Origin of the sequence: Pseudomonas sp. L13 (assembly GCF_009935965.1) — a bacterium.
GTDB lineage: Bacteria > Pseudomonadota > Gammaproteobacteria > Pseudomonadales > Pseudomonadaceae > Aquipseudomonas > Aquipseudomonas lactis.
Genome location: NZ_QODJ01000001.1, coordinates 229,445 through 286,836 on the forward strand (window position 1 = coordinate 229,445; position 57,392 = coordinate 286,836).

52 protein-coding genes and 1 pseudogene (2 of these 53 running past the window's edge) are annotated in these 57,392 nt (G+C 59.5%); 19 read left to right on the plus strand and 34 right to left on the minus strand.

The features are described 5' to 3' along the window. The 17 genes from atpD to rpmH all read right to left on the minus strand — a co-directional run. Positions 1-1,296 carry the 5' portion of a F0F1 ATP synthase subunit beta gene (gene atpD, locus DK871_RS01050; protein ID WP_003195827.1) on the minus strand. It extends 81 nt beyond the left edge of the window, so the window shows 1,296 of its 1,377 coding nt (coding positions 1-1,296); it begins with the start codon at positions 1,294-1,296; its stop codon lies off the left edge, out of view. Between the two features lie 27 nt (positions 1,297-1,323). Further along, on the minus strand, positions 1,324-2,184 hold the full coding sequence (atpG, locus tag DK871_RS01055) for a F0F1 ATP synthase subunit gamma (RefSeq protein ID WP_003195829.1): 861 nt from the start codon (positions 2,182-2,184) through the stop codon (positions 1,324-1,326). 50 nt (positions 2,185-2,234) lie between these two features. Beyond that, entirely contained in the window at positions 2,235-3,779 is a 1,545-nt protein-coding gene (atpA, locus tag DK871_RS01060; RefSeq protein ID WP_003195831.1) for a F0F1 ATP synthase subunit alpha, read from the minus strand. A 21-nt stretch (positions 3,780-3,800) separates the two neighbouring features. After that, positions 3,801-4,337 (minus strand): F0F1 ATP synthase subunit delta, encoded by a 537-nt coding sequence (locus tag DK871_RS01065; protein WP_003195833.1) that lies wholly within the window; start codon positions 4,335-4,337, stop codon positions 3,801-3,803. Between the two features lie 12 nt (positions 4,338-4,349). Beyond that, positions 4,350-4,820 (minus strand): F0F1 ATP synthase subunit B, encoded by a 471-nt coding sequence (locus tag DK871_RS01070; protein WP_003195835.1) that lies wholly within the window; start codon positions 4,818-4,820, stop codon positions 4,350-4,352. Positions 4,821-4,876: 56 nt separating this feature from the next. Further along, a complete protein-coding gene (gene atpE / locus DK871_RS01075) occupies positions 4,877-5,134 on the minus strand; it encodes a F0F1 ATP synthase subunit C (protein WP_002555987.1) in 258 nt (85 codons plus the stop codon). A 133-nt stretch (positions 5,135-5,267) separates the two neighbouring features. After that, positions 5,268-6,137, minus strand: coding sequence for a F0F1 ATP synthase subunit A (gene atpB, locus DK871_RS01080; RefSeq protein ID WP_003195886.1), 870 nt, complete (start codon positions 6,135-6,137; stop codon positions 5,268-5,270). Between the two features lie 16 nt (positions 6,138-6,153). After that, complete coding sequence (locus DK871_RS01085; protein WP_010565865.1) at positions 6,154-6,561, minus strand: F0F1 ATP synthase subunit I; 408 nt, start codon at positions 6,559-6,561, stop codon at positions 6,154-6,156. A gap of 148 nt (positions 6,562-6,709) precedes the next feature. Further along, positions 6,710-7,582: a ParB/RepB/Spo0J family partition protein gene (locus DK871_RS01090; protein WP_003195890.1), complete on the minus strand. Its 873-nt coding sequence runs from the start codon at positions 7,580-7,582 to the stop codon at positions 6,710-6,712. Between the two features lie 9 nt (positions 7,583-7,591). Further along, on the minus strand, positions 7,592-8,389 hold the full coding sequence (locus DK871_RS01095; RefSeq protein ID WP_003195891.1) for a ParA family protein: 798 nt from the start codon (positions 8,387-8,389) through the stop codon (positions 7,592-7,594). 18 nt (positions 8,390-8,407) lie between these two features. Further along, positions 8,408-9,052, minus strand: coding sequence for a 16S rRNA (guanine(527)-N(7))-methyltransferase RsmG (gene rsmG / locus DK871_RS01100; protein WP_161903700.1), 645 nt, complete (start codon positions 9,050-9,052; stop codon positions 8,408-8,410). Further along, the gene (gene mnmG, locus DK871_RS01105) at positions 9,049-10,941 is read right to left on the minus strand and encodes a tRNA uridine-5-carboxymethylaminomethyl(34) synthesis enzyme MnmG (protein ID WP_161903701.1); all 1,893 of its coding nucleotides are present in this window, start codon (positions 10,939-10,941) and stop codon (positions 9,049-9,051) included. The genes rsmG and mnmG overlap by 4 nt, the downstream gene beginning before the upstream one ends. A 545-nt stretch (positions 10,942-11,486) precedes the next feature. Next, on the minus strand, positions 11,487-12,857 hold the full coding sequence (mnmE, locus tag DK871_RS01110) for a tRNA uridine-5-carboxymethylaminomethyl(34) synthesis GTPase MnmE (protein ID WP_056790746.1): 1,371 nt from the start codon (positions 12,855-12,857) through the stop codon (positions 11,487-11,489). 79 nt (positions 12,858-12,936) lie between these two features. Further along, positions 12,937-14,619, minus strand: a complete 1,683-nt coding sequence (gene yidC / locus DK871_RS01115) for a membrane protein insertase YidC (protein WP_003195904.1) — start codon at positions 14,617-14,619, stop codon at positions 12,937-12,939. Positions 14,620-14,621: 2 nt separating this feature from the next. Next, a complete protein-coding gene (gene yidD / locus DK871_RS01120; protein WP_019816912.1) occupies positions 14,622-14,867 on the minus strand; it encodes a membrane protein insertion efficiency factor YidD in 246 nt (81 codons plus the stop codon). Then, the gene (gene rnpA, locus DK871_RS01125; protein ID WP_020302575.1) at positions 14,860-15,267 is read right to left on the minus strand and encodes a ribonuclease P protein component; all 408 of its coding nucleotides are present in this window, start codon (positions 15,265-15,267) and stop codon (positions 14,860-14,862) included. The genes yidD and rnpA overlap by 8 nt, the downstream gene beginning before the upstream one ends. A gap of 13 nt (positions 15,268-15,280) precedes the next feature. After that, entirely contained in the window at positions 15,281-15,415 is a 135-nt protein-coding gene (gene rpmH, locus DK871_RS01130) for a 50S ribosomal protein L34 (RefSeq protein WP_003213577.1), read from the minus strand. Between the two features lie 585 nt (positions 15,416-16,000). Between rpmH and dnaA the strand changes: the two genes are divergently transcribed. The 4 genes from dnaA to gyrB are packed head-to-tail and all read left to right on the plus strand — an operon-like array spanning position 16,001 to position 22,206. Then, the gene (gene dnaA / locus DK871_RS01135; protein WP_161903702.1) at positions 16,001-17,518 is read left to right on the plus strand and encodes a chromosomal replication initiator protein DnaA; all 1,518 of its coding nucleotides are present in this window, start codon (positions 16,001-16,003) and stop codon (positions 17,516-17,518) included. 38 nt (positions 17,519-17,556) lie between these two features. Next, positions 17,557-18,660, plus strand: a complete 1,104-nt coding sequence (gene dnaN / locus DK871_RS01140; RefSeq protein ID WP_003187250.1) for a DNA polymerase III subunit beta — start codon at positions 17,557-17,559, stop codon at positions 18,658-18,660. A 20-nt stretch (positions 18,661-18,680) separates the two neighbouring features. Next, positions 18,681-19,784 (plus strand): DNA replication/repair protein RecF, encoded by a 1,104-nt coding sequence (recF, locus tag DK871_RS01145; RefSeq protein ID WP_161903703.1) that lies wholly within the window; start codon positions 18,681-18,683, stop codon positions 19,782-19,784. Positions 19,785-19,788: 4 nt separating this feature from the next. After that, positions 19,789-22,206, plus strand: a complete 2,418-nt coding sequence (gyrB, locus tag DK871_RS01150) for a DNA topoisomerase (ATP-hydrolyzing) subunit B (RefSeq protein ID WP_003187253.1) — start codon at positions 19,789-19,791, stop codon at positions 22,204-22,206. Between the two features lie 104 nt (positions 22,207-22,310). Here gyrB and DK871_RS01155 read toward each other — a convergent pair whose 3' ends face one another. Next, a complete protein-coding gene (locus DK871_RS01155) occupies positions 22,311-23,033 on the minus strand; it encodes a response regulator transcription factor (RefSeq protein WP_161903704.1) in 723 nt (240 codons plus the stop codon). Between the two features lie 411 nt (positions 23,034-23,444). Between DK871_RS01155 and DK871_RS01160 the strand changes: the two genes are divergently transcribed. Then, positions 23,445-25,724 (plus strand): CHASE2 domain-containing protein, encoded by a 2,280-nt coding sequence (locus DK871_RS01160; protein WP_161903769.1) that lies wholly within the window; start codon positions 23,445-23,447, stop codon positions 25,722-25,724. Between the two features lie 180 nt (positions 25,725-25,904). Here the strand turns inward: DK871_RS01160 and DK871_RS01165 are convergent, their stop codons facing one another. The 4 genes and pseudogenes from DK871_RS01165 to glyQ form a co-directional block, all read right to left on the minus strand. Next, positions 25,905-26,675 (minus strand): 1-acyl-sn-glycerol-3-phosphate acyltransferase, encoded by a 771-nt coding sequence (locus DK871_RS01165; RefSeq protein WP_161903705.1) that lies wholly within the window; start codon positions 26,673-26,675, stop codon positions 25,905-25,907. Positions 26,676-26,757: 82 nt separating this feature from the next. Next, positions 26,758-27,324 (minus strand): annotated as a pseudogene (gene gmhB / locus DK871_RS01170) (D-glycero-beta-D-manno-heptose 1,7-bisphosphate 7-phosphatase); the annotation flags it as partial. Beyond that, positions 27,297-29,351, minus strand: a complete 2,055-nt coding sequence (glyS, locus tag DK871_RS01175; protein WP_161903707.1) for a glycine--tRNA ligase subunit beta — start codon at positions 29,349-29,351, stop codon at positions 27,297-27,299. The gene glyS and the pseudogene gmhB, both read right to left, overlap by 28 nt. Continuing rightward, positions 29,348-30,301, minus strand: a complete 954-nt coding sequence (glyQ, locus tag DK871_RS01180; protein ID WP_003187265.1) for a glycine--tRNA ligase subunit alpha — start codon at positions 30,299-30,301, stop codon at positions 29,348-29,350. Before glyQ ends, glyS begins: the two co-directional genes overlap by 4 nt. A gap of 81 nt (positions 30,302-30,382) precedes the next feature. On the opposite strand from glyQ, the gene DK871_RS01185 reads away from it, so the two are divergent. Together DK871_RS01185 and DK871_RS01190 are read left to right on the plus strand one after the other, a co-directional pair. Continuing rightward, entirely contained in the window at positions 30,383-30,940 is a 558-nt protein-coding gene (locus tag DK871_RS01185) for a DNA-3-methyladenine glycosylase I (RefSeq protein WP_161903708.1), read from the plus strand. Positions 30,941-30,980: 40 nt separating this feature from the next. Continuing rightward, positions 30,981-31,868 (plus strand): lysophospholipid acyltransferase, encoded by an 888-nt coding sequence (locus DK871_RS01190; RefSeq protein ID WP_124384439.1) that lies wholly within the window; start codon positions 30,981-30,983, stop codon positions 31,866-31,868. A gap of 130 nt (positions 31,869-31,998) precedes the next feature. On the opposite strand, the gene DK871_RS01195 is transcribed toward DK871_RS01190, so the two are convergent. The 5 genes from DK871_RS01195 to def all read right to left on the minus strand — a co-directional run bounded on the left by DK871_RS01195 (position 31,999) and on the right by def (position 36,561). Then, positions 31,999-32,310 carry a lipopolysaccharide assembly protein LapB gene (locus tag DK871_RS01195; RefSeq protein ID WP_161903709.1) on the minus strand — a complete coding sequence of 104 codons (312 nt, stop codon included), beginning with the start codon at positions 32,308-32,310 and terminating at the stop codon, positions 31,999-32,001. Between the two features lie 18 nt (positions 32,311-32,328). Next, positions 32,329-33,702 (minus strand): Trk system potassium transporter TrkA, encoded by a 1,374-nt coding sequence (trkA, locus tag DK871_RS01200; protein WP_003187270.1) that lies wholly within the window; start codon positions 33,700-33,702, stop codon positions 32,329-32,331. Positions 33,703-33,724: 22 nt separating this feature from the next. After that, entirely contained in the window at positions 33,725-35,035 is a 1,311-nt protein-coding gene (rsmB, locus tag DK871_RS01205; protein WP_161903710.1) for a 16S rRNA (cytosine(967)-C(5))-methyltransferase RsmB, read from the minus strand. Beyond that, positions 35,032-35,985, minus strand: coding sequence for a methionyl-tRNA formyltransferase (gene fmt, locus DK871_RS01210; RefSeq protein ID WP_161903711.1), 954 nt, complete (start codon positions 35,983-35,985; stop codon positions 35,032-35,034). The genes rsmB and fmt overlap by 4 nt, the downstream gene beginning before the upstream one ends. Before the next feature lie 69 nt (positions 35,986-36,054). Continuing rightward, complete coding sequence (gene def / locus DK871_RS01215) at positions 36,055-36,561, minus strand: peptide deformylase (protein WP_003187273.1); 507 nt, start codon at positions 36,559-36,561, stop codon at positions 36,055-36,057. Positions 36,562-36,696: 135 nt separating this feature from the next. Between def and DK871_RS01220 the strand changes: the two genes are divergently transcribed. The 3 genes from DK871_RS01220 (at position 36,697) to DK871_RS01230 (ending at position 39,272) form a co-directional block, all read left to right on the plus strand. Continuing rightward, entirely contained in the window at positions 36,697-37,473 is a 777-nt protein-coding gene (locus DK871_RS01220) for a peptidoglycan-binding protein (RefSeq protein ID WP_161903712.1), read from the plus strand. Between the two features lie 63 nt (positions 37,474-37,536). Beyond that, positions 37,537-38,640 carry a DNA-processing protein DprA gene (dprA, locus tag DK871_RS01225; RefSeq protein ID WP_161903713.1) on the plus strand — a complete coding sequence of 368 codons (1,104 nt, stop codon included), beginning with the start codon at positions 37,537-37,539 and terminating at the stop codon, positions 38,638-38,640. A 74-nt stretch (positions 38,641-38,714) separates the two neighbouring features. Continuing rightward, positions 38,715-39,272: an L-threonylcarbamoyladenylate synthase gene (locus DK871_RS01230; protein WP_003187278.1), complete on the plus strand. Its 558-nt coding sequence runs from the start codon at positions 38,715-38,717 to the stop codon at positions 39,270-39,272. A 91-nt stretch (positions 39,273-39,363) separates the two neighbouring features. Here DK871_RS01230 and DK871_RS01235 read toward each other — a convergent pair whose 3' ends face one another. After that, entirely contained in the window at positions 39,364-40,341 is a 978-nt protein-coding gene (locus DK871_RS01235; RefSeq protein ID WP_161903714.1) for a quinone oxidoreductase, read from the minus strand. 178 nt (positions 40,342-40,519) lie between these two features. On the opposite strand from DK871_RS01235, the gene hemF reads away from it, so the two are divergent. Further along, positions 40,520-41,452 carry an oxygen-dependent coproporphyrinogen oxidase gene (hemF, locus tag DK871_RS01240; RefSeq protein WP_161903715.1) on the plus strand — a complete coding sequence of 311 codons (933 nt, stop codon included), beginning with the start codon at positions 40,520-40,522 and terminating at the stop codon, positions 41,450-41,452. Continuing rightward, on the plus strand, positions 41,452-42,270 hold the full coding sequence (aroE, locus tag DK871_RS01245; protein WP_161903716.1) for a shikimate dehydrogenase: 819 nt from the start codon (positions 41,452-41,454) through the stop codon (positions 42,268-42,270). Before hemF ends, aroE begins: the two co-directional genes overlap by 1 nt. 134 nt (positions 42,271-42,404) lie before the next feature. Here the strand turns inward: aroE and DK871_RS01250 are convergent, their stop codons facing one another. The 3 genes from DK871_RS01250 to betC all read right to left on the minus strand — a co-directional run bounded on the left by DK871_RS01250 (position 42,405) and on the right by betC (position 46,576). Further along, on the minus strand, positions 42,405-43,973 hold the full coding sequence (locus tag DK871_RS01250) for a SulP family inorganic anion transporter (RefSeq protein ID WP_161903717.1): 1,569 nt from the start codon (positions 43,971-43,973) through the stop codon (positions 42,405-42,407). Between the two features lie 155 nt (positions 43,974-44,128). Further along, on the minus strand, positions 44,129-45,043 hold the full coding sequence (gene choX, locus DK871_RS01255; RefSeq protein ID WP_161903718.1) for a choline ABC transporter substrate-binding protein: 915 nt from the start codon (positions 45,041-45,043) through the stop codon (positions 44,129-44,131). 18 nt (positions 45,044-45,061) lie between these two features. After that, positions 45,062-46,576 carry a choline-sulfatase gene (betC, locus tag DK871_RS01260; protein ID WP_161903719.1) on the minus strand — a complete coding sequence of 505 codons (1,515 nt, stop codon included), beginning with the start codon at positions 46,574-46,576 and terminating at the stop codon, positions 45,062-45,064. A gap of 103 nt (positions 46,577-46,679) precedes the next feature. On the opposite strand from betC, the gene DK871_RS01265 reads away from it, so the two are divergent. From DK871_RS01265 to DK871_RS01290, 6 genes are all read left to right on the plus strand, one after another. Then, entirely contained in the window at positions 46,680-47,630 is a 951-nt protein-coding gene (locus DK871_RS01265) for a choline sulfate utilization transcriptional regulator (protein ID WP_032894354.1), read from the plus strand. Between the two features lie 30 nt (positions 47,631-47,660). Then, the gene (locus DK871_RS01270; RefSeq protein WP_161903720.1) at positions 47,661-47,987 is read left to right on the plus strand and encodes a DOPA 4,5-dioxygenase family protein; all 327 of its coding nucleotides are present in this window, start codon (positions 47,661-47,663) and stop codon (positions 47,985-47,987) included. 176 nt (positions 47,988-48,163) lie between these two features. Next, entirely contained in the window at positions 48,164-49,123 is a 960-nt protein-coding gene (locus DK871_RS01275) for a 2-dehydro-3-deoxygalactonokinase (RefSeq protein ID WP_161903721.1), read from the plus strand. A 1-nt stretch (position 49,124) separates the two neighbouring features. Beyond that, the gene (locus tag DK871_RS01280) at positions 49,125-49,745 is read left to right on the plus strand and encodes a 2-dehydro-3-deoxy-6-phosphogalactonate aldolase (protein ID WP_003187296.1); all 621 of its coding nucleotides are present in this window, start codon (positions 49,125-49,127) and stop codon (positions 49,743-49,745) included. 48 nt (positions 49,746-49,793) lie between these two features. Further along, on the plus strand, positions 49,794-50,942 hold the full coding sequence (gene dgoD, locus DK871_RS01285; RefSeq protein ID WP_003187297.1) for a galactonate dehydratase: 1,149 nt from the start codon (positions 49,794-49,796) through the stop codon (positions 50,940-50,942). Between the two features lie 134 nt (positions 50,943-51,076). Then, the gene (locus tag DK871_RS01290; RefSeq protein ID WP_032894350.1) at positions 51,077-52,381 is read left to right on the plus strand and encodes an MFS transporter; all 1,305 of its coding nucleotides are present in this window, start codon (positions 51,077-51,079) and stop codon (positions 52,379-52,381) included. Between the two features lie 32 nt (positions 52,382-52,413). On the opposite strand, the gene DK871_RS01295 is transcribed toward DK871_RS01290, so the two are convergent. From DK871_RS01295 to trpB, 3 genes are all read right to left on the minus strand, one after another. Beyond that, a complete protein-coding gene (locus tag DK871_RS01295; protein WP_161903722.1) occupies positions 52,414-54,072 on the minus strand; it encodes a BBE domain-containing protein in 1,659 nt (552 codons plus the stop codon). 323 nt (positions 54,073-54,395) lie between these two features. After that, positions 54,396-55,205, minus strand: a complete 810-nt coding sequence (gene trpA, locus DK871_RS01300) for a tryptophan synthase subunit alpha (protein ID WP_003187300.1) — start codon at positions 55,203-55,205, stop codon at positions 54,396-54,398. After that, positions 55,205-56,431: a tryptophan synthase subunit beta gene (gene trpB, locus DK871_RS01305; protein ID WP_014716306.1), complete on the minus strand. Its 1,227-nt coding sequence runs from the start codon at positions 56,429-56,431 to the stop codon at positions 55,205-55,207. The genes trpA and trpB overlap by 1 nt, the downstream gene beginning before the upstream one ends. A 109-nt stretch (positions 56,432-56,540) precedes the next feature. Between trpB and DK871_RS01310 the strand changes: the two genes are divergently transcribed. After that, positions 56,541-57,392: the 5' portion of a LysR family transcriptional regulator gene (locus DK871_RS01310; protein WP_069556959.1), read on the plus strand. The gene runs 45 nt beyond the window's last position; the window shows 852 of its 897 coding nt (coding positions 1-852); its start codon is at positions 56,541-56,543; its stop codon lies off the right edge, out of view.

The window sequence follows — 57,392 nt, forward strand, 5'->3', positions numbered from 1 at the left end:
ACCGTTGAGGATGCCTTTGAAGCCAGCAATGGTGTCTTTCAGGGAAACGTATTTACCCGAGGCACCGGTGAAGACTTCAGCCACGAAGAACGGCTGCGACAAGAAACGCTGGATCTTACGAGCACGGTTTACCAACTGCTTGTCGGCTTCCGACAGCTCGTCCATACCCAGGATCGCAATGATGTCCTTCAGTTCTTTGTAACGCTGCAGCACGTACTGAACGCCGCGAGCGGTGTCGTAGTGCTCCTGGCCGATCACGTTCGGGTCCAGCTGGCGCGAAGTCGAGTCGAGTGGATCGACCGCTGGGTAGATACCCAGGGAAGCGATGTCACGGGACAGAACGACGGTGGCGTCCAAGTGGGCGAAGGTGGTGGCTGGCGACGGGTCGGTCAAGTCATCCGCAGGTACGTATACCGCTTGGATCGAGGTGATCGAACCTTCCTTGGTCGAAGTGATACGTTCTTGCAGAACGCCCATCTCTTCAGCCAGGGTCGGCTGGTAACCTACTGCCGAAGGCATACGGCCCAGCAGTGCGGATACTTCAGTACCGGCCAGGGTGTAACGGTAGATGTTGTCGACGAACAGCAGAACGTCGTTACCTTCGTCACGGAACTTCTCGGCCATGGTCAGGCCAGTCAGGGCTACGCGCAGACGGTTTCCCGGCGGCTCGTTCATCTGGCCGTAAACCAGTGCCACTTTGTCCAGAACGTTGGAGTCCTTCATCTCGTGGTAGAAGTCGTTACCCTCACGAGTACGCTCACCCACACCTGCGAACACGGAATAACCGCTGTGCTCGATGGCGATGTTACGGATCAGTTCCATCATGTTTACGGTCTTGCCTACACCGGCACCACCGAACAGACCGACTTTACCGCCTTTGGCGAACGGGCAAACCAGGTCGATAACCTTGATGCCGGTTTCCAGCAGGTCGTTGCCGCCCGCTTGTTCTGCGAACGAAGGTGCTGCGCGGTGAATGCCCCAGCGCTCTTCGGTGGCAATCGGGCCAGCTTCGTCGATCGGGTTGCCCAGTACGTCCATGATCCGGCCCAGGGTCGCTTTACCGACCGGTACGGAGATGGCAGCGCCAGTGTCGACAACGTCCAGACCGCGCTTCAAGCCTTCGGTGGAACCCATCGCAATGGTACGAACTACGCCGTCGCCCAGCTGCTGCTGAACTTCCAGGGTAGTTTCCGCGCCTTGTACTTTCAGCGCGTTGTAGATGCTCGGTACGCTGTCGCGTGGAAATTCCACGTCGATAACGGCGCCGATGATTTGAACGATACGTCCGCTACTCATAGCTGGATCCTCTGAATATTTGAACCGTTAAACCGCGGCAGCGCCGCCGACGATTTCCGAGATCTCTTGGGTGATCGCAGCCTGACGCGCCTTGTTGTAGATCAGCTGCAAATCGCTGATCAGATCACCGGCGTTATCGGTAGCGTTTTTCATCGCGATCATCCGCGCCGCTTGTTCAGCTGCGTTGTTCTCGACCACCGCCTGGTACACCTGCGACTCCACGTAGCGCACCATCAAGCCGTCAAGCAGCTCTTTGGCGTCTGGTTCGTAGAGGTAGTCCCAGTGGTGCTTGAGTTCCTGATCCGGGGTCGCCACCAGTGGAATCAATTGCTCCACGGTTGGCTGCTGGGTCATGGTGTTGATGAACTTGTTGGATACCACGGACAGGCGGTCAATCCGGCCTTCCAGGTACGCATCCAGCATCACCTTCACACTGCCGATCAAATCATTGATCGACGGCTCTTCACCCAGGTGGCTGATAGCTGCAACGACGTTACCGCCGAAGTTGCGGAAAAAGGCCGCACCCTTGCTACCAACAACACACAGATCGATCTCGACGCCGTTTTCGCGGTTTACCGCCATGTCCTTGACCAGGGCCTTGAACAGGTTGGTATTCAGACCACCGCACAAACCACGGTCACTGCTCACTACCACATAACCCACACGCTTGACGGCGCGCTCGATCATGAACGGGTGGCGGTATTCCGGGTTGGCGTTGGCCAGATGCCCAATTACCTGGCGGATACGCTCCGCATAAGGACGGCTAGCAGCCATGCGCATTTGTGCCTTGCGCATTTTGCTGACCGCCACTTTTTCCATGGCGCTGGTAATTTTTTGCGTGCTTTTGATGCTCGCAATCTTACTGCGAATCTCTTTTGCGCCTGCCATGTAACACCTATCAGGTTAGCAAGCGGGAGCCTTGCGGCTCCCGCTGCGGCTTACCAGGTTTGGGTGGCCTTGAACTTCTCGATACCGGCTTTCATGCCAGCGTCGATATCGTCATTGAAGTCACCCTTCACGTTGATCTTCGCCATCAATTCGGCGTGATCGCGGTTGAAGTAAGCAATCAGCGCTTGTTCAAAGCTGCCGACCTTGGCGATTTCAACGTCGGTCAGGAACCCACGCTCAGCGGCATACAGCGACAACGCCATGTCAGCGATCGACATTGGGGCGTATTGCTTCTGCTTCATCAGCTCGGTAACGCGCTGACCATGCTCAAGTTGCTTACGGGTCGCTTCGTCCAGGTCAGAAGCGAACTGGGCGAATGCCGCCAGTTCACGGTACTGAGCCAGAGCGGTACGGATACCACCGGAGAGCTTCTTGATGATCTTGGTCTGAGCGGCACCACCCACACGGGATACCGAAACACCGGCGTTCACTGCAGGGCGAATCCCTGAGTTGAACATGGCCGATTCCAGGAAGATCTGACCGTCGGTGATGGAAATCACGTTGGTCGGAACGAACGCGGAAACGTCGCCAGCCTGGGTTTCGATGATCGGCAGTGCGGTCAGGGAACCGGTTTTGCCGGTCACTGCGCCGTTGGTGAACTTCTCTACGTACTCTTCCGAAACGCGGGATGCGCGCTCCAGCAGACGGGAGTGGAGATAGAACACGTCGCCTGGGTAGGCTTCACGGCCTGGTGGACGGCGCAGCAGCAGGGAAATCTGGCGGTAAGCCACTGCTTGCTTGGACAGATCGTCATAAACGATCAGCGCGTCTTCACCGCGGTCGCGGAAGAATTCACCCATGGTGCAACCGGAGTACGGTGCCAGGAATTGCAGCGCAGGAGATTCCGAAGCACTGGCAGCCACGATGATCGTGTTGGCCAGGGCGCCGTTTTCTTCCAGCTTGCGAACCACGTTGGCGATGGTCGATTGCTTCTGACCGATGGCGACGTAGACGCAGAAAATGCCGCTGTCTTTCTGGTTGATGATCGCGTCGATCGCCAGAGCGGTCTTACCGATCTGACGGTCACCGATGATCAGCTCACGCTGGCCACGGCCGACTGGGATCATGGCATCGACAGCCTTGTAGCCAGTCTGTACAGGCTGGTCTACCGACTTACGCCAGATCACGCCCGGAGCAACTTTCTCGACCGCGTCGGTCTCGGTGTTGCCCAGTGGACCTTTACCGTCAACAGGGTTACCCAGTGCATCGACAACGCGACCCAGCAGTTCCTTACCAACCGGAACTTCCAGGATGCGGCCTGTGCACTTGGCGCTCATGCCTTCAGCCAGACTGGTGTATGCGCCCAATACAACGGCACCTACGGAGTCTTGCTCCAGGTTGAGGGCCATACCGTAGACGCCGCCCGGAAACTCGATCATCTCGCCGTACATGACGTCGGCCAGACCGTGAATCCGCACGATGCCGTCAGATACGCTGACGACAGTGCCTTCGTTACGGGCTTGGGAGGTCACATCGAGCTTGTCGATGCGGCCCTTGATAATTTCACTTATTTCGGAAGGATTGAGTTGCTGCATTGCTCTGCTGCCCCTTCAAACTCAAGATTTCAATGCTTCGGCAAGTTTCGCGATTTTGCCGCGAATCGAGCCATCGATAACCAGGTCGCCGGCACGGATAACAACACCACCAATAAGCGATGCGTCCTCCGAAGCTTGCAGGCGCACTTCCCGATTGAGTCGTGCACTGAGAACCTTGGCGAGTTTGTCTTGCTGTTCTTGGTTCAATGCGAAAGCACTGGTCACTTCAACGTCTACCGATTTCTCTGCTTCGGCCTTGTACAGGTCGAACAGAGCGGCGATCTCCGGCAATAGCGGGAGACGGTCGTTTTCGGCAATGACGTGGATGAAGTTCTGCACCTTCACATCAAACTTGTCGCCGCACACTTCAATAAAAGTGGCGGCCTTGTCTGCGCTCGTCAGGCGCGGGGCCTTGAGCACGCGCTGCATGGTGTCGTCTTGCGACACTGCTGCAGCCAGGCCGAGCATGGCTGACCAAGAGGCCAGTTGCTGGTGGGCCTGGGCGTGCTCGAAGGCTGCCTTAGCGTAAGGTCGGGCCAACGTGGTCAGTTCTGCCATGATCGCCCTCGCTTAAATTTCAGCAGCCAGTTTGTTAACCAGCTCCGCGTGCGCGTTTTGATCGATTGTGGCACCGAGGATCTTCTCAGCACCGCCAACGGCCAGAGCACCCAGTTGGGCACGCAGCGCGTCTTTGACACCGTTCAGTTCCTGTTCGATCTCGGCATGAGCCGAAGCCTTCACACGGTCAGCTTCGACGCGGGCTTTTTCAACAGCCTCTTCGACGATCTGGTTACCGCGTTTCTTGGCTTGCTCAATGATCTCGGCTGCCTGTGCTTTAGCTTCGCGCAGTTGCTGACCCACTTTCTCGTGGGCCAACTCCAGGTCGCGAGCTGCACGGCTGGCAGCGTCCAAACCATCCGCGATCTTCTTCTGACGTTCGTGCAAAGCCGCGATGACCGGAGGCCACACGAACTTCATGCAAAACACTACAAAAATGAAGAACGCAACGGATTGGCCAATCAGGGTTGCATTAATGTTCACGCCAACACCTCGCTCATTCGTTGTCCATCACCCCAATCACTCGAAAAGTCGAGTGATTAGCCAGCGAGTTGACCAACGAAGGGGTTCGCGAAGGTGAAGAACAATGCGATACCAACGCCGATCATGGTCACGGCGTCGAGCAGGCCGGCGACGATGAACATTTTAACTTGCAGCATTGGGACCATTTCTGGCTGACGCGCTGCGCCTTCCAGGAATTTGCCGCCCAGCAGGCCGAAACCAATGGCAGTACCCAGGGCGCCCAGGCCGATCAACAGTGCAACAGCGATAGCGGTTAGACCAACTACAGTTTCCATCTTTCCTCCCGACTTTTACGTCGTATGGTTTAGGTTTTTTAGATTTTAAAGCGGTAAAACAAATCGTTTCATAGCCCTGTTGGGCCACCTTCCCGTTTGACCGGGAAGGACATCAGACTAGTCGAGACTGGTCTTAATGGTTCTCTTCGTGCGCCATCGACAGGTAGACGATGGTCAGCATCATGAAGATGAAGGCCTGCAGGGTAATGATCAGGATGTGGAACACAGCCCACGCCCACTGCAGAACTACGCCCAGGCCGCTAAGCCAGAGCAGACCGCTGCCGAACATCACAGCGATCAGAATGAACACCAACTCGCCGGCATACATGTTGCCGAACAGTCGCAGAGCCAGGGAAATCGGCTTGGCGATCAGGGTGACGAATTCCAGCAGGAAGTTCACCGGGATCAGCAGGGCTTGAACGAAGATGTTCTTGCTGCCGAACGGGTGCAGGGTCAGTTCGCCGATGAAGCCGCCGATGCCCTTGACCTTGATGCTGTAGAAAATGATCAGCGCGAATACCGACAGAGCCATGCCCAGTGTGGCGTTCGGGTCAGTGGTGGATACGGCGCGGAATGGAATGTGCGGGTCGCCGGAGATCGCCATGGCCAACTGAGGAATCCAGTCCACCGGGATCAGGTCGACGGCGTTCATCAGGAACACCCAGACGAAGATGGTCAGTGCCAGCGGTGCAATCACCGGGCTACGGCCATGGAAGCTGTCTTTCACGCTTCCATCGACGAATTCGACCAATACTTCAACGAAGTTCTGCAAAGCACCTGGCTGACCGGAAGTCGCCTTCTTCGCCGCCATGCGGAAAATCAGAACGAAGATCAGGCCCAATGCGACCGACCAACCCAGAGTATCCAGGTGGAAAGCCCAGAAACCCATTTCTTTGGCTTCTGCTGCGGTGTGGGCAAAGCCCCAGCCGCCATTAGGAAGCTGACCGAAGGTCAGGTTCTGCAAGTGGTGCTGGATATAGCCCGAAGCGGTTGTTTCTGCCATGGTTGCCTCAAACGCCCTAAGGTTTCGAAAGTCTTGTTTTCATAAGCAGGGGAGCGAACCAGCTGACCAGTTGGGTCAACACGAAGACGCCGAATACAGCCAGCGGCGCCAATGGCTTCACACCTGCAAAGGTCAGTGCAAACAGCACTGCCGTCAAAATCAGTTTCCCCGCCTCGCCGGCATAAAAAGACCGGACGATAGCCTGGGCTGCTCGGGCGCCGGAAAACCGAAAGGCCCTGTGAGCAAAATACATATTGGGCAGCAAGGCTATCAGGCCTCCGCAGAGTCCTGAATACCCGGCTACGACTCCATGCCAATACCAAAGCGCCAATGCGGCGATCAGCAAAATGACAAATTGAGCCAGTAGAACCGGAAAAACAGCCAAGCGATGGAACGGCAACGTGTTTGGCGTGCGGGTTTCCATCACTCTTGCTCCTCAATGGTCGGCTGCCGGAAATCAATAACTTGGCATAATTTGTGCCGACAAAATGCGCGCAGAGTATAGGGGCGGTTCAGCCCCTATTCAACTGTCGGGTAGTGATTTCCGATCACGCGCTACATAAGCAAATGTTTCAGCGGATGTGGGCAAGGACGCCTTGAAGCTCGTCAAGGGAGTTATATCCGATGACCAATTGCCCTTTGCCCTTCTTGCCGTGACGAATTTGCACCGCAGAGCCCAGGCGCTCGGCCAGGCGCTGCTCGAGTCGCGCGATATCCGGATCAGGTTTGGCGGTTTCCACCGGTGCAGGTTTGCCGCTGAGCCACTGGCGCACCAGCGCTTCAGTCTGACGTACGGTCAGGCCTCGTGCGACAACGTGTCGCGCCCCTTCAACCTGTTGATTTTCCGGCAAACCGAGCAACGCCCGGGCATGGCCCATTTCCAGGTCGCCGTGGGACAACATGGTCTTGATCACTTCCGGCAGAGCGATCAAACGCAACAAGTTGGACACGGTGACGCGGGACTTGCCCACCGCCTCGGCCACTTGCTGCTGAGTGAGCTGGAATTCCTGCTGCAAACGCTGCAACGCAATCGCTTCTTCGATCGGGTTGAGGTCTTCACGCTGGATATTCTCGATCAACGCCATGGCGATCGCGGTTTCATCCGGCACATCGCGCACCATGGCCGGGATGGTTTCCTTGCCGGCCTGCTGGCTGGCGCGCCAGCGGCGCTCACCGGCGATGATCTCAAAGCGGCCGCCGCCAATGGGGCGCACCACGATGGGCTGCATCACGCCCTGAGCCTTGATCGAGTTGGACAGTTCTTCCAGGGCCTGGGGGTCCATGTCCCGACGTGGCTGGTATTTGCCGCGCTGGATCAGGTCCAGCGGCAAGTGCTGCAGCTCGCGCTCGTCGGCCTGCACCGCTTGTTCTTCAAGCGATGTGACGGTCGGACCACTCAACAGTGCATCCAGTCCACGTCCGAGACCTCGTTTCTTGACGGCCATGGGGATTCCTTAAGTTGGCTGGGCTGCAGCGGTGCGTGAATTGCGGCGTTGCCGGCGAACCATCTCGCCAGCCAATGCCAAGTAGGCAATGGCGCCACGCGAGGATTTGTCGTACGCCAGCGCGGGCATGCCATAGCTTGGCGCTTCGGCCAGGCGGATGTTGCGTGGAATCACGGTGTCGTACAACTGGTCACCGAAGTGTTCCTTGAGCTGCGCCGAGACATCGTTCATCAGGCTCAGGCGCGGGTCGAACATCGTCCGCAACAAACCTTCGATCTGCAGTTTCGGGTTGAGCAGCTCGGCAATGCGCTTGATGTTATCCACAAGGTCGCTCAGGCCTTCCAACGCGTAGTACTCGCACTGCATGGGGATAATCACCCCATCGGCGGCTACCAGGGCGTTAAGCGTGAGCATCGACAGCGACGGTGGGCAGTCGATCAAAATGTAATCGTAGTTGTCGCGAATGGGCGCCAGGGCGCTGCGCAGACGGCTTTCTTTCATCTGCATTTCCAGCAGCACCACTTCCGCCGCGGTCAGATCGCGGTTGGCCGGCAGCAGTTGGTAACCGCCGTGCTCGGAATAGTGCATGGCCTGGGCCAGGTCGCATTCGCCAATCAGCAAATCGTAGACCGAGTTTTCCAGGCCGTGTTTATCCACACCGCTACCCATGGTGGCGTTGCCCTGTGGATCGAGATCGATCAGCAGCACCCGACGCTTGGTCGCGACCAGGGATGCTGCGAGGTTGATACAGGTGGTGGTTTTACCCACGCCACCTTTCTGGTTCGCTATCGCGAATACCTTAGCCATTCTTGCTTGTGTTCCCAATCATGCCGTGCGGCGCAGTATCAGCAGATGGCGTTGGCCTTGGCAACCAGGTACGGCCAAGGCGTGTTCGCTATCGAGGTGGAAGTCTGCCGGCAATGCTAACAGCTCGTCGCTTGGATGAACGCCCTTCATTGCCAGCCAACGGGTGTCACGGTCGCCCAGGTGGCGCGTCCAGTTGCTGAAGTTATCCATGCTGCTGAACGCCCGGGACACGATCCCGTTGAACGGCAGTTCAGGCGTGAACGCCTCGACACGACTGTGGATAACTTGCAGGTTATCCAGCTTGAGTTCGAGTTTGACCTGGGTCAGGAATCGGGTTTTCTTGCCGTTGCTGTCCAGGCAGGTCACGTGGGAATCGGGAAACAGGATCGCCAACGGAATGCCAGGCATGCCGCCGCCACTGCCGACGTCGAGCCAGCGGCCGTTTTCGATAAACGGCATCACGCTGAGGCTGTCAAGCAAATGTCGCGACACCATCTCGTCTGGGTCACGTACTGCGGTCAGGTTGTAAGCCTTGTTCCATTTGATCAACAGGGCCAGGTAGCCCAGCAGTAACTCATGCTGGGCTTCGGTCAGGGCCACGCCCAACTGACGCGCTCCTGTGGATAACTCTTCGGCGTGTTGCGAGGTGACCAACGAACTCAAGCGCTTTGCTCCAACTGACGGCCCGCGCCGCGTTTTTTCAAATGAATCATCAACAGCGAGATGGCTGCCGGGGTGACGCCAGGGATGCGTGAAGCCTGGCCGAGGGTTTCCGGACGAGTTATCCCCAACTTGCTTTGAATTTCTTTCGACAACCCGGAAATCCCGGTGTAGTCGATATCCACAGGCAGCTTGGTGTCTTCACTGGCGCGCAGCCGGGCGATCTCGTCCTGCTGGCGATCAATGTAGCCTGCGTATTTGGTCTTGATTTCAACCTGTTCGGCAACCTGGGGGTCTTCTGCGCCCTGGCCAGTCACTTCGACCAGACCAGCGTAGTCGATTTCCGGACGGGAAAGCAGGTTGAGCAAGTTGTACTCATGGGTCAACGGCGTGCCGAATTTTTCTGCAATGGCGTCGCCCTGCTCCGTGCCCGGGCGAACCCAGGTACCTTTCAGACGCTGTTCTTCGAGCGCAATGCTTTCGCGTTTTTTGCAGAAGGCCGCCCAGCGGGCGTCATCGACCAGGCCCAGCTCGCGACCTTTTTCGGTCAAGCGCAGGTCGGCGTTGTCTTCGCGCAGGATCAGACGGTATTCCGCCCGAGAAGTGAACATGCGGTACGGTTCCTGGGTACCCAGGGTAATCAGGTCGTCGACCAATACGCCGATGTAGGCTTCATCGCGACGCGGGCACCAGCTGTCTTTGCCCTGTGCACGCAATGCTGCGTTGGTCCCGGCCAGCAAACCTTGGGCGCCGGCTTCTTCATAACCGGTGGTGCCGTTGATTTGGCCGGCGAAGAACAGGCCGCCGATTACTTTGGTTTCGAGGCTGTATTTCAGGTCGCGCGGGTCGAAGTAGTCGTACTCGATGGCGTAGCCCGGACGCACGATGTGCGCGTTTTCCATACCGCGAATCGACTGCACGATCTGGATTTGCACATCGAACGGCAGCGAAGTGGAAATTCCGTTGGGATACAGCTCGTGGGTGGTCAACCCTTCCGGCTCGATAAAGACCTGGTGGCTCTCCTTGTCGGCAAAGCGGTGGATCTTGTCTTCGATCGACGGGCAATACCGCGGGCCAATGCCTTCGATCACCCCGGAATACATCGGCGAACGATCAAGGTTCGCGGCAATGATTTCGTGGGTACGGGCGTTGGTGTGGGTAATCCAGCAGCTGACCTGTTTCGGGTGCTGTTCCTTGGAGCCCATGAACGACATGACCGGAATCGGCGTATCGCCGGCTTGTTCGGTCATCACCGAAAAATCCACGGAACGCCCGTCAATACGTGGCGGGGTCCCGGTTTTCAGGCGACCGACACGCAACGGCAATTCCCGCAGGCGTTTTGCCAGAGCAATCGACGGCGGATCGCCAGCGCGACCACCGGAATAATTCTGCATCCCGATGTGGATAAGCCCACCCAGGAAAGTGCCGGTGGTCAGTACAACGGATTCTGCGAAGAAACGCAGGCCCATTTGAGTGACGACACCGCGTACCTGGTCCTGTTCGACGATCAGGTCATCGGCTGCCTGCTGAAATATCCACAGGTTCGGCTGGTTTTCCAGGGTTTCACGTACCGCTGCCTTGTACAGGATACGGTCGGCCTGGGCGCGGGTTGCACGCACGGCCGGGCCCTTTCGGCTGTTGAGCACACGAAACTGAATGCCACCTTTGTCGGTGGCCATGGCCATCACGCCGCCAAGGGCATCGATTTCCTTGACCAGATGGCTTTTGCCAATCCCGCCAATCGCGGGGTTGCAACTCATGGCTCCGAGGGTTTCCACGTTGTGCGTCAGCAACAGGGTTTTTACGCCCATGCGTGCTGACGCCAGTGCTGCCTCGGTACCGGCATGACCGCCGCCGATGACGATCACTTCAAAACGGGAAGGGAAATCCACCACGCACCTCGTGCCTGCTTATGTAGGTAATCAGGAATTGTTTGTTGAAAGGGTTTTAGAGCTTTGCGGGCAAGTATAGGGACTTAGCCCTTCCTAAAGAACCCTTTGCACAAAATTTAACCAGCTGTGGATGAATCACAGACAATAGAAGTTAAAAGAGAGAAATTTATTAAATCTTTGTTTTTATGTTTATTTATACTGAGCGACCTTTCTGTGGATAGATCTCTACAGCCCTTTATTTACAAAGTGTACAGCGATTCAAAACGTTGTGATCATCTGCCAATGAGGCCCTTGGATAAGTGCTTTAAGCCTGTGGATTAAAGCGGTGGTTATCCACAGGCGGGTTTTTACTCAGGTTTCAGGCCCTGTTATCAACTGGGCACAGAAGTGGTTATTCACAGGGCTTAATCCACAAAAAACGCGCCAACCAGTGTGAATAGCGTCCACGGCAAAGCCACCGTCGCAGGCAAAGGAGATCAAAAATAGGATGTGGACGCCGAACAGACAGGCACGAGAGGCCTGCCTGTGGAGAACGAAGGCGGGGTTTACTTGCCGATACAGAAGCTGGAAAAGATCCTGCCGAGCAAATCATCCGAGCTGAAAGCCCCGGTGATTTCACCCAACAGCTGCTGCGCTTGGCGCAGATCTTCAGCCAGCAGCTCCCCAGCCCCCGCCAAGGTCAGCTGGGCCCGCCCGTGCTCCAAGGCCGCGCTGGCATGACGCAGCGCTTCCAGGTGCCTGCGGCGCGCACTGAAGCTGCTTTCCGACGTCTGTTCGTAGCCCATGCAGGCTTTAAGGTGTTCGCGCAGCAACTCCAGACCGTCACCGGCCGATTTCGCGCTCAGGCTGATGGTGACGTGGCCATCTTCACTGGTTTCCAGGGCGATGGCTTCACCCGTAAGATCGGCCTTGTTACGGATCAAGGTGACTTTGGCTGGGTCTGGCCGTTGTTCAAGGAATTCGGGCCACAAGGCAAAAGGATCCACAGCTTCCGGCGCAGTGGCATCCACCACCAGCAACACACGATCGGCTTCGCTGATCGCCTTGAGCGCACGTTCCACGCCGATCTTTTCCACCTGGTCGTCGGTATCGCGTAAACCAGCAGTGTCCACCACGTGCAGCGGCATACCGTCGATGTGGATATGTTCACGCAAGATATCCCGGGTAGTGCCGGCGATCTCGGTGACGATGGCCGCTTCGCGCCCTGCCAGGGCATTGAGCAGGCTGGATTTGCCTGCATTGGGCCTGCCGGCAATCACCACTGTCATACCATCGCGTAACAAGGCGCCCTGCCCGGCTTCGCGCAGCACTGTGGATAACTCATCGCGGACTTTATCCAGCATCGCCAACACATGGCCATCTGCCAGGAAGTCGATTTCTTCTTCCGGAAAATCAATCGCGGCTTCAACGTAGATGCGCAGGCTGATCAACTGCTCGGTCAAGTTATGCACACGCAGGGAAAACGCCCCCTGCAATGAACGCAATGCGTTACGTGCAGCCTGTGCAGAACTGGCTTCGATCAAATCGGCGATCGCTTCGGCCTGGGCCAGGTCGAGCTTATCGTTCAAGAATGCGCGTTCGCTGAATTCCCCGGGTCTGGCCAGGCGGCAACCCAATTGCAAGCAGCGCTGCAGCAGCATATCCAACACCACAGGACCACCGTGCCCTTGTAATTCAAGGACATCTTCACCGGTGAACGAGTTTGGCCCCGGAAAATAAATAGCCAAACCCTCGTCCAATACGCTTTGGTCGGCATCCAGGAACTGGCCGTAATGGGCATAACGGGGTTTCAGCTCCCGGCCGCTGATAGCCTTGGCTGCCACGCCCGCCAATGGCCCGGAAATTCGAACGATACCGACGCCGCCTCGACCTTGAGCGGTGGCGACAGCAGCGATGGTTTCACGAGGAGCGCTCATCAGCAGGTTCCAGAACAAAAGTGACGGAAAGCAAAACGCCCCACTAGGGGGCGTCTTGAGTGGTTATCCACAGAGTAAATTACGCCTCGGCTTTTTGGGTAGCCGCTTCGATTTTACGTGTGATGTACCACTGTTGAGAGATCGACAACACGTTGTTGACCACCCAGTACAGTACCAAGCCAGCAGGGAACCACAGGAAGAAGAAGGTGAAGATGATTGGCATCATTTTCATTACCTTGGCCTGCATCGGATCCGGCGGGGTTGGGTTCAGACGCTGCTGGATGAACATGGTCGCGCCCATGATGATCGGCAGGATAAAGAACGGGTCTTTGATCGACAGGTCAGTTATCCACAGCATGAACGGTGCCTGGCGCATTTCCACGCTTTCCAGAAGTACCCAGTAAAGCGACAGGAACACCGGCATCTGTACCAGAATCGGCAAGCATCCACCCAGCGGGTTGATCTTCTCTTTCTTGTACAACTCCATCATGGCCTGCGACATTTTCTGCCGGTCATCACCATGTTGTTCTTTCAGCGCGGCCAGTTTCGGGGCCACGGCACGCATACGCGCCATCGACTTGTAGCTGGCTGCCGACAGAGGGAAGAAAAGCCCTTTGATCAGCATGGTCAGGAAGATGATCGACCAGCCCCAGTTACCGACGATGCTGTGGATATGTTGCAACAACCAGAAGATCGGCTGGGCAATGAACCACAGGAAGCCGTAATCCACAGTCAGTTCCAGACCTGGGGACAACTCTTTCAATACGGCCTGGCTTTTAGGGCCGGCGTACAGGGTAGCGCTGGTTTCAGCCTTGGCACCTGGAGCGACGGTCAACGCCGGGCCAGTGAAGCCAATGATGTAGTTGCCCTGGCTGTCCTTGCGGGTTTGAACCAGGTTCGCGTCACCCTTGTTCGGGATCCAGGCGGTCACGAAATAGTGCTGCAGCCACGCTACCCAGCCACCTTGGACGGTTTCTTTCAGCGTGCCCTTGTCGATATCTTTCATCGACACTTTTTTGTACGGCTCGTTACTTGTCCACAGGGCGGCGCCCAGGTAAGTCGCGGTGCCGGTGGCGGTGCTGGAAGACGGATCGGAGCTGGCGTCACGCTTGAGTTGGGCAAACAGGTTGCCGCTCCAGGCTTTGTCGCTGGTGTTGTCGATCAGGTAAGTGACCTTCAAATCGTACAAACCGCGGGTAAAGCTGAAACGCTTGATGTAGTTGACGCCGTCGAGGCTGAATTTCAGGTCGACGTTCAACTGGTTCTGGCCGTCTGCCAGTTGATAAGTCTTCTGTTCGGTCGAATAAACCGGACGACCGGTAGCACGTGCATCCGGACCATTGGTGCCGGTCAGGCCGCTTTGCGCCAGATAAGTACGTTCACCGCCGTTATCGAACAGTTGGAACGGCACATCCGGATGGTCTTGGCGACGTGGATAAAGCGGCAGCTTCAGCTGTGCGATATCACCACCCTGTGGGTCGATAGCCAGGTCAAGCACATCCGTTTTTACGTGGATGAGGTCTTTGTTGGTGACCACTGGCGTTTCTAACGGGGCACTTGTCTCGCCATTCGCGCTGGGAACATCGGCACTCGCGGACGCATTGTTACCCAACGGGGTGTCCGGAATAGCCGGCGCAGCCTGATTGGTAGCAACATTCTGAGTCGGCAGGGCAGCCTGACCGTAGTCCTGGTTCCATTTAAGGACCATGACATAGGACACGATTGCCAGGGCGACGATCAGGATTGTGCGTTTAATATCCATGATTACTCGGCCATCGAAGAAGAACGGGAGGTAGGGATAGGTGGAACCGGGTCATAACCACCGGGATTCCACGGATGACAGCGACCTAAACGACGAAAGGTCAGCCAGCCACCGCGCAGAAGACCATGATTTTCTATGGCCTCTAACGCGTAGCAGGAACAGCTGGGGTAGAAACGACAGTGGCTGGCCATCAGAGGACTAATGGCATAGCGATAAAACTGGATCGGAACGATTGCCAGTTTACGCATCAAGGCTGTCTACCCCTACAGTTTCGGTGCTGACTGCTGGTGCTGGCTTGTGGGTACGCGCCAAACGTTTCCAGAGCTTGCCGAAATGCTGAATCAATTCGGGGTTTTCTACATCACCCAAGCCTTTGCGCGCGACGATAACAATATCCCAACCAACCAGAGTGTCCTGGTGGAGGCGAAACGATTCGCGCATCAGACGCTTGAGGCGATTGCGCTCAACGGAGAGCTTTACGCTCTTCTTGCCGATCACCAACCCGAGACGGGGGTGATCAAGATCGTTGTTACGCGCAAGGAGCAGGAGATTTTTCCCCGGAACCTTGCCGGTGGGGGAGTCAAAGACTGCCTTGAAATGCCGGGGGGTTAGCAGACGCTTTTCCCGACTGAAGTCCTGACTCACCACCAGTACCGGATTATCAAACTGCCAGACGCGCACGACCTTTGGCGCGGCGACGCGACAGGACAGCACGGCCGTTCTTGGTAGCCATGCGAGCACGGAAGCCGTGAGTACGGGCGCGTTTGATGGTGCTTGGTTGGAAAGTACGTTTCATGGCGTTGTTACCTGGTTCGTCCACAACGGGCCGGAATGGCCCCCGTTTTAAGAGACCGGCGATTCTAGAGAAAGCAAGCCTCTAGGTCAATTTCCAACCAGCTTTTCCTTTAATTAGATGTCGACGGGGTCCTGACGTCCTTCTCCCCGTTTGGCTTCCATCCGACATGCCATAGATATAAAAATAAAGAAGGAAGTTATTTAAAGCTTTTCTGTAAAGCTTATAAAAGCTAGAGGCGTGATCATCTGTGGATAACTGCCTTTAGCCCTTGTTCTACGTGTTGTACAGAGAATGACAACACGGGGGAGAAGCGGTGCTCTGCCTGTGCTGCGCTATCGGATAAGCTGTGTGTGGAACAGCTAGTTATCCACAGACCGGTTACCCACAGACTTTCGACCCCACTTGTACAACGAGCTCAGGTGGGTTTATCCACAGAGCTTATGCACAGACCACTGGTCGCATTTTTTGCGGTTAAGGCATTGATTTTGGGTGGCCTGTGAGCAACCTACATGTGGATAAGTGGACGGCTGGCCGCTACAATGGCGGCTGTTTTTGCCTCACCGGCTTTCAACTTAGGGGATATCCGTGTCAGTGGAACTTTGGCAGCAGTGCGTGGAGCTTTTGCGCGATGAGCTGCCTGCCCAGCAATTCAACACCTGGATCCGTCCGCTACAGGTCGAAGCCGAAGGCGACGAGTTGCGTGTCTATGCGCCCAATCGTTTTGTCCTCGACTGGGTCAACGAGAAGTACCTGGGCCGCGTTCTCGAATTGCTCGACGAACATGGCAACGGTCTAGCGCCTGCCCTCTCCTTATTAATAGGCAGCAAGCGCAGCTCAGCTCCTCGCGCCGCGCCGAATGCGCCATTGGCCGCCGCCGCGTCGCAAGCCCAAGCTGCAGTGGCGCCTGTCGCCGCCGCGCCTGCACCGACAGCTGCGTCGTCCAAACCATCGTCGCGCAAAAATGCGCCAGAAAATGAGGAGCCGTCTCGCGACAGCTTCGACCCGATGGCCGGTGCCAGCTCCCAGCAGGCGCCTGTGCGCTCCGAGCAACGCACTGTGCAGGTAGAAGGCGCGCTCAAGCACACCAGTTACCTGAACCGTACGTTTACCTTCGAAAACTTCGTCGAAGGTAAATCCAACCAGCTGGCCCGAGCGGCCGCCTGGCAGGTCGCCGATAACCCCAAGCATGGTTACAACCCGCTCTTCCTTTATGGCGGTGTGGGCTTGGGTAAGACGCACTTGATGCACGCCGTCGGTAACCACCTATTAAAGAAGAACCCGAATGCCAAGGTGGTTTACCTGCATTCGGAGCGCTTCGTGGCCGACATGGTCAAGGCTTTGCAGCTCAACGCCATCAACGAGTTCAAGCGTTTCTACCGCTCCGTTGATGCCTTGCTGATCGATGACATTCAGTTCTTCGCACGCAAGGAGCGTTCCCAGGAAGAGTTCTTCCACACCTTCAACGCCCTGCTCGAAGGTGGCCAGCAGGTCATCTTGACCAGTGACCGTTACCCGAAGGAAATCGAAGGCCTGGAAGAGCGTCTGAAATCGCGTTTCGGCTGGGGCCTGACGGTTGCAGTCGAGCCACCGGAGTTGGAAACCCGTGTAGCGATCCTGATGAAGAAGGCCGACCAGGCTAAAGTCGATCTGCCGCACGACGCTGCATTCTTCATTGCCCAACGCATCCGTTCCAACGTGCGTGAGCTGGAAGGCGCGCTCAAGCGGGTTATCGCTCACTCGCACTTCATGGGCCGCGATATCACCATCGAGCTGATTCGCGAGTCCTTGAAAGACTTGTTGGCCTTGCAGGACAAGCTGGTGAGTGTGGATAACATCCAGCGCACCGTGGCTGAGTACTACAAGATCAAGATTTCCGACCTGCTTTCCAAGCGCCGTTCGCGCTCGGTTGCACGTCCACGCCAGGTTGCCATGGCCCTCTCCAAGGAGTTGACCAACCACAGCCTGCCGGAAATCGGTGATGTGTTTGGCGGACGCGACCACACCACGGTCTTGCACGCATGCCGCAAGATCAATGAACTTAAGGAATCCGACGCGGATATTCGCGAGGACTACAAGAACCTGCTGCGTACACTGACTACGTGATGACACCAGCGCAGCTTATTAAGGCAAGGGACTAGACCATGCATTTCACCATTCAACGCGAAGCCCTGTTGAAACCCCTGCAACTGGTCGCAGGCGTCGTCGAGCGCCGACAGACCTTGCCGGTGCTTTCCAACGTATTACTGGTGGTCGAGGGGCAACAGTTGTCCTTGACCGGTACCGACCTGGAAGTCGAACTGGTGGGTCGCGTCCAGCTCGAAGAGCCCGCCGAACCTGGCGAGATCACCGTGCCGGCGCGCAAGCTGATGGATATCTGCAAAAGCCTGCCCAACGATGCGCTGATCGACATCAAGGTGGATGAGCAAAAGCTGGTGGTCAAGGCTGGCCGTAGCCGTTTCACTCTGTCGACCTTGCCGGCCAATGATTTCCCTACCGTGGAAGAAGGCCCGGGCTCGCTGACGTGCAGCCTGGAGCAAAGCAAGCTGCGTCGCCTGATCGAGCGCACCAGTTTCGCCATGGCCCAGCAGGACGTGCGTTACTACCTCAACGGTATGCTGCTGGAAGTATCGGAAGGCATCATCCGTGCGGTAGCCACCGACGGTCACCGCCTGGCGATGTGCTCGATGCGTGCCGATATTGGTCAGCCGGATCGTCACCAGGTGATCGTTCCACGCAAGGGTATCCTTGAACTGGCGCGCTTGCTCACCGAGCCAGACGGTAACGTCAGCATCGTGTTGGGCCAGCACCACATTCGCGCCACGACCGGCGAGTTCACCTTCACCTCCAAGCTGGTCGACGGCAAGTTCCCGGACTACGAGCGTGTGTTGCCTAAAGGCGGCGACAAGCTGGTGGTCGGTGATCGTCAGGCTCTGCGTGAAGCCTTCAGCCGTACGGCGATTCTGTCCAACGAAAAGTACCGTGGTATTCGCCTGCAGCTGGCCAACGGCCAACTGAAAATCCAGGCCAACAACCCGGAACAGGAAGAGGCGGAAGAAGAAGTGGGTGTCGACTACAACGGCGCATCGCTGGAAATCGGCTTTAACGTGAGCTACCTGCTGGACGTGCTGGGGGTGATGACCACCGAACAGGTTCGTCTGATCCTTTCGGACTCTAACAGCAGCGCCCTGGTGCAAGAATCCGACAACGACGATTCGGCTTACGTTGTCATGCCGATGCGCCTGTAACCATGCTCAGCAGAAGCTAGATGTCCCTTAGTCGCGTCTCGGTCACCGCGGTGCGCAATCTGCACCCGGTGACCTTCTCCCCTTCCCCCCGCATCAACATCCTCCATGGCGCCAACGGCAGTGGCAAAACCAGCGTGCTGGAAGCCATCCACCTGCTGGGGCTTGCGCGTTCTTTCCGCAGTGCGCGCCTGTTACCCGTGATCCAGTACGAACAATTGGCCTGCACCGTATTTGGCCAAGTGGAACTGGCTGAAGGCGGTCATAGCAGCCTGGGGATATCGCGTGATCGCGGTGGGGAATTTCAGATACGAATCGACGGGCAAAATGCGCGCAGCGCAGCGCAGTTGGCAGAGATCCTGCCGTTGCAGTTGATCAACCCCGACAGCTTTCGATTGCTGGAGGGTGCCCCGAAAATCCGTCGGCAATTCCTCGACTGGGGCGTGTTCCACGTGGAACCACGCTTTATGGCCACTTGGCAGCGCCTGCAGAAGGCCCTGCGGCAGCGGAACTCATGGCTGCGGCATGGTACACTTGACGCCGCTTCGCAAGCAGCCTGGGACCGCGAACTGTGCCTGGCCAGCGACGAAATAGATGAGTACCGCCGTGCCTATATCAAAGCCTTGAAACCAGTCTTTGAGCAGACCTTGAGCGAGTTGTTGGACCTCGAGGGGCTGACGCTGAGTTATTACCGGGGTTGGGACAAAGAACGTGAGCTGAGTGCAGTGCTCGCAACGTCCTTGCAACGGGATCAGCAAATCGGCCACACCCAGGCCGGACCCCAACGCGCTGATTTGCGCCTTAGATTAGGTGCACACAATGCCGCGGACATCTTGTCCCGCGGCCAGCAAAAGTTGGTGGTCTGTGCGTTGCGTATCGCGCAGGGCCATTTGGTTAGCCAGGCTCGACGCGGTCAGTGTATTTATTTGGTGGATGACTTGCCGTCGGAGCTCGACGAGCAGCACCGCCGCTCGCTATGCCGCTTGTTGGAAGACTTACGCTGCCAGGTGTTTATCACCTGTGTAGACCACGAATTATTGAGGGAAGGCTGGCATACGGAAACGCCAGTCGCTTTGTTCCACGTGGAACAAGGCCGTATCACCCAGACCCACGACCATCGGGAGTGAAGGCATGAGCGAAGAAAACACGTACGACTCGACCAGCATTAAAGTGCTGAAAGGTTTGGATGCCGTACGCAAACGTCCCGGTATGTACATTGGCGACACCGATGATGGTAGCGGTCTGCACCACATGGTGTTCGAGGTGGTCGATAACTCCATCGACGAAGCTCTGGCCGGTCACTGCGACGACATCAGCATTATCATCCACCCGGATGAATCCATCACCGTGCGTGACAACGGTCGTGGCATCCCGGTAGACGTGCACAAAGAAGAAGGCGTTTCGGCGGCAGAGGTCATCATGACCGTGCTCCACGCCGGCGGTAAGTTCGACGACAACTCCTATAAAGTATCCGGTGGTTTGCACGGTGTAGGTGTGTCGGTAGTGAACGCCCTGTCCGAAGAGCTGATCCTGACTGTCCGCCGTAGCGGCAAGATTTGGGAGCAGACCTACGTCCACGGCGTACCCCAGGAACCGATGAAAATCGTCGGCGACAGTGAGACCACCGGTACCCAGATCCACTTCAAACCCTCGGAAGAAACCTTCAAGAACATCCATTTCAGCTGGGACATCCTGGCCAAGCGGATTCGTGAACTGTCTTTCCTTAACTCCGGTGTCGGCATCGTCCTCAAGGATGAGCGCAGCGGCAAGGAAGAGCTGTTCAAGTACGAAGGTGGCCTGCGTGCGTTCGTTGAATACCTGAACACCAACAAGACTGCGGTCAACCAGGTGTTCCACTTCAACATCCAGCGTGAAGACGGCATCGGCGTGGAAATCGCCCTGCAGTGGAACGACAGCTTCAACGAGAACCTGTTGTGCTTTACCAACAACATTCCACAACGCGATGGCGGTACTCACCTGGTGGGTTTCCGTTCCGCGTTGACGCGTAACCTGAACACCTACATCGAAGCGGAAGGCTTGGCGAAGAAGCATAAAGTCGCCACCACCGGAGACGATGCTCGTGAAGGCCTGACGGCGATCATCTCGGTCAAGGTACCAGATCCGAAGTTCAGCTCCCAGACCAAAGACAAGTTGGTGTCTTCCGAAGTGAAGACTGCGGTTGAACAGGAAATGGGTAAGTACTTCTCCGACTTCCTGTTGGAAAACCCGAACGAAGCCAAGCTGGTCGTCGGCAAGATGATCGATGCTGCCCGCGCCCGTGAAGCCGCGCGTAAGGCCCGTGAGATGACCCGCCGTAAAGGCGCGCTGGATATCGCCGGCCTGCCAGGCAAACTCGCTGACTGCCAAGAGAAGGACCCTGCCCTCTCCGAACTGTACCTGGTGGAAGGTGACTCTGCTGGCGGTTCCGCCAAGCAGGGTCGTAACCGTCGCACCCAGGCCATCCTGCCGTTGAAAGGTAAGATCCTTAACGTTGAGAAGGCCCGCTTCGACAAGATGATTTCCTCCCAGGAAGTCGGCACCTTGATCACGGCATTGGGCTGCGGTATCGGTCGCGATGAGTACAACATCGACAAGCTGCGCTACCACAACATCATCATCATGACCGATGCTGACGTCGACGGTTCGCACATCCGCACCCTGCTGCTGACCTTCTTCTTCCGTCAGTTGCCGGAGCTGATCGAGCGTGGCTATATCTACATCGCTCAGCCGCCGTTGTACAAAGTGAAAAAGGGCAAGCAAGAGCAATACATCAAAGACGACGACGCCATGGAAGAGTACATGACGCAGTCGGCCCTGGAAGATGCCAGCCTACACTTGAATGACGAAGCGCCGGGTATCTCCGGTGAGTCGCTGGAGCGACTGGTCAACGACTTCCGCATGGTCATGAAGACGCTCAAGCGTTTGTCGCGCCTGTACCCTCAGGAGCTGACCGAGCACTTCATCTACCTGCCGGCCGTAAGCCTGGAGCAGTTGGGCGACCACGCCGCCATGCAGGATTGGCTGGCCCAATACGAAGTGCGCCTGCGTACGGTGGAGAAGTCTGGCCTGGTGTACAAAGCCAGCCTGCGTGAAGACCGCGAACGTAACGTATGGCTGCCTGAGGTCGAACTGATCTCCCACGGCCTGTCCAACTACGTCACCTTTAACCGCGACTTCTTCGGCAGCAACGACTACAAAACCGTAGTCACCCTCGGCGCGCAACTGAGCACGCTGCTGGACGACGGTGCCTACATTCAGCGTGGCGAACGCAAGAAGCAGGTCAAAGAGTTCAAGGAAGCCTTGGACTGGTTGATGGCGGAAAGCACCAAGCGTCATACCATCCAGCGCTATAAAGGTCTGGGCGAGATGAACCCGGATCAGCTCTGGGAAACCACCATGGACCCTGCTCAGCGTCGCATGCTGCGCGTGACCATCGAAGACGCCATTGGCGCAGACCAGATCTTCAACACCCTGATGGGTGATGCGGTCGAGCCTCGTCGTGACTTCATCGAGAGCAATGCTTTGGCGGTGTCTAACCTGGACTTCTGATCAGGTACATCAGCTAAAAACAAAAGGCCAACGCTTAGCGTTGGCCTTTTTTGTTGGTTCGTAGTCGCGCATTTTTAAATGCTCCACGTGGAACATCGACGTATTTAACTTTCCACAGCGGGTGTCACACTCTCCAATCGATACCCGTACCCGTAGATCGTCAACAGCTGCCAGCCGCGATCCGCCGTCAGCCCTAGCTTGTTACGTAGGCGGTAGATATGCGTGTCCAACGGCCGCGACGAGACCATTTCTTCGTGGCTCCAGAACCGCTCATACAGGTACTCGCGAGACAACGGCCGGGCCAGGTTGGCAAACAAACAGCTGGCTAGACGGTATTCCCGTTCTGTCAGGTTGATGGGTTTGCCTGCGCGGGTCACAGTTAGTTCGGCATCGTCGAACGTCAGGTCGTTAAAGCTCTGCACTTCCTGGCTAGCCGACCTCTGCAACCCGTGGCGCCGCAGGACGGCACTGACGCGTGCTTTGAGTTCATTGGGCCGAAACGGCTTGCTGACATAATCGTCCGCCCCGCTATTCAACGCTGTCACGATGTCGCTCTCGGCATCGCGGCTGGTGAGCATGATGACGGCGGGAGGCGACTCCATGTGCTCGCGGGTCCAGCGCAATAACGCTATCCCGGAGATGTCCGGCAGTTGCCAGTCGAGGATCAGCAGGTCAAAGGTTTCCCGACGTAGCTGGCGCAGCAGGTCTTCACCGCGCTCAAAGAAATGCAGAGACCAAGGCTGATCAGCCGGGCCGGGAATCTGTCGCAGTGTCTGTTCCACCCGTCGCAACTCCGCGGGTTCGTCATCCAGTATTGCGACACGCATAGGCGGGGTCCTTCCTACAAAAATACGAGAGCTTGAATGGGAGGCACATGCTGCACAAATGCCGACCTCTGAATCTGAATAATTATGGAGGGATTCTACAGTGCTTGGATCTCTCGATACGCTGAAAGCGCCGTAAACTCAATTCACTACGATCTTCGAAGAAGATACCGGCTCCTGTCGGTGTGGAAAAGGCTCTGTGCCGATCGCCTCGCCGGTGCCTCATGCCTGCTCCAATGTGCGGTATCGTTCATCGTGCGGCCGTGGGGAGTCCTCCAATGAGACCGAAATAAGCTTCACTGGTTTCAGAACACCGCATGCACTTCATCGCAACCCCATGGAGAGGGATCCTGGGCTTATGACACTTTTACTTATTGACCATCAATGCCTTGGCACGCTCGTGGCGGTAGCCCTGTGAACCTATGGCGCAAAGCCGAGAAACGCCAACCTACCCAGGCCCAGCTTTTGTTCCATGGGTTGGTTCGTGAATGGCTGCTGATCGGTCTGGTACTCCTGCCCTTTACCGCCTACTTATCCTTGAGTGCTGGCCTGGCGCTTAACAATCCGCTCTATGACAGCCTGCGCCGCCTCACGCCCTTACCGGTGGATCCACGCATCGTTCTGGTGACCATCGATGCGCCGAGCCTGGAAGCACTTGGGCCGTGGCCTTGGCCGCGCAGCGTACATGCCGAGCTGATTGAACGCCTGAACGCCGCCCAGCCGGCGGGTATTTTGTTTGATGTGATCTTCAGTGAGAGCAGCAACAGTAATGACGACCAGCGCTTGGCCGATGCCGTATGCAAAGCCGGCAATGTATTGCTGCCCATCGCCGGAGACAGCAGCGTCAGCTCCAAGGCTCCCATAGCGCCGTTGTCGCCACTGCTCAAGTGCGCCAAGGGTGTCGGTCACATCAACGTCGAAGCGGACAACGACGGTGTGGTTCGCAGCGTGTATCTACGTGAAGGCCCGCCGGGAAGCACGCTTCCTCAGTTGGCGTGGCTGGCGTTCGCCATGAGCGAGCATGCCGAGACCATGCCGGGCCTGCCGCATGAGCCTACTGGCGGGAACTGGCATCAGGAGCATGAGATTCGTGTGCCGTTCACTTCAGAACCAGACCAGTTTCCCAGTGTGTCCTACGTCAGCGTACTACGCGGCGAGGTAGCTCCCGAGTCGCTGCGGGGTCGCCTGGTTCTGATCGGTGCCTCAGCCTATGGCATGGCTGATCGTTTCGTGACGCCGCTCTCTTCCACCGTAGGTACCACAGCGGGGGTTGAGATCCAGGCGGACGTATTGAATGGTTTATTGCAGGGCCGCAGCATCGTCGATCTGCCCGGCTGGCTGGCGGCGTTGCTGGCAACGTCCCTGGTGGCCCTGCTGTTGGGCCTTCTGCTTGTGCGCCCCCGCTACGCCCTGTGGATGACCTTGGCAGGCATGGCCGCGGCGTTGCTGGGCTCATGGGCTTTATTGCGCCTGGGCCACTGGTGGAGCCCCGCAGCGTGCCTGATCGGTTTGCTACTGAGTTACCTGATCTGGAACTGGCGACGCCTGAGCGTAATTCTCGCCTACTTTGGCTGGGAACTGGCACGCCTGGATAACGAACCCAAGGTGCTTCCGGAACGTCGACGTGCGCCCGCCAGCAAGGGCGATGTGTTGCAAGGGCGGATCTTTGCCCTAGAACAAGCCGTCAGTCGTACCCGTGATACGCGGCGCTTTATGGCGGACGGCCTGGAGTGCCTGCCGGTGGCGACCCTGATCACCGATCCCCAGGGCAGCATCCTGTTGGCCAACCGCGTGGCCCGTGAAGTATTCGGCAATGACCTGGTCGGCGAAAACCTCGTCGAACAGCTTGCTGATCTGGGCTATCCCCCGCTGCACAATGGTGTACGCCCTGCCCTGTCGGCGCTGGAACTGGTCGAGTTTCGCGATATCCACCAACGCAGTTTGCGCATGGAATTGGCACCTTTGCTGCCCGCCGAAGGGGATTTTGCCCTCGGCTGGTTGTTGAGCCTCACGGACCTGAGCAAGGAGCGTGAAGCCCAGCAGCACCGCGAGACGATGCTGCGTTTCCTTTCCCACGACCTGCGTGCACCGCATTCAGCGATTCTCGCGCTGCTGGACGTGCACAACGGGGAGTCCGCGGTGTTTGCCCAGATCGAACAGCAGGTGCGGCGGGCCTTGAGCCTGACCGAATCCTTTGTGCAATTGGCCAAGGCTGAAGCGGACGGTTACCAGTTCCAGCCCACCCTGTTTGCCATGCTGGTGATGGACGCCTTTGATCAGGTGGCGGTGATTGCGCAGTTGAAGGGCATCCATTTGGTCCACGACCTGGATGAGGCGGATGAGGCCATGGTCTACGCCGACCAATCGCTGCTCACCAGGGCGTTGTTCAATGTGCTGGAGAACGCGATCAAATATTCCCCATCCGGTACCACCGTCAGGTTGAAGCATGGCAGCGCGCAAGGTGGGTTGGAGTGCCGGATCAGCGATCAGGGGCCGGGGATTGCGCCTGAGGATCTGCCGGAGTTGTTCAACCAATACCGACGTTTCGATTCGGCTCAGGGCAGCGAAGGTCTTGGGTTGGGCCTGACCATGGTCAAGGCGGTAATAGAACGGCACGGTGGGCGCATCGTGTGTGAAAGTGAGCTGGGTAAGGGCTCGACGTTTATCCTGCTGCTGCCGTTATTGGAGGACTGAAAAGCGGCTTTTCTGCTGTGCATAAAAAACCGGTCACAAGGACCGGTTTTTTTATGAAGAAAAAACTTATGCACGTTTTTCTGAATTTTATGAGCTTCAGAAATATGTAAGTAAATCAGCCTGTTATGAAGCAAAAAAGCCAATTCGCCAACAAAGCGTACACAGGTTATCCACAGATGCTCAAAACGCCGTTGTCTCCACCACCACCGGCTCAGGAGGCAGGGAGCCCATGGCCCGTTGTTGTGCTTCATTCCATGCGGCGGCGCGGTCATTCAGGGCAGCGATGGCACGCGGCCCTTCGCCTTCTGCGTACATCGGTTCGCCAATCACCACGGTGATAGTGCCTGGGCGTTTGGCCCAGCCAGTCTTGGGCCAGAACTTGCCGGCGTTATGCGCAATTGGCAGCACAGGCAGGTTGGCGTTGACCGCCAGGGCGGTACCACCCCGTGAGAATTTGCCCACGGTGCCGTAGGGCACCCGCGTGCCCTCGGGAAAGATCAGCACCCAGACGCCGTCCTTGAGCAACTCATCGCCCTTCTTGGCGACATGCTTGAGCGCAGCCTTGGGGTTGTCCCGGTCGATGGCGATCGGCCGCAACATGGCCATGGCCCAGCCGAAGAACGGCACGTACAGCAACTCGCGCTTGAGCACCTGGCTCAATGGCGAGAAGTACGCCGAAAGGAAGAACGTCTCCCAGGTGCTCTGGTGGTTCGAGAGAATCACGCACGGTTGATCAGGGACGTTTTCAGCGCCCTTGACCTCGAAACGAATGTTCAGGAACACCTTGCTCAGCCACAACGCACAGCGGCACCAGTAGACGTTGATGAAGCGATAGCGCGCCTTGAAGGGCAGGAACGGTGCAATAAAAAAGCTCAGGGTGCACCAGAGAAACGAACTGGTGCCCAGCAGCAGGTAAAAGAAAAAGGTTCTGATGGCCTGCAAGATCGACATGGCGGCATTTACCGTTGCGGGACACGGCCCGCCTGTTAAAAGCGCACTCCCGAACAATCCTTGGTCAGGAAGTCGAGGGCGGCTAGTTGTTGATAAGTTCTGCGGCAACGGCCGCCAGATCGTCAAAAATCAAGGTGCCTACCGGCAGGTTTTTAGCCTGGGTCTTTTCGCCTTTCCCGGTTTTAACCAAAACTGGCTGAGAGTCGACGGCTTTGGCCGCCTCCAGGTCACCGAGGCTGTCCCCGACGAACCATATCCCAGCTAACGGCACCTTGTAATGTTCTGCAATGATTTTCAACATGCCAGGCTTGGGCTTGCGGCAATCGCAGCCTTCGTCCGGCCCGTGGGGGCAGTAAACCACCAGCCCCACCTCACCGCCCTGCTCGGCCACTAACGTGCGCAAACGCGCGTGCATGGCCTCCAGGGTCGCGATGTCGTAGTAACCGCGGGCGATGCCGGACTGGTTGGTGGCGATGGCCACCGTCCAGCCGGCTTTGCTCAACTGCGCGATGGCCTCGATCGAACCGGGCAGTGGGATCCACTCCTCCACCGACTTGATGTAAGCGTCGGAGTCGTAGTTGATCACCCCGTCCCGATCGAGAATCAGCAGTTTCAACATGGTCAGCCCAGTACGGAGATGTCGGCGATATTGATGAACAAGCCACGCAGGCGCGCGAGCATGGCGTAGCGGTTTTTGCGCACGCCAGCATCGTCGGCATTGATCATCACCGCTTCGAAGAACGCATCCACCGGCTCGCGCAACGACGCCAGGCGCGCCAACGCTTGCGCGTAGTCACGCTCGGCGATCAGCGGCTTCACGGCGTTCTCGGCCTTGGCGATGGCCGAGTTCAGCGAGAACTCCTTGGCATCGGCAAACAGGCCCGGGTCGACTTCGGCAGTGCCGAGGTTGTCGGCCTTGCTCAGCAGGTTCGATACGCGCTTGTTCACGGCGGCCAGGGCATCGGCTTCCGGCAGCTTGCGGAACGCTTGCACGGCTTGTACACGCTGGTCGAAGTCCAGTGCCGAACCCGGTTGCAGGGCACGTACCGACAGGTAGACGGAAACGTCCACGCCTTCGTCTTCATAACGCGCACGCAGGCGGTCGAACACGAACTCCAGCACTTGCTCGGCCAGGCCGGCTTGCTTGACCTTGGTGCCGAACTGGCCGACGGCGAATACCACGGCCTGGGTCAGGTCGAGGTCCAGCTTTTTGTCGATCAGGATACGCAGCACGCCCAAGGCCGCACGGCGCAGGGCATACGGGTCTTTGCTGCCGGTGGGCAGCATGCCGATACCGAAGATACCCACGAGGGTGTCCAGCTTGTCGGCAATGGCCACAGCCGCACCGGTCAGGGTGCTCGGCAGTTCTGCACCGGCACCGCGCGGCATGTACTGCTCGTTCAGGGCCAGGGCGACATCATCCGGCTCACCGTCGTTGAGGGCGTAGTAGTAACCGGCAACACCTTGCATCTCAGGGAACTCGCCGACCATTTCGGTGGCCAGATCGCACTTGGACAGCAAGCCGGCACGCGCAGCCCATGCGGCATCACCGCCAATACGTGGGGCAATGTAGGCCGCCAGCTTGGAAACACGCACAGCTTTGTCATAGACGCTGCCGAGTTTTTCCTGGAACACCACGTTTTGCAGGCGCAGGTTGAAGTCTTCCAACTTCTGCTTCTTGTCTTGCTTGAAGAAGAACTCGGCGTCGGTCAGGCGCGGGCGCACGACTTTTTCGTTACCGGCGATGATCTGCTGCGGGTCTTTGCTTTCGATGTTGGCCACGGTGATAAAACGCGGCAACAACTTACCGTCCACGTCCAGCAGGCAGAAGTACTTCTGGTTGTCCTGCATGGTGGTGATCAAGGCTTCTTGCGGCACGTCGAGGAAACGCTCCTCGAATGAGCATACCAGCGGCACCGGCCATTCCACCAGGGCGGTCACTTCGTCGAGCAGGCTTGGCGGCACGATGGCGGTGCCTTCCTGCAGACGGGCCAGCTCTTCGGTGCGCTTGCTGATCAGCTCGCGACGCTCATTGGCGTCGGCCAGCACATAAGCGGCGCGCAGGTCGTTGAGGTAGTTGGCCGGCGAAGTGATGCGCACGCTTTCTGGATGATGGAAGCGGTGACCACGGGAATCACGACCGGCCTTCTGGGCGAGGAGGGTGCAATCGATGACCTGGTCACCTAGCAGCATCACCAGCCATTGGGTCGGGCGCACGAACTCTTCCTTGCGCGCACCCCAGCGCATGCGCTTGGGGATAGGCAGGTCGTTCAGGGAATCTTCAACGATGGTCGGCAACAGGCTGGCGGTCGGCTTGCCGGTGATGACCTGGCTGAAACGCAGTTTCGGGCCGCTCTGGTCGATCTCGCTCAGCTCCACGCCACACTTCTTGGCAAAGCCAAGGGCGGCCTGGGTCGGGTTGCCTTCGGCGTCGAAAGCCGCCTGGCGCGGTGGGCCGTCCAGGTTGATGTTGCGATCCGGCTGCTGGGTTTCCAGCGCAGTCAGCAGCACAGCCAGGCGGCGCGGTGCGGCGTAGACTTTTTTGGCTTCAAACTTCAGGCCGGCAGTCTGCAGGCCTTTTTCTATACCGGCCAGGAATGCATCGGCCAGGGTATTGAGGGCCTTGGGTGGCAGCTCTTCGGTGCCCAGTTCAACCAGGAAATCTTGAGCACTCATTGTGCAGCCTCCAGCTTAGCCAACACTTCATCACGCAGGTCCGGGGTTGCCATCGGGAAGCCCAGCTTGGCGCGAGCCAGCAGGTAGGCTTGGGCGACGGAACGCGCCAGGGTGCGCACACGCAAGATGTATTGCTGGCGCGCAGTAACCGAAATGGCACGGCGGGCATCCAGCAGGTTGAAGGTATGGGAGGCCTTCAACACCATTTCATAGCTTGGCAACGGCAGCGGCTGGTCGAGTTCGATCAGGCGCTTGGCTTCGCTTTCATAGAAGTCGAACAATTCGAACAGCTTGTCGACATTGGCGTGTTCGAAGTTGTAGGTGGACTGTTCCACCTCGTTCTGGTGGAACACATCGCCGTAGGTCACCTTGCCGAACGGGCCGTCAGCCCACACCAGGTCGTAGACCGAGTCCACGCCTTGCAGGTACATGGCCAGGCGCTCAAGGCCGTAGGTGATTTCGCCGGTGACCGGGTAGCACTCAATGCCGCCGGCTTGCTGGAAGTAAGTGAACTGCGTCACTTCCATGCCATTGAGCCAGACTTCCCAGCCCAGGCCCCAGGCGCCCAGGGTTGGCGATTCCCAGTTGTCTTCGACGAAACGGATGTCGTGCACCAGTGGGTCCAGGCCCACATGTTTCAGCGAGCCCAGGTACAGCTCCTGGAAGTTGTCCGGGTTGGGCTTCAATACCACCTGGAACTGGTAGTAGTGCTGCAGACGGTTCGGGTTTTCGCCGTAGCGGCCGTCAGTCGGGCGGCGACTGGGCTGCACATAAGCGGCGTTCCAGGTTTCCGGGCCGATGGCCCGCAGGAATGTAGCGGTGTGGAAAGTGCCGGCGCCTACTTCCATATCGTAGGGCTGAAGTACCACACAACCTTGCTCGGCCCAGTATTGCTGGAGGGCGAGGATCAAGTCTTGGAAGGTACGCACGGCTGGCGTAGGCTGGCTCACGAAATTCACCTGTTACTTGGGCTGCGATTTAAAGAGCGGGAGTATACCCGATTCGGCCCCGCCACCACTCCCTGGAGCCTTATGCCACGCTGCTTTTGGTGTTCTGAAGATCCGCTGTACATGGCTTATCACGATCAAGAGTGGGGAACGCCGCTGCGCGATGCGCAGGGTTTGTTCGAGTTGCTTTTGCTCGAAGGGTTCCAGGCAGGCCTGTCCTGGATCACCGTTTTACGCAAACGCGAGCATTATCGAAAGGTGTTGTTCGGCTTTGACGCGCAGCGCCTGGCGCAATTGAGCGATGAAGAAATCGAGGTGCTGATGCAGGACCCGGGCATCGTGCGCAATCGCTTGAAGCTCAACGCTACCCGGCGCAACGCCGCGGCCTGGCTGGCGCTGGAGGATCCGGTGGGGTTGCTGTGGTCGTTTGTCGGCGGCAAACCCAAGGTCAATCACTTCAAGGATCGCAGCGACGTCCCGGCGATTACGCCCGAAGCCGAAGCCATGAGCAAAGCCTTGAAAAAGGCCGGCTTCACCTTCGTCGGGCCGACCATCTGCTACGCCTTCATGCAGGCCGCGGGCATGGTCATGGACCACACCCAGGACTGCGACCGCTACGCGGACTTGGTCAACGCCGGTTAGAATGCCGGCTTTGCGCACCACACACGATCAGGAGTGACCTGTGGAAAAGTTTAAAGGCGCCTTGCTGGTAGGCGCTCTTCGGTTGTTTGCCCTGCTGCCCTGGCGCGCCGTACAAGCCGTCGGCACGGGGATCGGCTGGATCATGTGGAAAACCCCCAACCGTTCCCGCGATACGGTGCGGATCAACCTCTCCAAATGCTTCCCGGACATGGACCCGACTGAGCGCGAGCGCCTGGTGGGCCGCAGCCTGATGGACATTGGCAAGTCCCTCACCGAAAGCGCTTGCGCGTGGATCTGGCCGGCGCAGCGCTCTATCGACCTGGTCCGTGAAGTCGAAGGCCTGGAAGTGCTGCACGAGGCCCTGGCTTCTGGCAAAGGCGTGGTGGGCATCACCAGCCACTTGGGCAACTGGGAAGTGTTGAACCACTTCTACTGCAGCCAGTGCAAACCGATCATTTTCTATCGCCCGCCCAAGCTCAAGGCCGTGGACGAGTTGCTGCGCAAGCAGCGCGTGCAGCTGGGCAACCGCGTGGCGGCTTCCACCAAGGAAGGCATTCTCAGCGTGATCAAGGAAGTGCGCAAAGGCGGCCAGGTGGGCATTCCTGCCGACCCGGAGCCGGCTGAGTCCGCCGGGATCTTCGTACCGTTTTTCGCCACTCAGGCGCTTACCAGCAAGTTCGTGCCGAACATGCTTGCGGGCCACAAGGCGGTGGGTGTGTTCCTGCATGCCCTGCGCCTGCCGGACGGCTCGGGCTACAAGGTGATCCTGGAAGCGGCGCCGGAGGACATGTACAGCACCGACACCGCGACGTCCTGTGCGGCGATGAGCAAGGTAGTTGAGCGCTATGTAGGTGCTTACCCAAGCCAGTACATGTGGAGCATGAAGCGCTTCAAGAAACGCCCGCCGGGTGAGGCGCGGTGGTATTGACTCACGCTGATCTCCTAGCCAATGGAGATCAAATGTGGGAGCTGGCTTGCCTGCGATGGCAGCACCTCGGTCTATCAGTTACACCGAGGTGATGCCATCGCAGGCAAGCCAGCTCCCACAGGGGGTTGTTTCAAGCCTGGCGATCGAGTTTCTTCAAAAACACGGCCATCTCTTTTTCGGCCTGTTTGTCGCCGTGGGCCTGGGCCGCTTCTATGCCTTTTTCCCAAGCGTGTCGTGCTCCAGCGTTATCACCCTGCCCCAACTGCGCCTTGCCCAACAACTTCCACGCCGCCGAATACTTCGGATCGAACTCGACGCATCGCTGCAAATGCTCGGCCGCCTTGGCGTTGTCCTTCAGGTCCAGGTAACCCTTGCCCAGGCCAAAGCGCAGCAGCGAATTATCCACACCCTTGGCGAGCATTTTTTCAAGGGATTCGAGCATGTCGGTCACTCCGGTTGATCAGAAAAAGCTCAACCCCACGTGGAACAGCTTCTCCACATCGCGAATATGTTTTTTGTCCACAAGGAACAAAATCACATGGTCACCGGTGGCGATCACCGTGTCGTCGTGGGCAATGATCACTTCTTCGTCGCGAATGATCGCGCCAATGGTGGTACCCGGCGGCAGGCCGATATCGCGGATCGCCTTGCCAATCACTTTGCTGGACTTGGAGTCACCGTGGGCAATCGCCTCGATGGCTTCCGCTGCGCCACGGCGCAACGAGTGCACGCTGACAATGTCGCCACGGCGCACGTGGGCAAGCAAGGTGCCGATGGTCGCTAACTGTGGGCTGATGGCAATGTCGATATCGCCGCCCTGGATCAGGTCCACATAGGCCGGGTTGTTGATGATGGTCATCACCTTCTTCGCCCCCAGCCGCTTGGCCAGCAAGGACGACATGATGTTGGCTTCGTCATCGTTGGTCAGGGCCAGGAAGATATCGGCATCGGCGATGTTCTCTTCCATCAGCAGGTCACGGTCCGAGGCGCTGCCTTGCAGTACGACAGTGCTGTCGAGGGTGTCGGACAAATGCCGGCACCGCGTCGGGCTCATCTCGATGATCTTCACCTGGTAGCGGCTTTCGATGGCTTCGGCCAAACGCTCGCCGATCTGCCCACCGCCGGCGATGACGATGCGTTTGTAGCTTTCGTCGAGCCTGCGCATTTCGCTCATGACCGCGCGAATGTTCGCCTTCGCGGCGATGAAAAACACTTCATCGTCAGCCTCGATCACCGTATCGCCCTGGGGCAGGATCGGCCGGTCACGGCGGAAAATCGCGGCGACGCGGGTTTCCACATTCGGCATGTGCTCACGCAGCTGGCGCAATTGCTGGCCCACCAGCGGCCCGCCGTAATAGGCCTTCACGGCTACCAGTTGCGCTTTGCCTTCGGCGAAGTCGATGACCTGCAGCGCACCTGGAATTTCGATCAGGCGCTTGATGTAGTGGGTCACCACCTGTTCCGGGCTGATCAGCACGTCCACCGGAATGGCGTCGTTGTCGAACAGCCCGGCGCGGGTCAGGTACGCCGCTTCGCGCACCCGAGCGATCTTGGTCGGGGTGTGGAACAGGGTGTGGGCGACCTGGCAGGCGACCATGTTGGTCTCGTCGCTGTTGGTCACAGCCACCAGCATGTCGGCATCGTCGGCGCCGGCCTGGCGCAGCACCGTCGGAAACGACGCGCGGCCTTGCACCGTACGGATGTCCAGGCGGTCGCCCAGGTCGCGCAAACGCTCGGAATCGGTGTCGACCACGGTGATGTCGTTGGCTTCACCGGCCAAATGTTCGGCCAGCGTGCCACCGACCTGCCCTGCTCCAAGGATGATGATTTTCATCCGGTCACTCCCTTAAAATCATTCAGCCGCGTGCAGCGGCGATCTTGATCAGTTTGGCGTAGTAGAAGCCATCATGCCCGCCTTCCTGCGCGAGCAGTTGGCGACCGTGGGGCTGCTTGATGCCGGCCGTGGTAGCAAGGTCCAGCTCACGCGCGCCGCTGGTGCGGGCGAGGAAGGCTTGGATGACCTCGGTATTTTCGGTGGGCAAAGTAGAGCAGGTGGCATAAAGCAGGATGCCGCCGACTTCCAAGGTGGGCCACAACGCGTCGAGCAGTTCGCCTTGCAGCACCGCCAGGGCGGCGATGTCGTCGGGCTGGCGGGTCAGCTTGATATCCGGATGACGGCGGATCACGCCGGTGGCCGAGCAGGGAGCGTCCAGCAGGATGCGCTGGAATGGCTTGCCGTCCCACCAGGTGGCGGTGTCGCGGCCATCCGCGGCGATTAGCTCGGCGCTCAAGCCCAGGCGCGTGAGGTTTTCCCGCACGCGCACCAGGCGCTTGGCTTCGAGGTCCACCGCGACTACACCGGCCAGGTCTTTTTCCACTTCAAGGATGTGGCAGGTCTTACCGCCGGGCGCGCAGCAGGCATCGAGTACACGCTGGCCGGGGGCAAGGTCGAGCAAGTCGGCGGCCAACTGCGCGGCTTCGTCCTGCACACTGATCCAGCCTTCGGCAAAGCCCGGCAGGCTGCGTACATCGGTGGCGGCTTCCAGCACGATGCCATCCGTGCTGTACACACAGGGCGTGGCATTGATGCCAGCGTCCGCCAGTAACTGCAAATACGCGTCACGGCTGTGGTGACGGCGGTTGACCCGCAGGATCATCGGCGGGTGCGCGTTGTTGGCTGCGCAGATGGCTTCCCATTGCTCAGGCCAAAAGGCCTTCAGGGATTTTTGCAGCCAACGCGGGTGGGCGGTGCGCACCACCGGATCATGTTCCAGCTCGGCCAGCAGGGCTTCGCTTTCGCGCTGGGCGCGGCGCAGCACGGCGTTGAGCAGGGCCTTGGCCCAGGGTTTTTTCAGCTTGTCGGCGCAACCGACGGTTTCACCGATGGCCGCGTGGGCGGGCACGCGTGTATAGAGCAATTGGTAGAGACCCACTAGCAACAGCGCCTCGACATCCGTGTCCGCCGCTTTGAACGGTTTTTGCAGCAGCTTGGCGGCCAGCGCAGACAACCGTGGCTGCCAACGGGCGGTGCCAAAGGCCAGGTCCTGGGTAAACCCCCGGTCGCGGTCTTCAACTTTATCCAACTGCGTCGGCAGCGAACTGTTCAGCGAAGCCTTGCCGTTGAGGACGGCGGCAAGAGCCTTGGCGGCGGCCAGACGTGGGTTCATTGAGTGACCACTCCAAGCGTGGTGCCCAGGGCGAATTTCTCACGACGGCTATTGAACAAATCGCTGAAGTTCAGCGCCTTGCCGCCAGGCAATTGCAGACGCGTCAGGTACAGCGCCTGTTCACCGCAAGCCACCAACAGGCCGTCTTTGCTGGCGCCGATGATCTCGCCGGGAGCGCCTGCGCCATCGGCCAGGGTCGCGGCCAACACTTTCAAGGCCTCGCCGTTGAGGGTGCTATGGCAGATCGGCCATGGGTTGAAGGCACGTACCAGGCGCTCCAGCTCCACGGCCGGGCGGCTCCAGTCAATGCGCGCTTCGTCCTTGTTCAGCTTGTGGGCGTAGGTGGCCAGGCTGTCGTCCTGGATTTCACCTTGCAGGGTGCCGGCAGCGAGGCCGGCGATGGCCTGGATCACGGCGGGCGGGCCCAGCTCAGCGAGGCGGTCGTGCAGGCTGCCGCCGGTGTCTTGGGCGGTGATCGGTGTGGTGACCTTGAGCAGCATCGGCCCAGTATCCAGGCCAGCTTCCATGCGCATCACGGTCACGCCGCTCTCGCTGTCGCCGGCTTCAACGGCGCGTTGAATCGGCGCCGCACCGCGCCAGCGTGGCAGCAGTGAAGCATGGCTGTTGATGCAACCCAGGCGCGGGATATCCAGCACCGCCTGAGGCAGGATCAAGCCGTAGGCCACCACCACCAGCAGGTCCGGCTTCAGCGCGGCCAGTTCGGCCTGGGCCTCGGCGTTACGCAGGGTCGGCGGCTGCAGCACAGGAATGTTGTGCTCCAGCGCCAACTGCTTGACTGGGCTCGGCATCAGTTTTTGCCCGCGACCGGCCGGGCGATCCGGCTGGGTGTACACCGCGACGATGTCATAAGGGCTGGCAAGCAGCGCCTTGAGGTGTTCGGCGGCAAATTCAGGAGTGCCGGCAAAAACAATGCGCAATGGCTCGGTCATGGGAGTTCTCGGTTAAAAACAGTCACAAAAGAAAAAGGCTTGCCGCAGCAAGCCTTTGGAAGAAGGGCATCAGGCTTGCTGGCGATGCTTTTTTTCCAGCTTCTTCTTGATGCGGTCACGCTTGAGCGTGGACAGGTAATCGACGAACAGCTTGCCGTTGAGGTGGTCGCATTCATGCTGGATGCACACCGCCAGCAGGCCTTCGGCAATCAGTTCGAAAGGCTTGCCGTCACGGTCCAGCGCCTTGATCTTCACGCGCAGCGGGCGTTCCACATTCTCGTAGAACTCCGGCACCGACAGGCAGCCTTCCTGGTATTCGCCCATCTCTTCGGTCAGCGGTTCGAACTCAGGGTTGATGTACACCCGAGGTTCGCTGCGGTCTTCCGACAGGTCCATGACCACGACGCGCAGATGCACGTTGACCTGGGTCGCGGCGAGGCCGATGCCCGGGGCTTCATACATTGTTTCAAACATGTCATCGACCAACTGACGAACCTTGTCGTCCACTACGGCCACCGGCTTGGCGATCGTGCGCAGGCGCGAGTCGGGAAATTCGAGGATGTTCAAAATAGCCATAAGCGTAATTGCTGCACATGTGAGAAAGAGACAAATCGGCGGTGGGATGGACCCATACGGCCGGTGTGAAACGCTCGGAAGCCGCGAAGGCCATGGCATTTCACGCGAACGCACATAATAAAGGAGATTCACCCCATGAGGAAATCGCTACTCGTCTTGCTGCTGTGGGCCCCGTTCGCCACGGCATTGATTGCGCAACCCACTGAGCGCCTGGATCAGGCCGCGCAACAGGCCATCCAGCATTTTTTACTGCACAACCGTATTTTTGACTCCCCCCAGGACCTGGACAAAGCGCCTTACATTATTGCGGCGCAAGGCGGGCGCGTGCTGGGTGCCAGTGACGAGCGTGTGCATGCGCGCGGGCATCTGGACCCGGCCCAGCCAAGCTACGGGATCTTTCGGCGGGGCAAGGCCTACACCGATCCCCATACCCAGGAGCTGTTGGGCATCAATGCCGACGACATCGGCACTGCGCGCTTTGTGCTTGCCGACAGCCTCACCACCCTGGCAGTGCAACGGGTGACCCAGGAAATTCGCCCAGGCGACCGTTTGTTGCGCGCCGAGCCTCCCGTTGCTTTGGCCAGCCTGGAAGCCGGCAAACCGGCACCCTTGATTACAGGGCACATCATCGACATCCCCAAGGGCGTCACGCAGATTGGCGTGCTCGACGCTGTAACCCTCAACAAGGGCCGCCGCGATGGCTTGGTGGAAGGCCAACTGCTCACAGTGATCAAGGCTGGCGCCACCGTGCGAGACGCCCTCACCGGTACGTCCACTCCCCTCCCGGATGAGCGAGCCGGCACCCTGCTGGTGTTTCGCACCTATGAAAAGCTCAGCTATGCCCTGGTGCTCAGTGCTTCACGGTCGCTAGCCGTGCAAGACCGTTTCGAGACGGCTGATCAAGCGCAATAAATAGCCTGCTAAATAAGTTACCAACAGAGTTATCCACAGCTTGTTCCGGTCAAGGATGATCATATGAATCCGATAAACAGTAGCGATATTTCCCCGGCAGAGCTGGAAGCCCGGCTACGCTTGCACAAGCTGCCAGAACTGGGGCCCAAGCGTTTTCACGTGTTGATCCAAGCCTTTGGTTGCGCTTCCAAGGCCTTGAGTGCTCCCGCCAGTGCCTGGCGTTCCCTCGGTTTGCCCGCCATCAGTGCCGAGGCCCGCCGTAGCCCCAAAGTCCGTGACGGTGCCAGTGAGGCGTTGGCCTGGCTGGCGCGCCCGGCCCAGCATTTGCTGATGTGGGACAAGCCGGATTACCCGGCGTTGCTCGCGCAAATCGACGATGCGCCGCCGTTGTTATTCGTTGCGGGCGACCCCGGTATTCTGGAAAAACCACAGTTGGCCATGGTCGGTAGCCGGCGTGCCTCGCGCCCGGGCATGGACACGGCAGCGGCCTTTTCCCGCAGCCTGGCGAGCGCCGGTTTTGTCATCACCAGTGGGCTGGCGGTGGGCATTGATGGCGCGGCGCACCAGGCGGCATTGGACGTGGGCGGCCATACCATCGGCGTGCTCGGCACGGGCCTGGAAAATTTTTATCCACAGCGCCATCGCAAGCTCGCTGCGGCGATGATTGCCCAAGGCAGCGCCGTGGTTTCCGAGTTTCCGCTGGATGCCGCGCCCCAGGCCGGTAATTTCCCACGGCGCAACCGGATTATCAGCGGGTTGTCGTTAGGCGTACTGGTGGTGGAAGCCAGTATGGCCAGCGGTTCGCTGATCACCGCACGCCTGGCCGCGGAGCAAGGGCGTGAGGTGTACGCGATTCCGGGTTCCATCCACCACCCCGCCGCCAAGGGCTGTCATCAACTGATCCGTGATGGCGCGGTATTGGTGGAAACCATCGAGCACATTCTTGAAAGCCTGCGCGGTTGGCAGCGGTTGTCCCATGCTGCGCCGGTGCCCGTGACCCATCCGCTGGTGGCGCTGCTGCACGCGGCACCGCATAGCAGCGAAGCCTTGGCGATTGCTAGCGGTCGGCCGTTGTCCCAAGTGCTGGCCACCCTCACGGAGCTGGAGTTGGAGGGCCAGGTGATTTGCGAAAGCGGGCGCTGGCTGGCGCGGTGCCCGCTTTCGTAGCGGCCCGTTTTTGGCGCTAGGTTTTGTAACGAAGATCGGTAAACTGCCCAGAGCTTTAGTCCGGAGAGTTAACAATGGTCAACAGGTGGCGTGTGTTGGAAGCCGCACGGGAAATTCGCGCAGGCGCAGTGATCGCCTATCCGACCGAAGCGGTCTGGGGCCTGGGCTGCGACCCGTGGAACGAAGAAGCAGTGGATCGGCTGCTGGCGATCAAGAACCGCTCGGTCGACAAAGGCCTGATCCTGGTGGCGGACAATATTCGTCAGTTCGATTTTCTGTTTGAAGATTTTCCGGACACGTGGGTCGAACGCATGGCCAGCACCTGGCCAGGGCCGAATACCTGGCTGGTGCCCCATCAAGACTTGCTACCCGAATGGGTCACGGGTGTGCACGACACCGTAGCGCTGCGGGTCAGTGATCATCCGTTGGTGAGAGATTTGTGCGCCGAGGTCGGCCCGTTGATTTCCACCTCGGCCAACCCCCAGGGCCGCCCGGCAGCCCGCACGCGGATTCGCGTGGAGCAATATTTTCGCGGGCAAGTGGACCTGGTGTTGGGCGGCGCCTTGGGTGGGCGCAAGAACCCGAGCCTTATTCGGGACCTGGTGACGGGTGATGTGGTGCGCCCGTCCTGAGACCGCAGTGCACCCATCGCAGGCAAGCCAGCTCCCACATTGATGAGTGTTCGCGGTCAATGTGAGAGCTGGCTTGCCTGCGATGACGCCCTTAAGGCAGCAGAATGGTCGACCCAGTCGTGCGCCGCCCCGACAACTCCGTCTGCGCCTTGGCCGCCTCCGCCAGTGAGTAGCGCTGGTTGATATCAATGCGCACCTTGCCACTCTTGATCATCAAAAACAGATCGTCCGCCATCGCCTGCAAGTTTGCCGCATTGTTGGCGTAGGTCGCCAAAGTAGGCCGGGTCACGTACAGCGATCCTTTCGCCGACAGAATCCCCAGGTTCACCCCCTCCACCGCACCCGACGCGTTGCCGAAGCTCACCAACAAGCCCCGCGGCGACACGCTGTCGAGCGAGGTCAGCCAGGTGTCCTTGCCGACGCCGTCGTACACCACCGGGCATTTCTTGCCGTCAGTCAATTCCAGTACGCGTTGTGCGACATCTTCCTTGCTGTAGTCGATGGTTTCCCAGGCGCCGAGCGATTTGGCCAGGGCCGCCTTTTCCGGGGAACTGACCGTACCGATCAACTTCACGCCCAAAGCCTTGGCCCATTGGCAGGCCAGCGAACCCACGCCACCGGCAGCGGCGTGGAACAAAATGGTCTCACCGCCTTTGAGCTCATAGGTCTGGCGCAGCAGGTACTGCACGGTCAGGCCTTTGAGCATGGCACCGGCGGCCTGTTCAAAGCTGATCTCATCCGGCAGGTGCACCAGATTGGCGGCAGGCAACACGTGCAACTCGCTATAGGCACCCAGCGGGCCGCTGCCGTAGGCCACACGGTCGCCGACTTTGAATTGGCTGACTTCACTGCCCACCGCATCGACCACGCCAGCGCCTTCCGCACCCAGGCCCGATGGCAGGGCGGGCGGCGCGTAGAGGCCACTGCGGAAATAGGTGTCGATGAAGTTCAGGCCGATGGCCTCGTTGCGCACCCGAACCTGCTGTGGGCCAGGCTCCGCTGGCGTGTAGTCCACATATTCAAGTACTTCGGGGCCGCCATGGGCGCTGAACTGGATACGTTTGGCCATCTGCACTTCTCCTTGGGTTCGAATCTGCGTAGCCCCCTATCGGACTCCTAAGCTTGATCCTCGTCAACTGCTGCGCACCTAAGTGCAGTGGCATGTAGGCGCAGTGGTATCCTGTGCGCCCATTTGCCGCCGACGCCCCATGGGCCTCGCGTAGCTTTGCCCGATTCAAGGTGATGCCATGACTACCCGCACCGAGGCCGTTAAAGCCTACCTGCTTGACCTGCAAGACCGCATTTGCAGCGCCCTGGAAACCTTCGAGACGGACACTCGCTTTATCGAAGACGCCTGGACCCGGCCAGCCGGCGGTGGCGGTCGCACCCGTGTGATGGAAAACGGTTCGGTGATCGAAAAAGGCGGTGTCAACTTTTCCCACGTGTTCGGCAGCGGTTTACCACCGTCTGCCAGTGCCCATCGCCCCGAGCTGGCCGGCCGTGGTTTTGAAGCGCTTGGCGTGTCACTGGTGATCCATCCGCATAACCCACATGTCCCGACTTCCCACGCCAATGTGCGGTTTTTCATCGCTGAAAAAGAAGGCGAAGAACCGGTGTGGTGGTTCGGGGGTGGCTTCGATCTCACCCCGTATTACGGCAATGAAGAAGACTGCATTCACTGGCACCGCGTGGCCGAGCAGGCTTGTGCGCCGTTTGGCCCGGATGTGTACGCACGCTACAAGGCCTGGTGTGACACCTACTTCCACATCAAGCACCGCAACGAACCTCGTGGCATCGGTGGGTTGTTCTTCGATGACTTGAACGAATGGGGCTTTGACACCTGCTTTGCCTTCATCCGCGCCATCGGCGATGCCTACATCGACGCCTACCTGCCGATTGTGCAGCGCCGCAAGGCCATGGCGTACACCGAGCAACAACGCCAGTTCCAGGAGTTCCGCCGGGGCCGCTACGTTGAGTTCAACCTGGTCTATGACCGTGGCACCCTGTTCGGCCTGCAATCGGGCGGGCGTACGGAGTCGATCCTGATGTCGCTGCCACCCCAGGTACGCTGGAGCTACGACTGGAAGGCCGAAGCCGGCAGCGACGAAGCGCGCCTCACCGACTATTTCCTGCAAGACCGTGACTGGCTCGGCGTTGCCGCGCCCAAGGCGGCGGTGTGATGGACCGTTATGTCGTGTTCGGCAACCCCATCGGCCACAGCAAATCGCCGCTGATTCACCGTCTGTTCGCCGCCCAGACCGGCGAGCAGTTGGACTACAGCACGATGCTCGCGCCGTTGGAGGACTTCACCGCCTGTGCCCGTGAGTTTTTCCAACACGGCCGTGGTGCCAACGTGACCGTGCCGTTCAAGGAGGAGGCCTACCGTTTGGCCAATACCCTGACCGAGCGAGCCCAGCGCGCCGGTGCCGTCAACACCTTGAGCAAACTGGATGACGGCACCTTGTTGGGCGACAACACCGACGGCGCAGGCCTGGTGCGCGACTTGACGGTCAATGCCGGGCTGAGCCTGCAAGGCAAACGCATCCTGTTGTTGGGCGCCGGTGGTGCGGTGCGCGGTGCGCTGGAGCCGTTGCTGGCGCAGCAACCCTCATCATTGATCATCGCCAACCGCACCGTGGAAAAAGCCGAGTTACTGGCTGAGCTGTTCGATGACCTGGGCCCGGTGTCTGCCAGTGGTTTCGACTGGTTGCGTGAGCCGGTGGACGTGATCATCAATGCCACGTCGGCCAGCCTGTCAGGCGATGTACCGCCGATTGCAGGCAGCCTGATCGAGCCGGGCAAGACCTTCTGCTACGACATGATGTACGCCAAGGAACCCACCGCATTCTGCCGCTGGGCGAGCGAGCAAGGCGCGGCGGTGGCGATGGATGGCCTGGGCATGCTGGTGGAGCAAGCGGCGGAAGCCTTCTTGCTGTGGCGCGGTGTGCGTCCGGATTCGGCGCCCGTACTGGCCGAACTGCGCCGGCAATTGGCCTGATCCCACATTCCACATGTGGGCACAGTTAAAATGTGGGAGCTGGCTTGCCTGCGATGGCGGCGGGTCAGCTAACACATTAATGACGGACCTATTGCTATCGCAGGCAAGCCAGCTCCCACAGTGTTGATCGGGGTTTAGTCTTCGAAATGGAGGGGGCAGTTATCCGACCCCTCCAGCTTCATCAATTCCTCAACCACCTGCGGCCTGGCCCCACGCAACGTCAGGCTACGCCCCAACCCCGCCAACCGCCGCGCCTCCTGATGCAGCATCTCCACCCCGGAATAGTCGATAAAGTTGATCTGCTGCGCCTCGATCACCACCCGCTCACCCTGCAAATGTTGCAAGCGCACTTGCAGGTAATGGCTGGCGCCAAAAAAGATCGAGCCGCCCACCCGCAACACATCCGCCTCACCGTCGCGCCAGTGTTGAACCCGTGGCTGAGAGGTGCGCTTGAGGTAGAAAAACAGCGACGCCAGCACCCCGGCATAGATCGCCGTTTGCAGCTCCAACAACAAGGTGGCGACGCAGGTCAGGCTCATCACCACAAATTCGGCGCGGCTGACCCGGAACAGCGCACGAATGCCGCGATGGTCCACCAGCCCCCAGCAAATCAGCAGGATGCTCGCCGCCATGCTCGGGATCGGAATATGCGCAATCAACGCTGCGCCAAATAACGCGAATAACGCCACCCACAGGGCGGAAAAAAACCCCGCCAATGGCGAACAGGCACCCGCCTCATAACTGAGGCCCGAGCGGGTGAACGATCCGGCTGACAGGTAGCCGGAAAAAAATCCGCCCACGATGTTGGATAAACCCTGGGCGCGTACTTCCTGGTTGGCGTCGAGCAGTTGTTGCGAGCGGGCCGACAGCGAACGGGCAATCGACAGGCTGGTCACCAACCCCAGCATTCCCACCGCCACGGCACTCGGCAGCAGGCGCAGCACCAGATCCAGATCCATCGGCAACGGGCTGAACGGCGGCAGTTTGCCAATAAACGAACTGACCCGTGCCACATGCCCGAACATCGCCGGCCACAGCCATGCCGCCACGCTGCCCAACACCAATGCGATCAACAATGTCGGCCAGCGTGGCACTAGGTACTTGAGCAGCATACCTGCCAGCAACGTACCCAGCCCCAGGGCCAGGGACGCGTGGTCCCACTCGCCACGATGGTCGATCAGCGCCAGCAGGCCATTGATAGCCGTGGCCTGGCTCGGTAAATCCAAGCCGAGCAGGTTGGGCAGTTGCCCCAAGGCGATCACTACGGCGGCGCCCAGGGTGAAACCCAGCACCACCGAATGGGAGACAAAGTTCACCAACGCGCCGAAGCGCAGCAGGCCGAGCAACCACTGGAACACCCCGGCGAGGAAGGTCAACAACAGGATGAGGGTGATGTAGTCCTGTGAGCCGGGCACGGCCAATGGGCTGATGCTGGCGTAAAGCACGATGGAGATGGCGGCCGTGGGCCCGCAGATCAGGTGCCAGGACGAGCCCCACAGGCAGGCGATCAATACCGGGATGATGGCGGCGTAGAGCCCGTATTCGGGTGGGAGACCTGCGATCAATGCGTAGGCAATCGACTGCGGCAGCGCAAGCACCGCGCCGCTGAGGCCGACGATGGCATCCCGGCCGACGCTGGCGCGGGTTTGGCGCGGCAGCCAGCGCAGGAAGGGCAAAAGTGTATGGCGGGTGGGCCGGGGCATCGCAGGCTCGGGTAAAGGGTTTTGGCAAGAGTATCAATATGCATGGGTACTTGTGGGGGCTGGCTTGCCTGCGATGCTGGCGCCTCGGTGTTACAGGCATACCGGGGTGATGCTATCGCAGGCAAGCCAGCTCCCACAGGGGTCAGCGGCAAGCGTCAGAGTTTGGCTTTTACCGCCGGCAACGCCTCCTGGCCATCCAGGGTTTTCACGCCCTCCAGCCACTGGTCCAGCACCGCCGGGTTGGCCTTGATCCACGCCTTCGCCGCCTGTGCATTGCTGACCTTGTTGTTGGCCACGTCAGCCATGATGCTGTTCTCCATGGCCTGGGTAAAACTCAGGTTGGTCAGCAGTTTTCCGATATTGGGGCACGCTTGTGCGTAACCCTTGCGGGTCAAGGTATAGACGTTGCCGGTGGCGCCAAAGTACTGCTCGCCGCCCTTGAGGTAGCGCATTTTCAGTTGCACGTTCATCGGGTGCGGGGTCCAGCCGAGAAAGGTGATAAAACGCTGTTTCTTCACCGCTCGCGAGACCTCTGCGAGCATCGCCTGTTCGCTGGACTCGATCAGCTTCCACTGCCCAAGGTCGAAATCATTCTTCTTGATGATCTCCTGCAGCGAGATATTGGCTGGCGCGCCGGAGCCAATGCCGTAGATCTTCTTGTCGAACTTGTCGGCAAATTTATTCAGGTCGGCAAAGTCATGCACCCCGGCGTCCCACACATAGTCCGGCACGGCGAGGGTGAACTCGGTGCCCTCCAGGTTCTTCGCCAGTTGCACCACATCGCCGTTGGCCACGAACTTGTCGTAGAAGCCTTGCTGCGCCGGCATCCAGTTGCCGAGGAAGACATCCACCTGGCCGTCTTTCAGCCCGCCGAAGGTAATCGGCACCGCCAGGGTGTCGACCTTGGGTTGGTAGCCCATGCCCGTCAGCAGGAAACTGGTGATGGCGTTGGTGGCGGCAATGTCGCTCCAGCCTGGATCGGCCATCTTTACCGTTTCGCAGCGAGTGTCTGCGTACACATGGGCGCTGCTGAGCACCACCAAACTCAGTACCACGGTCAACTTTTGCATGGCCTTCCCTCTGTCTACTTATTGGTTTTGGCAGGGTTGTGGAAAACGTGCCTTGCGCTCCAGGTCATCGAGGTCGATATGGTTGCGCATGTACTGCTGACTGGCGTCTACCAGTGGCTGGTGATCCCAGCTCTTGAGTTTGCCTTGGGTCAGCGCTTCAAACACAAGGCGTCGACGGCGTTGGCTGGCGAGCACCTGTTGATGGATTGCCGGGATGTCCCATTTAGCCCGCGCTTCACGCAAGAACGCTTCGAACAGCGAGCGATGTTCGGCGCACTGGCTGAGGTTTTCCTGCTCGTTCGGGTCGTTGTGCACATCAAACAACAGGCAAGGATCATCCTCGCTGTAGATGAATTTGAAGGCGCCCCGGCGAATCATCATCAATGGGCTGATGGTGCCTTCGGCCATGTATTCGCCAAACACTTCGTCATGCCCGCCCTGCCCTTGCAAGTGCGGAAGCAGTGAGCGGCCGTCCAGCGGCAAGTGCGGGTCCAACGTGCCGCCGGCCAATTCCACCAGGGTCGGCAACAGGTCGGCGGTCGACACGGCCTGGGTGACGCGGCCCGCGGCGAACTGCCCCGGCGCACTGACCAGCAGCGGCACGCGGGCGGCCATTTCAAACCAGTGCATTTTGTACCAGAGGCCGCGCTCGCCAAGCATGTCGCCGTGGTCGCCGGAGAAAATGATCAGGGTGTCGTCGGCCAGGCCCGTGTCCTCCAGGGTCTGCAGCAGCTTGCCGACGTTGCTGTCGATGTAGCTGCAGGCACCGAAGTAGGCGCGGCGGGCGTCGCGGATCTTATCCACCGGCAGCGGTTTGTCCCACAAGTCATAGACCTTGAGCAGCCGCTGGGAATGCGGGTCAAGGTCGGCCTGGGGCGGCGTCGCGGGCATTGGAATGTCGGTGTCGGCGTACAGGTCCCAGAACGGCTTGGGAATGGTGTACGGGTCGTGGGGATGGGTCATCGACACGGTCAGGCAAAACGGCTGGTCGTCCTCCTCGCGGATGTGATCAAACAGATATTGCTGAGCCTTGAACACCACCTCTTCGTCGAAATCCAGCTGGTTGGTGCGCACACACGGGCCGGCTTGCAGCACCGAGGACATGTTGTGATACCAGGTCGGGCGTACGTCTGGTTCGTCCCAGTTCACCGCCCAGCCATAGTCGGCGGGGTAGATGTCGCTGGTCAGGCGTTCCTCATAGCCGTGCAACTGGTCGGGGCCGCAGAAGTGCATCTTGCCCGACAGCGCAGTGCGGTAGCCGAGGCGACGCAGGTAGTGGGCATAGGTCGGTACATCGGCGGGGAAATCGGCGGCGTTGTCGTAGGCGCCGATCTTGCTCGGCAACTGGCCGCTCACCAAGGTGAAGCGCGACGGTGCGCACAACGGGCTGTTGCAATAGGCGGCGTCGAACACCACACCTTGTGCCGCCAGGCGGCTGAGGTTGGGCAGCTTGATCGGGGAAGGCCCGTAGAACGGCAGCATCGGCGCGGCCATCTGATCGGCCATGATGAAAAGAATGTTCTTGCGCTTCATGGTTTCTCGGCATTCCATAGGCGGTGTTTATGCGAATGAGCATGCGGTCCATAAATACTTGGGTAAAGCCCATGGGCGGCAATGGCTAGGATAAGTTGAGCTTATGTATGAAGCGCTGGGTGACCTCTCTCTCGATTTGCTGCGCGCCTTTGAAGCGGCGGCGCGCCATCGCAGTTTCACTGCAGCCGCGATGGAGCTGGGCACCACCCAACCGGCGGTCAGCCAGCAGATCAAGCGCCTTGAAGAGCAACTGGCGATCCGCCTGTTTGACCGCATTTATCGCGGCATTGAACTGACCGACGCTGGCGCCCTGCTGTTCGAGCACGTGCAAGGCGGCCTGCAGAACATCAACCAGGGCCTCGGCGCCATCACTCAACAAAGCCAGCATGAAGTGCTGCAAGTCGCCACCGACTTCGCTTTCGCCGCCTATTGGCTGATGCCGCGCCTGCATCGCTTCCACCAGGCCAACCCGCAGGTGGATGTCAGCCTGGTCACCAGTGAGCGCAACCACGCCACCCTGCGCAGCGATATTGATGTGGCGGTGCTGTTTGGCGATGGCCGTTTCAAGCAGGGCGAGAGCCTGTGGTTGTTCAATGAGGAAGTGTTCCCGGTGTGCAGCCCGCAGTGGCTCAAGGAACAAGCTGCGCCTTTGACGGTGCAGACCTTGCAAGACTGCCCGTTGCTGCACCTGCGCCAGGAAAACAACAGCCAGTGGTTCGACTGGAACGGCGTGTTTCGCGAGCTGGGTATCACGGCTGCGCCGACCCCTGGGCAATTGCGCTTTGACAACTACACCTTGCTGATCCAGGCCGCGATTGCCGGCCAGGGTGTCGCCATCGGCTGGCGCCACCTGGTGGATAACCTGCTGGAGCAGAATTGGCTGTGCCGACCGATCAGCCCCACGGTGACGTCGCGATTTGGCTATTACGTGGTGCAGCCCCAGCGCAAACGCCGTGGGCAGTTGGTGGATCGCTTTGTCGAGTGGCTGGTGGCGGAACAGGCCAGCAGTGCGCAGTCGTTGACCGGGCTGGCCCTGCCGTCGATTGCGGTCTAGGATCGGCGCACAGTGGAACCGGAGTCAGTCATGCAACGTATCAAGGGCTACCACGCCCATATCTACTTCGACGCCAGTACTATCGAGCAGGCGCGCACGCTCTGTGAAGACGCCGCCAGGCTGTTCCCGTTGCGCATGGGCCGCGTGCACGAGCGGCCGGTGGGCCCGCACCCGGATTGGAGTTGCCAGCTGGCGTTCGAGCCGGAATATATCGGCCTGGTGTTGCCGTGGCTGGCGCTGCACCGCAATGGTTTGGTGGTGTTTCTGCACCCGGAAACCGGTGATGACCTCAAGGACCACACCGATTACGCCATCTGGATGGGCGCGATGCGCGAGCTGGACTTGTCGATTTTTTAACCTTCCTTACCCGATAAATCCGCGGCCTTCCCTAAGTAAAAACAAGAATGGTTGTAGGATTTATCTTGTCTTGTCTCATTATATGGGATTGATATTTATATATTGAGATACTCTGCGCCCTAGGTTTATATTCGCCCATCTGCTTTTTTCAGCACCCACTCATTTCAGGTGAAGCGATGCAGGCGCAATTGATCGCGCTCGATTGGGGAACCAGCTCCCTTCGTGCTTACAAACTCGGCCCCGCGGGCGTTGTGCTGGAACAGCGCTCGCTGGCTACCGGCATCATGCATTTGCCCACGGAGCCTCGGGAAATTGCCGGTGTGCTGTGCACCGACGGCTTTGAACTGGCGTTCGATAGCGCCTGCGGCGATTGGCTCGACGCTCAGCCCGGGCTGCCAGTGATCGCGTGCGGCATGGTCGGCAGCGCACAGGGTTGGAGCGAGGCGGCCTATCGCAGCACGCCCGTGGATGTCGCCAGCCTTGGCCAGGCGTTGCATGGCATACGCAGCCTGCGCGGGGTGCAGGTGCACATCGTGCCGGGGGTGATCGAGCAAGTGGGGCTGCCCAATGTGATGCGCGGCGAAGAAACCCAAGTGCTCGGCGTGCTGCAAGGGCTTGGGCCCAAGGTGTTGATCGGCCTGCCCGGCAGCCATTCCAAATGGGTCGAGGTGGTGGAAGGCCGCATTACCCATTTCGATACCTTCATGACCGGCGAAGTGTTTGCGGTGTTGAGCAAGCACAGCATTCTGGGGCGCACCCAACAGGCCAGCGAGCAGTTCCAGCCCGAGCCGTTTGATCGAGGCGTGCACGTGGCGCTGTCCAACGATGGCCAGCGTGGCGTGCTCTCGACCCTGTTCAGTGCCCGTACCCTTGGGCTCACTGCGCAGCTGGCGCCCGACCAGCAGCCCGATTACCTATCCGGCCTGCTCATCGGCCATGAACTCGCCGGCCTGCCAGATTCCGCCAAACACCAGCCGATCATCCTGGTCGGCGCTGTTCCACTCTGCGCCCGCTATCAACGCGCCCTCGCCCTTTGCGGCTTTGCCCACGTCAGCCTGGCGCAAGAAGCCACGGAGCGTGGCCTGTGGCAACTGGCGCAAGCCGCCGGGCTTACTCGACCTTTACTGGAGGCCTGACATGCTCAAGCAAGCACTCGCACAAAACGGTTTGATCGCCATCCTGCGCGGCCTACGCCCCGACGAAGCCCAGGCGGTCGGCCAGGTGCTGTACGACGCGGGTTTTCGCGTGATCGAAGTGCCGCTCAACTCGCCAGACCCTTACACCAGCATCCGCACCCTGCGCGACAGCTTGCCCGCCGATTGCCTGATCGGTGCCGGCACGGTGTTGACGCCTGAGCAGGTCGAACAGGTCAAGGCGGCCGGAGGCCAGGTGATCGTCATGCCCCACAGCGATGCCAAGGTGTTGCGCGCGGCCAAAGCGGCGGGTCTGTATTTGTCGCCTGGGGTAGCCACGCCCACCGAAGCCTTTGCCGCACTGGCCGAAGGCGCCGATGTGTTGAAGCTGTTCCCGGCCGAGCAAATGGGCCCTTCAGTGATCAAGGCATGGCTGGCGGTATTGCCGGCGGGCACGTTGCTGCTGCCGGTGGGCGGCATCACGCCGGACAACATGCAGGTGTTTACCGACGCCGGCGCCAAGGGCTTCGGACTGGGTTCCGGGCTGTTCAAGCCGGGCATGACAGTGGATCAGGTTGCGAGCCGTGCCCAGGCGTATGTCGCCGCCTGGAAAGCCCTCGGCTGAGAGCACATTCCGCGCCCACAGGCGCTGCATCTATAAGAGAGACAAGAGATGAAAATCACCAAACTGACGACCTTTATCGTTCCGCCGCGCTGGTGCTTCCTCAAGGTCGAAACCGACCAGGGTGTGACCGGCTGGGGTGAGCCTGTGGTCGAGGGCCGGGCTCACACGGTGGCCGCTGCCGTCGAAGAACTGTCCGACTACCTGATCGGCAAAGACCCACGCAACATCGAAGATATCTGGACCGTGCTCTATCGCGGCGGCTTCTACCGAGGCGGCGCGGTGCACATGAGCGCCCTCGCCGGCATCGACCAGGCGTTGTGGGACATCAAGGGCAAGGCCCTCGGTGTGTCGGTCAGCGATTTGCTGGGCGGCCAGGTGCGCGACAAAATCCGCGTGTATTCATGGATCGGCGGTGACCGCCCCGCCGACACTGCCCGTGCCGCCAAAGAGGCGGTTGCGCGTGGTTTCACAGCCGTGAAAATGAACGGCACCGAAGAGTTGCAGTTTGTCGACAGCTTCGAAAAAGTCGACCTGGCCCTGGCCAACGTCGCGGCCGTGCGCGACGCGGTCGGCCCTAACGTGGGGATCGGCGTCGACTTCCATGGCCGGGTGCACAAGCCGATGGCCAAGGTGCTGATGAAAGAGCTCGACCCGTACAAACTGATGTTCATTGAAGAGCCGGTGCTTAGCGAAAACTACGAAGCGCTGAAAGAACTGGCACCGCTGACCAGTACGCCGATCGCCCTGGGTGAGCGCCTGTTCTCGCGCTGGGATTTCAAGCGCGTGCTCAGCGAAGGCTATGTCGACATCATCCAGCCAGACGCCTCCCACGCTGGCGGGATTACCGAAACCCGCAAGATCGCCAACATGGCCGAAGCCTACGACGTGGCCCTCGCCTTGCACTGCCCGCTGGGCCCGATTGCCTTGGCGGCGTGCCTGCAACTGGATGCGGTGTGCTACAACGCGTTTATCCAGGAGCAGAGCCTGGGCATTCACTACAACGAAAGCAACGATCTGCTCGACTACGTGCGAGACCCGGGCGTGTTCGACTATGACCAGGGCTTTGTGAAGATCCCCAACGGCCCGGGTTTGGGCATTGAGATCAACGAGGAGTATGTGGTTGAGCGCGCGGCCATCGGCCATCGCTGGCGCAACCCAATCTGGCGCCATGCCGATGGCAGTTTTGCCGAGTGGTGATTTGCACCTGATTGAAACGCGCTAAAAAATGTGGGAGCTGGCCACACGGGTAACTGACCTATTGCTATCGCAGGCAAGCCAGCTCCCACATTGAGCGCGTTCCTTCCTCAACAAATATAAAAAGAGGCACCCCCATGCACCCTGAATCCCTCACCGGGCAGGCTTCTTTAGTCACGCCTAGCAGAAAGCGCTTTTTCATCATGGTGCTGCTGTTCATCACCGTGGTCATCAACTACCTCGACCGTAGCAACCTGTCGATTGCTGCGCCGGCGCTGACCAGCGAGCTGGGGATCGACCCGGTGCAAGTCGGGCTGATTTTCTCTGCCTTCGGCTGGACCTACGCCGCCATGCAAATCCCGGGCGGCTGGTTGGTAGACCGGGTGCCACCGCGCATTCTCTACACGGCGGCCCTGCTGCTGTGGTCGATTGCCACCGTGATGCTCGGTTTCGCCGCCAGCTTTATCGCGCTGTTCGTGCTGCGCATGGCCGTGGGCGCCTTGGAGGCACCGGCCTATCCCATCAACAGCCGCGTGGTCACCACCTGGTTTCCCGAGCGCGAGCGCGCCACGGCTATCGGCGTCTACACTTCTGGGCAATTCGTCGGCCTGGCGTTCCTCACCCCGGTACTGGCGTGGCTGCAACATCAATACGGCTGGCACATGGTGTTTGTGGTAACCGGTGGCGTCGGCATCCTGTGGGCCGCGATCTGGTACGCGGTGTACCGCGAGCCCAAGGATTTCAAAGGCGCCAACGAAGCCGAAATCCAACTGATCCGCGACGGTGGCGGGCTGGTGGACATGCAGGCTAAAACCGTCAAGGCACCCTTCAGCTGGACGGACCTGGGCATCGTGCTGAGCAAACGCAAGCTCTGGGGCATCTACCTGGGCCAGTTTTGCCTGAACTCCACGCTGTGGTTCTTCCTGACCTGGTTCCCGACGTACCTGGTGAAATATCGTGGCATGGACTTTATCCAGTCTGGCTTGCTGGCCTCCTTGCCGTTCCTGGCCGCGTTTGTGGGCGTGCTGTGTTCGGGGGTGTTTTCCGATTGGCTGATTCGCCGTGGGGCGTCGGTGGGCTTTGCGCGCAAGTTGCCGATCATCAGCGGGCTGCTGATTTCCACGGCGATCATCGGGGCCAATTATGTGGACTCCACGGGGTGGGTCATCGCGTTTCTGGCGGTGGCGTTTTTCGGCAATGGCCTGGCGTCGATCACCTGGTCGTTGGTGTCGACCTTGGCGCCTGCCCGTCTGCTGGGGCTGACCGGCGGGGTGTTCAACTTCATCGGCAACCTGGCGGCGATTGCCACGCCTATCGTGATTGGCTTTCTGGCCAGTGGTTCGTCCTTTGCGCCGGCCATTACCTATATCGCGGTCTTGGCGTTGCTCGGCGCACTTTCCTACATATTGCTGGTAGGCAAGGTCGAGCGGATCGAGCTGTAAAAAGGGCGACCTTCGGGTCGCCCTTTTTCGTTCTACGGCACCGACATCTCGTTACGAAATACATTGTGCGGGTCCCAGCGCTGCTTGGTACGGCGCAAGCGGCTTTCGATCATCAGGTCGGGAAAGAAGATCTTGTACCACTGGGGGTTTTTACCGTTGGCCGGATTACCGCCTGCGTAGGTCATGTCGAGGTCGGGATAATTGATGTAGCAGCCTTCGAACGCATCGTTGAGCGGCACGCCTTGAGCATCGGCAAACGCATTGACGTAGAGCCCTCGGATCCAGTCGGCATGGGCTTGATCCGCGGCCGCGCTGTCGCCGTGCCAGTAACATTGGGGTTGCCACTTGAGGAAGGACGAACGCTGGGCGGCTGACGACTCCTTGCGCACGGGCGCACTGGCGGCGTTGATCTGGCCGCCGAAGGACTGGATCTGGATCAGGCTTTGTGTCAGGTGGTTGTCAGGGTCCGGCCAGGTCAGGGTAGTCCAGATGGCCTGTAGCACTTGGGGGCTGAACTCACCTTTCTGATAGGCCGACTTATAGCGCCCACGCTGATTGTCTCCCGAACCATTCAATGTTTGCTGGCACACCAGCCAATCCAGGCGCCGCGCCGCAGCCTGGGCGGATGACACTGAGTCGATGGGGCGCCCGCCGGCTGTGCCAGGCGGCAAATGGACCACATGAAACGGCACCAGCGACTCGGTGGCAGGTAAGCCGATGGCCGTGAGCATCTTGCCGACAAAATCATCGAAGGGTGCACGGTCGTTCAGCTCACCCTCCTTGTCCACATAATGGATGCCCAGAGTGATATTGCCTGTGTGCTCGTGGCGCATTTCCAGTTTGGTCGCCAGGCCCCAGGTGTCCGGGTTGTTCTGATGGCTGGCAAACCATAGCTGGTAAGCCACCAGCAGGTTGTTTAGTGCATCCTGGGTCAGTACTGACCAGTCCCATTCCAGCACCAGCCACAGCACCTCTTTGGGTGCTTGCGGCAGGTCCTTGAAGTAATAGCTGGTGATAATGCCGAATTGACCACCCCCAGCACCGCAGCACGCGGCGAACAGGTCCAATTCGTCCTGTTGGGTGCTGTCCCCGCTGACATGGCGCGGTTCGAGCCCTTTGCCTTGGCTGTCAGGCACCAGGATATCGACCCCACTGAGCCAGTCACACACCAGTCCATACTTGCGCGACAGCAACCCGTAGCCGCCGCCGCAAATGTGCCCTCCCAGGCCGACTGAATAACATGAGCCGCCGGGTAAGGTCTTGCTGGCCTGCTTGTACAACGCGCTATAGCTGTCCCAGATCTGGCTGCCGGCCTCCAGGCGAAAGCGGTAGCGAAAGGGCTGCGTTGGGCTCAGTTCGGAGCCGATCTGCCCGTTGGCGTCGTACACCACTTGGTTCAGCGCGCTGATATCCAGGATCGACAGCACCTCATCCGGGCTGTCGGGCATCTTGTTGGCGACAAACCCTTCGTAGCAATGACCGCCGCTGCGTACGGTGATGCGTCCATTGGGCAGGGCCAATGCCTGGGCGGCGGCGTCCATGATGTCTTGCGGGCTGCGGCACAGGTAAATCAGGTTGGCGCCATTGGGCGACGACTCGCCCTGCACATTGCCCAGGGGCCAGCGCAGGTTGAAGCCCTTTTGCAAGGTTGAGTGGCGACGGTCTGAAACAGTAATGAGATCAAATGCCATGATGTACTCCTGAGAGCCAAGAATGACTTCTGATGCGGCTAACTTAACGACCGAGGTGCAAGGACTGCGGGGCTTGCGAAGGTGGTTAGACGGCAAAGGGCACGAAGTGCGTTAAAAGGAAGGACGCGATGCCTAGCCTGTAGGAGCGAGCTTGCTCGCGAAAAACGTCAACGATAACGCGTGCGCGCTGAATGAACGCGGCGCCTGTAAGTTTTTCGCGAGCAAGCTCGCTCCTACACATTAGGCGAGATGCCCGCCTCCTTTTGAAGCCTAGCGTATAAATCGGTGATATTTGGGCAGCCTGATACCGACCGAACAGGCAGTTACTTGCGTGCGTTGCGCACACCTTCCGACAGCGCCGCGCACAGGGTCAGTACGCCATCAATGGCTTGCTGGTCGTTCTTGGCCGTGGCGATGTGATCGATCAGCGCCGAACCCACGACCACGCCGTCTGCCAGGCGTGCGATGGCCGCTGCCTGGTCCGGCGTGCGAATACCAAAGCCGATGCTGATCGGCAGGTCGGTATGGCGGCGCAGGCGGGTCACGGCTTCTTCGACGTGTTCCAGGGTGGCGGCCCCGGCCCCGGTTACACCGGCGACCGACACGTAATACACAAACCCGGAGCTGCCATTGAGCACCGTAGGCAGGCGCACGTCATCGGTGGTCGGTGTGGTCAGGCGGATAAAGTCGATGCCTGCAGCCTGGGCCGGGTCGCACAGCTCGCCGTTGTGCTCAGGCGGCATGTCCACCACGATCAGGCCGTCGACACCGGCTGCCTTGGCATCGGCAATGAACTGCGACACGCCATATTTGTGGATCGGGTTGAAATAACCCATCAACACCAGCGGGGTGTCGTTGTTGTCCTGGCGGAACTCGCGAACCATCTGCAGGGTTTTCAACAGGTTCTGCTTGGCGCCCAGGGCGCGAATATTGGCCAGTTGAATGGCCGGGCCGTCGGCCATCGGGTCGGTGAAGGGCATGCCCAGTTCGATCACGTCGGCGCCGGCGGCCGGCAAGCCCTTGAGGATCGCCAGCGAAGTGTCATAGCCGGGGTCGCCAGCGGTGACGAAGGTCACCAGGGCGGCGCGGTTCTGTTCTTTGAGTTGCGCAAAGCGGGTTTGCAGGCGGCTCATCAGTGTTTCTCCTGCTTGGACTGTTCCATATGGTGCATCACGGTCTGCATGTCTTTGTCGCCACGGCCCGAGAGGTTGACCACCATCAGGTGATCCTTGGGCAGGTTTGGCGCGCGCTTGAATACTTCAGCCAGGGCGTGGGCGCTTTCCAGGGCAGGAATGATCCCTTCCAGGCGGCAGCATTTGTGGAAGGCTTCCAGGGCTTCATCGTCAGTTACCGAGGTGTACTGGACGCGGCCGATGTCATGCAACCAGGCGTGTTCCGGGCCGATGCCGGGGTAGTCCAGGCCTGCGGAAATCGAGTGGGCGTCGATGATCTGGCCGTCGTCGTCCTGTAGCAGGAAGGTGCGGTTGCCGTGCAGCACGCCCGGTACGCCGCCGTTGAGGCTGGCGGCGTGTTTGCCGGTTTCAATGCCATGGCCAGCAGCTTCAACGCCGATGATTTCGACGCTGGTGTCATCCAGGAACGGGTGGAACAGGCCCATGGCGTTGGAACCGCCGCCGATGCACGCCACCAGGCTGTCCGGCAGGCGGCCTTCCTGGGCTTGCAGCTGGGTACGGGTTTCCTTGCCGATCACGGCCTGGAAGTCACGCACCATCGCCGGGTACGGGTGCGGGCCGGCCACGGTACCGATCAGGTAGAAGGTGCTGTCGACGTTGGTGACCCAGTCGCGCAGGGCTTCGTTCATGGCGTCTTTGAGGGTGCCGGTGCCGGCGACCACGGGGATGACTTCGGCGCCCAGCAGCTTCATGCGAAACACGTTGGCCTGCTGGCGCTCGATGTCGGTGGTGCCCATGTAGATCACGCATTGCAGGCCAAAGCGCGCCGCCACGGTTGCGGTGGCCACGCCGTGCATGCCGGCGCCGGTCTCGGCGATGATGCGTTTTTTGCCCATGCGCCGGGCCAGCAGGATCTGGCCGATGCAGTTGTTTATCTTGTGCGCGCCGGTGTGGTTGAGCTCTTCGCGCTTGAGGTAGATCTTGGCGCCGCCGCAGAACTCGGTGAGGCGTTCGGCAAAGTACAGCGGGCTTGGGCGTCCGACATAATCGCGCTGGAAGTAGGCCAATTCTTCGTTAAACGCCGGATCTACCTTGGCCGCTTCGTATTCGCGGGCCAGGTCGAGGATCAACGGCATCAGGGTTTCAGCGACGTAGCGGCCACCGAACGCACCAAACAGGCCGTTGGCATCAGGGCCGTTGCGTAGATCGGTCTGGGACTGAGTCATGGGACGCTCCAGGAAAGAATGTGTTTAAAGGCAATGACGGTCACTCTACGCGTGACGCCTTGGCCTGAAAACCGATAAGATCGCCGCAACCTGTCAGGAAAACTCACAGATGAGCCGCGACCTTCCTCCCCTCAATGCCTTGCGCGCTTTTGAAGCCACCGCCCGCCTGAACAGCGTCAGCCAGGCAGCAGAGCTATTGCACGTGACTCACGGCGCCGTCAGCCGCCAGTTGAAAGTACTGGAGGAGCACTTGGGCGTGAGCCTGTTCGTCAAGGACGGGCGCGGCCTTAAACTCACAGATGCGGGGGTAAGGCTTCGTGACGCGAGCGCGGAAGCTTTCGAGCGTTTGCGCGACGTGTGCGCCGAACTGACCCAGCGCGGTGCCGATGCACCTTTCGTACTCGGCTGTTCAGGCAGCTTGCTGGCGCGCTGGTTTATTCCTCGGCTGGGGCGGTTGAATGCCGACTTGCCGGATTTGCGTCTGCACCTGTCGGCGGGCGAAGGCGATCTGGACCCCCGCCGCCCTGGGCTGGATGCCTTGCTGGTGTTCGCTGAGCCGCCGTGGCCAGCGGATATGCAGGTGTATGAGCTGGCCAGCGAGCGTATCGGCCCGGTTATGAGCCCACGCTTCGCCGATTTTGAACAGCTGCGCCAGGCTCCGGCTTTGGCACTGGCCGAGCAAGCCTTGCTGCACACCACCTCAAGGCCGCAGGCCTGGCCCAGTTGGGCACGGCAACACGGCATCGAGCCCGGCGCGTTGAAACTCGGCCAGGGGTTTGAGCATTTGTATTATTTGCTGGAAGCGGCGGTTGCCGGGTTGGGAGTGGCAATTGCGCCAGAACCGCTAGTGGCAGAAGACCTGCGAGCGGGTCGCCTGGTGGCGCCGTGGGGCTTCAGTGAAACCCCGGCGCACCTGGCGTTGTGGCTACCCAAGCGCGCCGCGGATGGGCGCGCCGGGCAG

Coding starts and splice junctions, on each gene's coding strand:
- atpG (WP_003195829.1), bottom strand. CDS start 2,184: ATGGCAGGCGCAAAAGAGATTCGCAGTAAGATTGCGAGCATCAAAAGC.
- atpA (WP_003195831.1), bottom strand. CDS start 3,779: ATGCAGCAACTCAATCCTTCCGAAATAAGTGAAATTATCAAGGGCCGC.
- DK871_RS01065 (WP_003195833.1), bottom strand. CDS start 4,337: ATGGCAGAACTGACCACGTTGGCCCGACCTTACGCTAAGGCAGCCTTC.
- atpE (WP_002555987.1), bottom strand. CDS start 5,134: ATGGAAACTGTAGTTGGTCTAACCGCTATCGCTGTTGCACTGTTGATC.
- atpB (WP_003195886.1), bottom strand. CDS start 6,137: ATGGCAGAAACAACCGCTTCGGGCTATATCCAGCACCACTTGCAGAAC.
- DK871_RS01085 (WP_010565865.1), bottom strand. CDS start 6,561: ATGGAAACCCGCACGCCAAACACGTTGCCGTTCCATCGCTTGGCTGTT.
- DK871_RS01090 (WP_003195890.1), bottom strand. CDS start 7,582: ATGGCCGTCAAGAAACGAGGTCTCGGACGTGGACTGGATGCACTGTTG.
- DK871_RS01095 (WP_003195891.1), bottom strand. CDS start 8,389: ATGGCTAAGGTATTCGCGATAGCGAACCAGAAAGGTGGCGTGGGTAAA.
- mnmE (WP_056790746.1), bottom strand. CDS start 12,857: ATGAGCGCTCCTCGTGAAACCATCGCTGCTGTCGCCACCGCTCAAGGT.
- yidC (WP_003195904.1), bottom strand. CDS start 14,619: ATGGATATTAAACGCACAATCCTGATCGTCGCCCTGGCAATCGTGTCC.
- yidD (WP_019816912.1), bottom strand. CDS start 14,867: ATGCGTAAACTGGCAATCGTTCCGATCCAGTTTTATCGCTATGCCATT.
- rpmH (WP_003213577.1), bottom strand. CDS start 15,415: ATGAAACGTACTTTCCAACCAAGCACCATCAAACGCGCCCGTACTCAC.
- dnaN (WP_003187250.1), top strand. CDS start 17,557: ATGCATTTCACCATTCAACGCGAAGCCCTGTTGAAACCCCTGCAACTG.
- recF (WP_161903703.1), top strand. CDS start 18,681: ATGTCCCTTAGTCGCGTCTCGGTCACCGCGGTGCGCAATCTGCACCCG.
- gyrB (WP_003187253.1), top strand. CDS start 19,789: ATGAGCGAAGAAAACACGTACGACTCGACCAGCATTAAAGTGCTGAAA.
- DK871_RS01155 (WP_161903704.1), bottom strand. CDS start 23,033: ATGCGTGTCGCAATACTGGATGACGAACCCGCGGAGTTGCGACGGGTG.
- DK871_RS01165 (WP_161903705.1), bottom strand. CDS start 26,675: ATGTCGATCTTGCAGGCCATCAGAACCTTTTTCTTTTACCTGCTGCTG.
- glyS (WP_161903707.1), bottom strand. CDS start 29,351: ATGAGTGCTCAAGATTTCCTGGTTGAACTGGGCACCGAAGAGCTGCCA.
- DK871_RS01185 (WP_161903708.1), top strand. CDS start 30,383: ATGCCACGCTGCTTTTGGTGTTCTGAAGATCCGCTGTACATGGCTTAT.
- DK871_RS01195 (WP_161903709.1), bottom strand. CDS start 32,310: ATGCTCGAATCCCTTGAAAAAATGCTCGCCAAGGGTGTGGATAATTCG.
- trkA (WP_003187270.1), bottom strand. CDS start 33,702: ATGAAAATCATCATCCTTGGAGCAGGGCAGGTCGGTGGCACGCTGGCC.
- rsmB (WP_161903710.1), bottom strand. CDS start 35,035: ATGAACCCACGTCTGGCCGCCGCCAAGGCTCTTGCCGCCGTCCTCAAC.
- fmt (WP_161903711.1), bottom strand. CDS start 35,985: ATGACCGAGCCATTGCGCATTGTTTTTGCCGGCACTCCTGAATTTGCC.
- def (WP_003187273.1), bottom strand. CDS start 36,561: ATGGCTATTTTGAACATCCTCGAATTTCCCGACTCGCGCCTGCGCACG.
- DK871_RS01220 (WP_161903712.1), top strand. CDS start 36,697: ATGAGGAAATCGCTACTCGTCTTGCTGCTGTGGGCCCCGTTCGCCACG.
- dprA (WP_161903713.1), top strand. CDS start 37,537: ATGAATCCGATAAACAGTAGCGATATTTCCCCGGCAGAGCTGGAAGCC.
- DK871_RS01230 (WP_003187278.1), top strand. CDS start 38,715: ATGGTCAACAGGTGGCGTGTGTTGGAAGCCGCACGGGAAATTCGCGCA.
- DK871_RS01235 (WP_161903714.1), bottom strand. CDS start 40,341: ATGGCCAAACGTATCCAGTTCAGCGCCCATGGCGGCCCCGAAGTACTT.
- hemF (WP_161903715.1), top strand. CDS start 40,520: ATGACTACCCGCACCGAGGCCGTTAAAGCCTACCTGCTTGACCTGCAA.
- aroE (WP_161903716.1), top strand. CDS start 41,452: ATGGACCGTTATGTCGTGTTCGGCAACCCCATCGGCCACAGCAAATCG.
- DK871_RS01250 (WP_161903717.1), bottom strand. CDS start 43,973: ATGCCCCGGCCCACCCGCCATACACTTTTGCCCTTCCTGCGCTGGCTG.
- choX (WP_161903718.1), bottom strand. CDS start 45,043: ATGCAAAAGTTGACCGTGGTACTGAGTTTGGTGGTGCTCAGCAGCGCC.
- betC (WP_161903719.1), bottom strand. CDS start 46,576: ATGAAGCGCAAGAACATTCTTTTCATCATGGCCGATCAGATGGCCGCG.
- DK871_RS01265 (WP_032894354.1), top strand. CDS start 46,680: ATGTATGAAGCGCTGGGTGACCTCTCTCTCGATTTGCTGCGCGCCTTT.
- DK871_RS01270 (WP_161903720.1), top strand. CDS start 47,661: ATGCAACGTATCAAGGGCTACCACGCCCATATCTACTTCGACGCCAGT.
- DK871_RS01275 (WP_161903721.1), top strand. CDS start 48,164: ATGCAGGCGCAATTGATCGCGCTCGATTGGGGAACCAGCTCCCTTCGT.
- DK871_RS01280 (WP_003187296.1), top strand. CDS start 49,125: ATGCTCAAGCAAGCACTCGCACAAAACGGTTTGATCGCCATCCTGCGC.
- dgoD (WP_003187297.1), top strand. CDS start 49,794: ATGAAAATCACCAAACTGACGACCTTTATCGTTCCGCCGCGCTGGTGC.
- DK871_RS01290 (WP_032894350.1), top strand. CDS start 51,077: ATGCACCCTGAATCCCTCACCGGGCAGGCTTCTTTAGTCACGCCTAGC.
- DK871_RS01295 (WP_161903722.1), bottom strand. CDS start 54,072: ATGGCATTTGATCTCATTACTGTTTCAGACCGTCGCCACTCAACCTTG.
- trpA (WP_003187300.1), bottom strand. CDS start 55,205: ATGAGCCGCCTGCAAACCCGCTTTGCGCAACTCAAAGAACAGAACCGC.
- trpB (WP_014716306.1), bottom strand. CDS start 56,431: ATGACTCAGTCCCAGACCGATCTACGCAACGGCCCTGATGCCAACGGC.